This is a genomic window from Streptomyces pilosus (genome assembly GCF_014649835.1).
In the GTDB taxonomy this organism is placed as follows: Bacteria; Actinomycetota; Actinomycetes; order Streptomycetales; family Streptomycetaceae; genus Streptomyces; species Streptomyces pilosus.
On record NZ_BMTU01000006.1, the window covers coordinates 388,569 to 442,059 of the forward strand.

At 74.3% G+C, this 53,491-nt stretch carries 59 protein-coding genes (2 of these 59 only partly in view); 25 read left to right on the forward strand and 34 right to left on the reverse strand.

Annotation, left to right across the window (positions count from 1 at the left end; translation table 11 throughout):
* Positions 1 to 514, reverse strand: partial view of a trans-sulfuration enzyme family protein gene (locus tag IE118_RS18405; RefSeq protein WP_373298367.1) — the start only. 662 nt of this gene lie to the left of the window's left edge; the window shows 514 of its 1,176 coding nt (coding positions 1-514); it begins with the start codon at positions 512 to 514; its stop codon lies off the left edge, out of view.
* Between the two features lie 71 nt (positions 515 to 585).
* Here IE118_RS18405 and IE118_RS18410 point away from each other — a divergent pair, with 71 nt between their 5' ends.
* Entirely contained in the window at positions 586 to 1,077 is a 492-nt protein-coding gene (locus tag IE118_RS18410; protein WP_189559028.1) for an Lrp/AsnC family transcriptional regulator, read from the forward strand.
* Positions 1,078 to 1,109: 32 nt separating this feature from the next.
* A complete protein-coding gene (locus tag IE118_RS18415; protein ID WP_189559029.1) occupies positions 1,110 to 2,798 on the forward strand; it encodes a DUF885 domain-containing protein in 1,689 nt (562 codons plus the stop codon).
* A gap of 18 nt (positions 2,799 to 2,816) precedes the next feature.
* Here IE118_RS18415 and IE118_RS18420 read toward each other — a convergent pair whose 3' ends face one another.
* The gene (locus IE118_RS18420; RefSeq protein ID WP_189559030.1) at positions 2,817 to 3,662 is read right to left on the reverse strand and encodes an SDR family oxidoreductase; all 846 of its coding nucleotides are present in this window, start codon (positions 3,660 to 3,662) and stop codon (positions 2,817 to 2,819) included.
* 124 nt (positions 3,663 to 3,786) lie between these two features.
* Positions 3,787 to 4,263, reverse strand: a complete 477-nt coding sequence (locus tag IE118_RS18425) for a rhodanese-like domain-containing protein (protein ID WP_189559031.1) — start codon at positions 4,261 to 4,263, stop codon at positions 3,787 to 3,789.
* 94 nt (positions 4,264 to 4,357) lie between these two features.
* On the opposite strand from IE118_RS18425, the gene IE118_RS18430 reads away from it, so the two are divergent.
* Complete coding sequence (locus tag IE118_RS18430; protein ID WP_189559032.1) at positions 4,358 to 4,804, forward strand: Lrp/AsnC family transcriptional regulator; 447 nt, start codon at positions 4,358 to 4,360, stop codon at positions 4,802 to 4,804.
* 4 nt (positions 4,805 to 4,808) lie between these two features.
* On the opposite strand, the gene IE118_RS18435 is transcribed toward IE118_RS18430, so the two are convergent.
* The 5 genes from IE118_RS18435 to IE118_RS18455 form a co-directional block, all read right to left on the reverse strand.
* Complete coding sequence (locus tag IE118_RS18435; RefSeq protein ID WP_189559033.1) at positions 4,809 to 7,805, reverse strand: AAA family ATPase; 2,997 nt, start codon at positions 7,803 to 7,805, stop codon at positions 4,809 to 4,811.
* The gene (locus tag IE118_RS18440; protein WP_189559034.1) at positions 7,802 to 8,965 is read right to left on the reverse strand and encodes an exonuclease SbcCD subunit D; all 1,164 of its coding nucleotides are present in this window, start codon (positions 8,963 to 8,965) and stop codon (positions 7,802 to 7,804) included. The genes IE118_RS18435 and IE118_RS18440 overlap by 4 nt, the downstream gene beginning before the upstream one ends.
* Positions 8,966 to 9,083: 118 nt before the next feature.
* Entirely contained in the window at positions 9,084 to 9,710 is a 627-nt protein-coding gene (locus tag IE118_RS18445) for a YigZ family protein (protein ID WP_189559035.1), read from the reverse strand.
* Between the two features lie 40 nt (positions 9,711 to 9,750).
* Positions 9,751 to 10,293, reverse strand: coding sequence for a SixA phosphatase family protein (locus IE118_RS18450; RefSeq protein ID WP_189559036.1), 543 nt, complete (start codon positions 10,291 to 10,293; stop codon positions 9,751 to 9,753).
* Entirely contained in the window at positions 10,290 to 11,072 is a 783-nt protein-coding gene (locus tag IE118_RS18455) for a hypothetical protein (RefSeq protein WP_373303197.1), read from the reverse strand. The genes IE118_RS18450 and IE118_RS18455 overlap by 4 nt, the downstream gene beginning before the upstream one ends.
* 116 nt (positions 11,073 to 11,188) lie before the next feature.
* Between IE118_RS18455 and IE118_RS18460 the strand changes: the two genes are divergently transcribed.
* Positions 11,189 to 11,596, forward strand: coding sequence for a CoA-binding protein (locus tag IE118_RS18460; protein WP_189559038.1), 408 nt, complete (start codon positions 11,189 to 11,191; stop codon positions 11,594 to 11,596).
* 23 nt (positions 11,597 to 11,619) lie between these two features.
* On the opposite strand, the gene IE118_RS18465 is transcribed toward IE118_RS18460, so the two are convergent.
* Positions 11,620 to 11,979, reverse strand: coding sequence for an ArsR/SmtB family transcription factor (locus tag IE118_RS18465; RefSeq protein WP_189559039.1), 360 nt, complete (start codon positions 11,977 to 11,979; stop codon positions 11,620 to 11,622).
* A gap of 71 nt (positions 11,980 to 12,050) precedes the next feature.
* On the opposite strand from IE118_RS18465, the gene IE118_RS18470 reads away from it, so the two are divergent.
* Positions 12,051 to 13,118: a cation diffusion facilitator family transporter gene (locus tag IE118_RS18470; RefSeq protein ID WP_189559040.1), complete on the forward strand. Its 1,068-nt coding sequence runs from the start codon at positions 12,051 to 12,053 to the stop codon at positions 13,116 to 13,118.
* Between the two features lie 4 nt (positions 13,119 to 13,122).
* Here the strand turns inward: IE118_RS18470 and IE118_RS18475 are convergent, their stop codons facing one another.
* The 3 genes from IE118_RS18475 to IE118_RS18485 form a co-directional block, all read right to left on the reverse strand.
* A complete protein-coding gene (locus IE118_RS18475) occupies positions 13,123 to 13,701 on the reverse strand; it encodes a YbaK/EbsC family protein (protein WP_189559041.1) in 579 nt (192 codons plus the stop codon).
* 43 nt (positions 13,702 to 13,744) lie between these two features.
* Positions 13,745 to 14,317: an XRE family transcriptional regulator gene (locus IE118_RS18480; protein WP_189559121.1), complete on the reverse strand. Its 573-nt coding sequence runs from the start codon at positions 14,315 to 14,317 to the stop codon at positions 13,745 to 13,747.
* Between the two features lie 144 nt (positions 14,318 to 14,461).
* Positions 14,462 to 15,259 (reverse strand): acyltransferase, encoded by a 798-nt coding sequence (locus IE118_RS18485; protein ID WP_189559042.1) that lies wholly within the window; start codon positions 15,257 to 15,259, stop codon positions 14,462 to 14,464.
* A gap of 114 nt (positions 15,260 to 15,373) precedes the next feature.
* Here IE118_RS18485 and IE118_RS18490 point away from each other — a divergent pair, with 114 nt between their 5' ends.
* Positions 15,374 to 15,904 carry a gamma carbonic anhydrase family protein gene (locus IE118_RS18490; RefSeq protein ID WP_189559043.1) on the forward strand — a complete coding sequence of 177 codons (531 nt, stop codon included), beginning with the start codon at positions 15,374 to 15,376 and terminating at the stop codon, positions 15,902 to 15,904.
* A 43-nt stretch (positions 15,905 to 15,947) separates the two neighbouring features.
* On the opposite strand, the gene IE118_RS18495 is transcribed toward IE118_RS18490, so the two are convergent.
* From IE118_RS18495 to IE118_RS18505, 3 genes are all read right to left on the reverse strand, one after another.
* Positions 15,948 to 16,589: a DedA family protein gene (locus IE118_RS18495; protein WP_189559044.1), complete on the reverse strand. Its 642-nt coding sequence runs from the start codon at positions 16,587 to 16,589 to the stop codon at positions 15,948 to 15,950.
* Positions 16,590 to 16,689: 100 nt separating this feature from the next.
* Positions 16,690 to 19,068, reverse strand: coding sequence for a phosphoketolase family protein (locus IE118_RS18500; RefSeq protein ID WP_189559045.1), 2,379 nt, complete (start codon positions 19,066 to 19,068; stop codon positions 16,690 to 16,692).
* A 165-nt stretch (positions 19,069 to 19,233) separates the two neighbouring features.
* Positions 19,234 to 20,115 carry a universal stress protein gene (locus IE118_RS18505; protein WP_189559046.1) on the reverse strand — a complete coding sequence of 294 codons (882 nt, stop codon included), beginning with the start codon at positions 20,113 to 20,115 and terminating at the stop codon, positions 19,234 to 19,236.
* Between the two features lie 254 nt (positions 20,116 to 20,369).
* Between IE118_RS18505 and IE118_RS18510 the strand changes: the two genes are divergently transcribed.
* From IE118_RS18510 to IE118_RS18520, 3 genes are all read left to right on the forward strand, one after another.
* Positions 20,370 to 20,834 carry a Crp/Fnr family transcriptional regulator gene (locus tag IE118_RS18510; protein WP_189559047.1) on the forward strand — a complete coding sequence of 155 codons (465 nt, stop codon included), beginning with the start codon at positions 20,370 to 20,372 and terminating at the stop codon, positions 20,832 to 20,834.
* 142 nt (positions 20,835 to 20,976) lie between these two features.
* Positions 20,977 to 21,984 carry a DUF8017 domain-containing protein gene (locus IE118_RS18515; RefSeq protein ID WP_189559048.1) on the forward strand — a complete coding sequence of 336 codons (1,008 nt, stop codon included), beginning with the start codon at positions 20,977 to 20,979 and terminating at the stop codon, positions 21,982 to 21,984.
* A gap of 60 nt (positions 21,985 to 22,044) precedes the next feature.
* Positions 22,045 to 23,346 (forward strand): MFS transporter, encoded by a 1,302-nt coding sequence (locus tag IE118_RS18520; RefSeq protein ID WP_229846849.1) that lies wholly within the window; start codon positions 22,045 to 22,047, stop codon positions 23,344 to 23,346.
* Between the two features lie 55 nt (positions 23,347 to 23,401).
* Here IE118_RS18520 and IE118_RS18525 read toward each other — a convergent pair whose 3' ends face one another.
* The 3 genes from IE118_RS18525 to IE118_RS18535 form a co-directional block, all read right to left on the reverse strand.
* Entirely contained in the window at positions 23,402 to 24,193 is a 792-nt protein-coding gene (locus IE118_RS18525; RefSeq protein ID WP_373298378.1) for a spermidine synthase, read from the reverse strand.
* Between the two features lie 128 nt (positions 24,194 to 24,321).
* Positions 24,322 to 25,491 (reverse strand): elongation factor Tu, encoded by a 1,170-nt coding sequence (tuf, locus tag IE118_RS18530; protein ID WP_189559050.1) that lies wholly within the window; start codon positions 25,489 to 25,491, stop codon positions 24,322 to 24,324.
* Between the two features lie 293 nt (positions 25,492 to 25,784).
* A complete protein-coding gene (locus IE118_RS18535) occupies positions 25,785 to 26,519 on the reverse strand; it encodes a DNA alkylation repair protein (protein ID WP_189559051.1) in 735 nt (244 codons plus the stop codon).
* A 49-nt stretch (positions 26,520 to 26,568) separates the two neighbouring features.
* On the opposite strand from IE118_RS18535, the gene IE118_RS18540 reads away from it, so the two are divergent.
* Entirely contained in the window at positions 26,569 to 27,357 is a 789-nt protein-coding gene (locus IE118_RS18540; RefSeq protein WP_189559052.1) for a TVP38/TMEM64 family protein, read from the forward strand.
* A gap of 16 nt (positions 27,358 to 27,373) precedes the next feature.
* On the opposite strand, the gene IE118_RS18545 is transcribed toward IE118_RS18540, so the two are convergent.
* Positions 27,374 to 28,543 (reverse strand): thiolase family protein, encoded by a 1,170-nt coding sequence (locus tag IE118_RS18545; protein ID WP_189559053.1) that lies wholly within the window; start codon positions 28,541 to 28,543, stop codon positions 27,374 to 27,376.
* Positions 28,544 to 28,672: 129 nt separating this feature from the next.
* Here IE118_RS18545 and IE118_RS18550 point away from each other — a divergent pair, with 129 nt between their 5' ends.
* The 3 genes from IE118_RS18550 to IE118_RS18560 all read left to right on the forward strand — a co-directional run bounded on the left by IE118_RS18550 (position 28,673) and on the right by IE118_RS18560 (position 30,460).
* Positions 28,673 to 29,146: a winged helix-turn-helix transcriptional regulator gene (locus IE118_RS18550; protein ID WP_189559054.1), complete on the forward strand. Its 474-nt coding sequence runs from the start codon at positions 28,673 to 28,675 to the stop codon at positions 29,144 to 29,146.
* A 157-nt stretch (positions 29,147 to 29,303) separates the two neighbouring features.
* Entirely contained in the window at positions 29,304 to 30,179 is an 876-nt protein-coding gene (locus tag IE118_RS18555; protein ID WP_189559055.1) for an undecaprenyl-diphosphate phosphatase, read from the forward strand.
* Between the two features lie 101 nt (positions 30,180 to 30,280).
* Positions 30,281 to 30,460 (forward strand): hypothetical protein, encoded by a 180-nt coding sequence (locus tag IE118_RS18560; protein WP_189559056.1) that lies wholly within the window; start codon positions 30,281 to 30,283, stop codon positions 30,458 to 30,460.
* Between the two features lie 25 nt (positions 30,461 to 30,485).
* On the opposite strand, the gene IE118_RS18565 is transcribed toward IE118_RS18560, so the two are convergent.
* Positions 30,486 to 31,226: an SDR family NAD(P)-dependent oxidoreductase gene (locus IE118_RS18565; protein ID WP_189559057.1), complete on the reverse strand. Its 741-nt coding sequence runs from the start codon at positions 31,224 to 31,226 to the stop codon at positions 30,486 to 30,488.
* Positions 31,227 to 31,386: 160 nt separating this feature from the next.
* Entirely contained in the window at positions 31,387 to 31,824 is a 438-nt protein-coding gene (locus IE118_RS18570; protein WP_189559058.1) for a VOC family protein, read from the reverse strand.
* A 97-nt stretch (positions 31,825 to 31,921) separates the two neighbouring features.
* Between IE118_RS18570 and IE118_RS18575 the strand changes: the two genes are divergently transcribed.
* From IE118_RS18575 to lnt, 3 genes are all read left to right on the forward strand, one after another.
* The gene (locus tag IE118_RS18575; RefSeq protein WP_189559059.1) at positions 31,922 to 32,503 is read left to right on the forward strand and encodes a TetR/AcrR family transcriptional regulator; all 582 of its coding nucleotides are present in this window, start codon (positions 31,922 to 31,924) and stop codon (positions 32,501 to 32,503) included.
* A 114-nt stretch (positions 32,504 to 32,617) separates the two neighbouring features.
* Complete coding sequence (locus IE118_RS18580) at positions 32,618 to 33,103, forward strand: nuclear transport factor 2 family protein (protein ID WP_189559060.1); 486 nt, start codon at positions 32,618 to 32,620, stop codon at positions 33,101 to 33,103.
* Positions 33,104 to 33,172: 69 nt separating this feature from the next.
* On the forward strand, positions 33,173 to 34,738 hold the full coding sequence (lnt, locus tag IE118_RS18585) for an apolipoprotein N-acyltransferase (RefSeq protein WP_189559061.1): 1,566 nt from the start codon (positions 33,173 to 33,175) through the stop codon (positions 34,736 to 34,738).
* On the opposite strand, the gene IE118_RS18590 is transcribed toward lnt, so the two are convergent.
* Both IE118_RS18590 and IE118_RS18595 read right to left on the reverse strand, forming a co-directional pair.
* Positions 34,662 to 35,567, reverse strand: coding sequence for a Gfo/Idh/MocA family protein (locus tag IE118_RS18590; protein WP_189559062.1), 906 nt, complete (start codon positions 35,565 to 35,567; stop codon positions 34,662 to 34,664). The two genes, lnt and IE118_RS18590, sit on opposite strands and share 77 nt — an antisense overlap.
* Positions 35,564 to 36,799, reverse strand: a complete 1,236-nt coding sequence (locus IE118_RS18595) for an FAD-dependent monooxygenase (RefSeq protein ID WP_189559063.1) — start codon at positions 36,797 to 36,799, stop codon at positions 35,564 to 35,566. Before IE118_RS18595 ends, IE118_RS18590 begins: the two co-directional genes overlap by 4 nt.
* A gap of 87 nt (positions 36,800 to 36,886) precedes the next feature.
* Here IE118_RS18595 and IE118_RS18600 point away from each other — a divergent pair, with 87 nt between their 5' ends.
* From IE118_RS18600 to IE118_RS18610, 3 genes are all read left to right on the forward strand, one after another.
* On the forward strand, positions 36,887 to 37,489 hold the full coding sequence (locus IE118_RS18600) for a TetR/AcrR family transcriptional regulator (RefSeq protein WP_189559064.1): 603 nt from the start codon (positions 36,887 to 36,889) through the stop codon (positions 37,487 to 37,489).
* A gap of 31 nt (positions 37,490 to 37,520) precedes the next feature.
* On the forward strand, positions 37,521 to 38,030 hold the full coding sequence (locus IE118_RS18605; RefSeq protein WP_189559065.1) for a DinB family protein: 510 nt from the start codon (positions 37,521 to 37,523) through the stop codon (positions 38,028 to 38,030).
* Positions 38,031 to 38,142: 112 nt separating this feature from the next.
* Complete coding sequence (locus IE118_RS18610) at positions 38,143 to 38,634, forward strand: hypothetical protein (RefSeq protein ID WP_306430383.1); 492 nt, start codon at positions 38,143 to 38,145, stop codon at positions 38,632 to 38,634.
* 40 nt (positions 38,635 to 38,674) lie between these two features.
* Here IE118_RS18610 and IE118_RS18615 read toward each other — a convergent pair whose 3' ends face one another.
* The 5 genes from IE118_RS18615 to fabG all read right to left on the reverse strand — a co-directional run bounded on the left by IE118_RS18615 (position 38,675) and on the right by fabG (position 43,440).
* The gene (locus tag IE118_RS18615; protein WP_189559067.1) at positions 38,675 to 39,190 is read right to left on the reverse strand and encodes a tetratricopeptide repeat protein; all 516 of its coding nucleotides are present in this window, start codon (positions 39,188 to 39,190) and stop codon (positions 38,675 to 38,677) included.
* A 142-nt stretch (positions 39,191 to 39,332) separates the two neighbouring features.
* Positions 39,333 to 40,016 carry a uracil-DNA glycosylase gene (gene ung / locus IE118_RS18620; RefSeq protein WP_189559068.1) on the reverse strand — a complete coding sequence of 228 codons (684 nt, stop codon included), beginning with the start codon at positions 40,014 to 40,016 and terminating at the stop codon, positions 39,333 to 39,335.
* A 90-nt stretch (positions 40,017 to 40,106) separates the two neighbouring features.
* Positions 40,107 to 41,693 (reverse strand): ABC transporter substrate-binding protein, encoded by a 1,587-nt coding sequence (locus IE118_RS18625; protein ID WP_189559069.1) that lies wholly within the window; start codon positions 41,691 to 41,693, stop codon positions 40,107 to 40,109.
* 213 nt (positions 41,694 to 41,906) lie between these two features.
* Entirely contained in the window at positions 41,907 to 42,665 is a 759-nt protein-coding gene (locus IE118_RS18630; protein WP_189559070.1) for an SDR family oxidoreductase, read from the reverse strand.
* A gap of 13 nt (positions 42,666 to 42,678) precedes the next feature.
* On the reverse strand, positions 42,679 to 43,440 hold the full coding sequence (gene fabG / locus IE118_RS18635) for a 3-oxoacyl-ACP reductase FabG (RefSeq protein ID WP_189559071.1): 762 nt from the start codon (positions 43,438 to 43,440) through the stop codon (positions 42,679 to 42,681).
* A 287-nt stretch (positions 43,441 to 43,727) separates the two neighbouring features.
* On the opposite strand from fabG, the gene IE118_RS18640 reads away from it, so the two are divergent.
* The gene (locus tag IE118_RS18640) at positions 43,728 to 44,267 is read left to right on the forward strand and encodes an excalibur calcium-binding protein (RefSeq protein ID WP_189559072.1); all 540 of its coding nucleotides are present in this window, start codon (positions 43,728 to 43,730) and stop codon (positions 44,265 to 44,267) included.
* Between the two features lie 62 nt (positions 44,268 to 44,329).
* On the opposite strand, the gene IE118_RS18645 is transcribed toward IE118_RS18640, so the two are convergent.
* Entirely contained in the window at positions 44,330 to 44,713 is a 384-nt protein-coding gene (locus tag IE118_RS18645; protein WP_189559073.1) for a DUF3037 domain-containing protein, read from the reverse strand.
* The gene (locus IE118_RS18650; RefSeq protein WP_189559074.1) at positions 44,710 to 45,474 is read right to left on the reverse strand and encodes a HipA family kinase; all 765 of its coding nucleotides are present in this window, start codon (positions 45,472 to 45,474) and stop codon (positions 44,710 to 44,712) included. The genes IE118_RS18645 and IE118_RS18650 overlap by 4 nt, the downstream gene beginning before the upstream one ends.
* 199 nt (positions 45,475 to 45,673) lie before the next feature.
* Here IE118_RS18650 and IE118_RS18655 point away from each other — a divergent pair, with 199 nt between their 5' ends.
* Positions 45,674 to 46,159, forward strand: a complete 486-nt coding sequence (locus IE118_RS18655) for a Rieske (2Fe-2S) protein (protein ID WP_189559075.1) — start codon at positions 45,674 to 45,676, stop codon at positions 46,157 to 46,159.
* A 41-nt stretch (positions 46,160 to 46,200) separates the two neighbouring features.
* On the forward strand, positions 46,201 to 46,671 hold the full coding sequence (locus tag IE118_RS18660; protein ID WP_189559076.1) for a pyridoxamine 5'-phosphate oxidase family protein: 471 nt from the start codon (positions 46,201 to 46,203) through the stop codon (positions 46,669 to 46,671).
* Here the strand turns inward: IE118_RS18660 and IE118_RS18665 are convergent.
* Positions 46,646 to 47,596 (reverse strand): LysR family transcriptional regulator, encoded by a 951-nt coding sequence (locus IE118_RS18665; RefSeq protein WP_189559077.1) that lies wholly within the window; start codon positions 47,594 to 47,596, stop codon positions 46,646 to 46,648. The two genes, IE118_RS18660 and IE118_RS18665, sit on opposite strands and share 26 nt — an antisense overlap.
* 75 nt (positions 47,597 to 47,671) lie before the next feature.
* Between IE118_RS18665 and IE118_RS18670 the strand changes: the two genes are divergently transcribed.
* Positions 47,672 to 48,619, forward strand: a complete 948-nt coding sequence (locus IE118_RS18670; protein WP_189559078.1) for a DMT family transporter — start codon at positions 47,672 to 47,674, stop codon at positions 48,617 to 48,619.
* Positions 48,620 to 48,985: 366 nt separating this feature from the next.
* On the opposite strand, the gene IE118_RS18675 is transcribed toward IE118_RS18670, so the two are convergent.
* Complete coding sequence (locus tag IE118_RS18675) at positions 48,986 to 50,323, reverse strand: aminotransferase class I/II-fold pyridoxal phosphate-dependent enzyme (RefSeq protein WP_189559079.1); 1,338 nt, start codon at positions 50,321 to 50,323, stop codon at positions 48,986 to 48,988.
* Between the two features lie 35 nt (positions 50,324 to 50,358).
* Here IE118_RS18675 and IE118_RS18680 point away from each other — a divergent pair, with 35 nt between their 5' ends.
* Together IE118_RS18680 and IE118_RS18685 are read left to right on the forward strand one after the other, a co-directional pair.
* Positions 50,359 to 51,045 carry a pyridoxamine 5'-phosphate oxidase family protein gene (locus tag IE118_RS18680; RefSeq protein ID WP_189559080.1) on the forward strand — a complete coding sequence of 229 codons (687 nt, stop codon included), beginning with the start codon at positions 50,359 to 50,361 and terminating at the stop codon, positions 51,043 to 51,045.
* The gene (locus IE118_RS18685; protein WP_189559081.1) at positions 51,039 to 51,668 is read left to right on the forward strand and encodes an FMN-binding negative transcriptional regulator; all 630 of its coding nucleotides are present in this window, start codon (positions 51,039 to 51,041) and stop codon (positions 51,666 to 51,668) included. The genes IE118_RS18680 and IE118_RS18685 overlap by 7 nt, the downstream gene beginning before the upstream one ends.
* 35 nt (positions 51,669 to 51,703) lie before the next feature.
* Here the strand turns inward: IE118_RS18685 and IE118_RS18690 are convergent, their stop codons facing one another.
* Positions 51,704 to 52,660 carry a DMT family transporter gene (locus IE118_RS18690; protein WP_189559082.1) on the reverse strand — a complete coding sequence of 319 codons (957 nt, stop codon included), beginning with the start codon at positions 52,658 to 52,660 and terminating at the stop codon, positions 51,704 to 51,706.
* 223 nt (positions 52,661 to 52,883) lie between these two features.
* Positions 52,884 to 53,491: the 3' portion of an EamA family transporter gene (locus tag IE118_RS18695; RefSeq protein WP_189559083.1), read on the reverse strand. The gene runs 394 nt beyond the window's last position; 608 of the gene's 1,002 nt are visible here — the last part of the coding sequence; its start codon lies beyond the right edge, outside the window; it ends in the stop codon at positions 52,884 to 52,886.

A 53,491-nucleotide genomic window follows, 5' to 3' on the forward strand; every position in this document is an offset into this window, starting at 1 on the left:
GGTCGATCTCCGCGAGCGTGGGGTTGGCCGGGGACTCCACCAGCACCAGGCCGGTGTCCGGGCGCAGCGCGTCGGCGACCCCTGCCGGGTCGGTCCAGGTCACCTCGGAGCCGAGCAGCCCGGCGGTCAGCAGGTGGTCGCTGCACCCGTAAAGAGGCCGTACGGCGACGACGTGGCGCAGCCCCATCGAGCCGCGGACCAGCAGGGCGGCGCTGAGCGCGGCCATGCCGCTGGCGAACGCGACCGCCGACTCGGTTCCCTCCAGCCGGGCCAGGGCGGTCTCGAAGCGGGCGACGGTCGGGTTGCCGAGCCGCCCGTAGACGGGCGGGCCGTCCGGTTCGGCGCCGGTGGTGGCGAAGGCGTCGATGCGGGCGGCCTCGGCCCGGCTGTCGTACGAGGGGTAGGTGGTGGACAGGTCGATCGGCGGGGCGTGCAGTCCGAGTCCGGCGAGGTCGTCCCGGCCGGCGTGCACGGCCTCGGTGGCGAGTGCTCTGGTGGTGCGTCGCGTGTCCATGCCCATGTCCATACCGGGAGGGTGAACACCGGACGGGCTCCGGGGACGGATGCCCGTGCTACGTTCGGCAGGTGGCTGAAAGTGTCGTACTGGATCCGGTGGACCTCCATCTGCTGCGGCTGTTGCAGAACGACGCCCGGACGACGTACCGGGACCTCGCCGCCCAGGTCGGGGTCGCGCCGTCGACGTGTCTGGACCGGGTGACCCGTCTGCGCCGCTCCGGCGTGATCCTCGGGCACCGGCTGGAACTGGATCCGGCCAAGCTGGGCCGGGGCCTGCAGGCGTTGCTGTCGGTGCAGGTCAGGCCGCACCGGCGGGAACTGGTGGGGCCGTTCGTCGAGCGCATCAGGGCGCTGCCGGAGTCGCTGACCGTGTTCCACCTGACCGGTCCCGACGACTATCTGGTGCACGTGGCGGTCGCGGACATGGCCGATCTGCAGCGGCTGGTGCTCGACGAGTTCACCTCGCAGCGGGAGGTGGCAAGGGTGGAGACCCGGCTGATCTTCCAGCGGTGGGACTGCGGTCCGATGCTGCCTCCTTCGCCCTCGGCACAATCGGGGTGACGCGCGGCGGGCCGCGTACCAGGATGGTCCGCATGTCACAGACCAACAGCGCCCTCCCCCGTCAGGTCGCCGACGCCTACGTCGACGAGCTCATCGCCCTCGATCCGATCACCGGAACGTTCCTGGGGGTGAAGGAGAGTTCCTCCCGGCTGCCCGACCTCTCGCCCGCCGGTCAGGAGGCGCTCGCCGGGCTCGGCCGGGCCACCCTCGCGCGGCTCGACGAGGCCGAGCGGCTGCCCGGCGCGGACAGCGACATCGAACGCCGCTGCGCGCGGCTGCTGCGCGAGCGGCTGACCGCGGAACTGGCCGTGCACGAGGCCGGCGAGGGACTGCGCTCGGTCGGCAACCTGGGCACGGTCGCGCAGGCGGTGCGCGAGGTGTTCACCGTGACGCCCGCGGAGTCGGAGGAGGACTGGGCGGCGATCGCGGAGCGGCTGCGGGCGGTACCGGCCGCGCTGGCGGGCTACCGCGAGTCCCTCGCCCTGGGGCTGGAACGCAAGCTGTACGCCTCGCCCCGCCCGGCACGGACCTTCGTCGGACAGCTCACCGAGTGGTCGGACACGGGCGAGGGGCGCGGCTGGTTCGAGGACTTCGCGGCCGCGGGGCCCGACGCGCTGCGCGCGGAGCTGGACGAGGGCGCCCGCGCGGCGACCGCGGCCGTGGTGGAGCTGCGGGACTGGATGCGCGACGTGTACGCCCCGGCGATCGAGGGCGCGCCGGACGCCGTGGGCCGGGAGCGCTACGCCCGCTGGTCCCGCTACTACAACGGCACCGATCTCGACCTGGACGAGGCGTACGCGTACGGCTGGTCGGAGTACCACCGGCTGCTGGGCGAGATGCGGAAGGAGGCCGAGAAGGTCCTGCCCGGTGCCGCGACGCCGTGGGTGGCGCTGGCGCACCTGGACGAGCACGGGCGGCACATCGAGGGCGTGGACGAGGTCCGCGAGTGGCTCCAGGGCGTGATGGACCGGGCGATCGAGGCCCTGGACGGCACGCACTTCGACCTGGCCGAGCGGGTGCGGAGGGTGGAGTCGCGGATCGCGCCGGCGGGCAGTGCCGCGGCCCCGTACTACACGCCCCCGTCGGAGGACTTCTCCCGGCCGGGCTGCACCTGGCTGCCCACCATGGGGCTGACCCGCTTCCCGGTCTACGACCTGGTGTCCACCTGGTACCACGAGGGTGTGCCCGGGCACCACCTCCAGCTGGCGCAGTGGGTGCACGTGGCCGAGGACCTGTCCCGCTACCAGGCGTCGGTGGGCCTGGTCAGCGCCAACGCGGAGGGCTGGGCGCTGTACGCGGAGCGGCTGATGGACGAGCTCGGTTTCCTCGCGGACGCGGAGGAGCGGCTGGGCTACCTGGACGCCCAGATGATGCGGGCGACCCGGGTCATCGTCGACATCGGCATGCACCTGGAGCTGGAGATCCCGGCGGACTCGCCGTTCCACCCGGGTGAGCGCTGGACGCCGGAGCTGGCCCAGGAGTTCTTCGGGGCGCACAGCAGCCGTCCGGCGGACTTCGTGGAGAGCGAGCTGACGCGCTACCTGACGATCCCGGGCCAGGCGATCGGCTACAAGCTCGGTGAGCGGGCGTGGCTGCTGGGCCGGGAGAAGGCCCGCGAGCGGCACGGGGACGCCTTCGACCTCAAGGCCTGGCACATGGCCGCGCTGTCGCAGGGCTCGCTGGGCCTGGACGACCTGGTGGACGAACTGTCGGCGCTGTGAGCCGGGCCGGCGCCCGGATCAGCGCCGGAATCCGCCCTCCGAGTCGATGACCTGACCGGTGATCCAGTCCGCCTCGTCCGTGGCCAGCCACGCGATGAGGCGGGCGGGGTCGTCGGGCATGCCCCAGCGGCCGGCGGGGAAGAGGGCGGCGATGGCGTCGTAGGTGTCGCCGCTCAGGTAGTCCGTGTCCACCGGGCCCGGGTTGACGGTGTTCACGGTGATCGCGTGTGCGGCGAGGGCGGTCGCCAGGGAGCGCGTGACGGAGGCGAGCGCGCCCTTCTGGAGGGCGTAGGCGATCTCGCCGGGCATGCCGCCGGCGATGTCCTGCCCGGAGGTCATCATGACGACGCGTCCGCCCGGGGTGCGGGGCGGCAGCGCGGCGCGGTGCCGGGCGTGGGCCTGGACGAGCAGCATCACCGAGCGGGTGTCGACGGCCCAGTGCGCGTCGAGCATGGCGGCGTCGACCGTGTCGAGGTCGCCGTCGGAGCCGCTGAGGGCGTGGTTGGCGACGAGGATGTCGAGCCGTCCGCCGAGCGCCTCCACCGCGCGGGCGTGCAGTTCCGCGGGGGCCGCCGGGTCGGCGAGGTCACCCGGCCCGGCGACGACGCGTGCGCCGGGGTCGCCGAGGGCCTCGCGCACCGAGGCGATCACGTCCTCGGTGCGGTCGGCGCCCCAGGGCATGGCGGCGTCGTGCGGCACGTGGTGATGCAGGTAGACGGCGGCTCCGTAGGCGGCGAGCCGTCGCGCGACGGCGTGTCCGATGCCGCCGCGCCGGCTGGCCCCGGTGACCAGCGCGGTCCGGCCGCGCAGGGGCAGGGGGTCACGGCGCAGGGCTTGTGGGGCGGGGGGCGGAAGCTTGGGCATGATGGCCCATCATGGACGGCGCCCGGGCCGGGCGCACGCGGATTTCCCCTTCCCCGGACGGCGAGGGGGACGGGCGCCGCGGACTCCTCGTGCTGCTCCCGGCCGGTGACGCCGGCGGGGGTCTTCAGCAGCCGCAGTCGTCGGTGCCCGCGGGGGCCGTGAGCGGGTCGGGGGCGTGCCGCTCGCGCCCGTGCCGGGTCTCGAACTCCAGGCCCTCGCGCACCCAGTACTCAAAACCGCCGAGCATCTCCATGACCCGGTAGCCGAGTTCGGCCAGGGCGAGTGCCGAGCGGGCCGCGCCGTCGCAGCCGGGACCCCAGCAGTACGTCACCACGGGCACCGACGGATCGAGGAGCCGGGCGGCCCGCTCGGGGACGAGCGCGGTGGGCAGGTGCAGCGCGCCGGGAACACGGCCCTGGTCCCAGGCTTCGGCGGAGCGGGAGTCGACGAGGACGAATCCGGGGTCGCCGCCGGCCGCGAGCGCGGCGGCCACGTCGGCGACGTCGGCGTGGAAGGCGAGGCCGGCGCGGAAGTGGGCAGCGGCCTCGGCCGGGGAGGCGGGCGCGACGCGCAGGACGGGGTTCACGGCGGTGGTGGTCATGGGGAAGACGCTACGGCGGCGGAGTCCGGCCCTGAAGGGGAAATCAGCGGCGTCGGACTTGATCGGCCGGGATTCGCCCTGCTACTTCTCGACGATGACCGCGTATTCACCGGACGCCACCGACTGGCGCATTCTCGACGTCCTCCAGCGGGACGGACGGGCCAGTTTCGCCGAACTCGCCCGCGCCGTCTCGATGTCCGCGAGCGCGGTGACCGAGCGGGTGCGCCGTCTGGAGGAGGCCGGGGTCATCCGGGGGTACGCGGCGGTGGTCGACCCGGAGCGGCTCGGGCTGCCGATCCTGGCGTTCGTCCGGCTCCGCTACCCGACCGGGAACTACAAGCCGTTCCACGACCTCGTCGCCGCGACACCGGAGATCCTGGAGGCGCACCACGTGACGGGCGACGACTGCTTCGTCATCAAGGTCGCCGCCCGGTCGATGCGGCATCTGGAGGAGGTGTCGGGCCGGATCGGCGGGCTCGGCTCGGTGACCACCAGCGTCGTCTACTCGTCCCCGCTGCCGCGCCGTCCCCTGGGCCGCTGAGACGTCACCGGCCCGCCGCGCGCTGCAGCAGCCGCGAACCCGAACGGGTCTTCACGACCTCCAGCTGGGCGTGTATCCGCCGCCGCAGGTCGGCGACGTGGCTGACGATGCCGACGCTGCGGTCGCGTTCCCGCAGGGAGTCCAGGACGTCGAGGACCTCGTCGAGCGTCTGGTCGTCGAGGCTGCCGAAGCCCTCGTCGATGAAGAGGGTGTCCAGCCGGACCCCGCCCGCCTCGTCGGTGACGACGTCCGCGAGTCCGAGGGCGAGGGCGAGGGAGGCGAAGAACGTCTCGCCGCCCGAGAGGGTCGCGGTGTCGCGCTCCCGTCCGGTCCAGGCGTCGACGACGTGCAGTCCGAGGCCGCTGCGGCCGCGGCCGGTGCGGCCGTCGGAGTGCACGAGGGTGTAGCGGCCGGACGACATGCGGTGCAGCCGTACGGTCGCGGCGGCGGCGACCTGTTCCAGCCGGGCGGCGAGGACGTACGACTCCAGGCGCATCCGGTGTTCGTTGTCCGCGGAGGTGCCGGCGGCCAGACCCGCCATGCGGGCCACCCGGTCGTACTCCTCGCGCAGGGGACCCAGCCGGCGTATCGAGGCGGCGGTCCGCGCGGACAGCCGGTCGAGTTCCGCGCAGCGCCGGGCGGCGGCGTCCCGCGCGGAGGCGGCCTCGCGCACCCGGCGGCCGGCGTCCTGCGCCGCCCGCCGGGCCGCGGCGAGGTCGGCGGGCGGCTGCTGCGCGGCGGCCGCCGTCCCCGGTTCGGCGAGGACGGCCCGCACGGTGGCCTCCTCGTGCTGCCGGGCGTCCAGGCGGTGCTGGAGTTCCCGGTGGGCCGCGTCGTCCAGGAGGGCGTCGGCGGCGGCCTGCGGGGTGTCGAAGCCCGCGCGGAAGGCGGCGTCGGCGAGACGGGCGTCGGCTTCCTTCAGCCGCCGGGCGGCTTCCCCGGCGGCTCGGGCGGCGTCGGCGGCCTCCGTGAGCCGTGCGGCACGCTGCTCCAGCTGGGCGGCGCGGTCGGCGACGCTGGGGGCGTCCCCGCGCGCCCGGGCGAGCTCCTCCTCCAGCGCCGCGCGTTCCCGGTCCAGGCGCTCGCGGTGGCCGACGCGGGAGGCGGTCCGGACGGCAGCCTCGCGCTGGGCGGTGATCCGCAGTCCGTGTTCCCGTTCGGCGGCGCGCAGCCGTTCCTGCGCGGAGTGCAGCGCGGAGGCGGCGTCCCGGGCCAGGGTGTGCTGCCGCTCCAGTTCCACGACGGCTCGGGCGAGTTCCCCGGTGGGGGTGTCACCGGCCTCGGCGCTCGCGGCGGCCCGTGCCTCCCGGACGGTGGCGTGCCGCTGTTCGGCCTCGGTGCGCCGCGCGTCCGCGGCCCGGTAGTCGGCGAGCGCCCGCTCCTCCGTCTCGCGGTCGACGTGGCCGTCGACCTTGCGGGCGGGGGCGGGGTGTTCGGTGGCGCCGCAGACGGCGCAGGGGGATCCGTCGGCGAGGCCGGCGGCCAGTTCGGCGGCGATGCCGTTGAGCCGCTGTTCCTTGAGGTCGAGCCAGCGCTGCTGGGCCGCGAGGGCGTCCTCCCGGGCGGCGTCGGCCTGTTCGGCGGCGGTGCTGGTCTCCTCGGCCAGCCGGTCGCGGGTGCGCGCCGCGTCGAGCCGCTGCCGGGCGGGGTCGATCCGCACGGCGAGTTCCCGGGCGGTGGTCGCGGCCTGCTGGGCGGACTCGATGCGGGTCTGGAGGCCGGAGCGGGTCTCCTCCCAGTCCGCGAGCCAGGTCTCGGTGTCCTGGAGGATGTCGTCGTCGGCGCGTTCCTGCCGGTCCAGGTCGGCGCGTTCGCCGTGGAGTTCGGTCAGGCGCCGTTCGGCGCGGCGGGCCGCCTCCAGACCGCCCAGTTCCTCGGCGGCCCGGCGGGCGGCGCCCGCGAGCCCGGCCGCTCCCGCGTCGGCGAGGGCCGCCGGGAGCAGGGCACGTGCCCGCGTCTCGGCGTGTGCGGCGCGCCGGTGCTCGGTGTCGGCGGCGTCGCGCAGTTCCAGGGCGGGGCCGACGATCTCCGCCTTGCGGGCCCGCTCCATGCGGAGGCGGTCCTCCCGGTGGGCCGCGGAGCTCTCCTCCAGTCGTGCCGCCCGGTCCCGCGCCTCGGCGTACCGGCGTTGCAGCCGCTCCCGTTCGCGGACGCCTTCCAGGGCGCGGTCGGCGGCGGTCTGGGCGGACTCGGCGGCGGTGAGGCGGGAGTGCGCGACGGTGAGCTGTTCGCGCGCGGTGCTGCGGGCGACGGCGGCGGCGGTGAGCACGGCCCCGGCCAGTCCCGGTTCGCCAGGCGTCAGCTCCGGCAGCTCCATGCCGCCGTCCGCGGCCTGCTGCATCCGGTGGGCGTCGGCCAGCAGGTCGGCGTCGCCCTCGCGCACCCGGGCCTCGGTGGCTCTCCTGCGCTCGGCGAGGCGCTTCTCGACGTCGGCGAAGCGGCGGGTGTCGAAGAGGCGGCCCAGCAGTTTGCCGCGCGCTTCGGCGTCGGCGCGCAGGAACCGTGCGAAGTCGCCCTGCGGCAGCAGGACGACCTGGCAGAACTGCTCCCGGCTCATGCCGAGGAGCTGGGTGATCTCCTCGCCGATCTCCTGGTGTGAGCGGCTGAGGTCCTTCCACGTTCCCGCGACCGCGTCGCGTTCGCGCAGCCAGGTCTGGGCCTTGTCCAGGGTGGTGCCGGTGCCGCGCTTCTTGGGGCGCTCCCAGGGCGGCTGCCGGGTGATCTCCAGGTGGCGTCCGGCGACGGTGAGTTCGAGGGTGACCTGGGTGCGCGTGCCCGGGGCGGCGTGGTCGCTGCGCAGCGTCATGCCCTGGCCGCTCTGCCGGGCCCCGGGGACGGAGCCGTACAGGGCGTAGCAGACGGCGTCGAGGACGGAGGTCTTGCCGGCGCCGGTGGGGCCGTGCAGCAGGAACAGGCCCGCGGCGGACAGCTCGCCGAAGTCGACGCTCTGGGTGCCGCCGAAGGGGCCGAAGGCGGTGATGTCCAGCCGGTGCAGTCTCATCGCGCCGGCTCCGCGACCGCGTCGTGCGCCCGGACCTCGTCGAAGGCGTCCCGCAGGACCGCCCGTTCGTGCGCGTCGGGGCCGGCGCCGCGTACGTGGGCGACGAAGTCCTCGGCGATCTGCTGGTCGTCGCGCCCGGCGAGACGGCGGGCGTAGGAGACGCCGGGGTCGTCGGCGGTGCGGGCCGGGTCGAAGACGAGGCTGAGGGTGTGCGGGAAGCGCTCGGTGAGCCGCGCCATCGGGTCGGCCGGCCGGACCGGGTCGGTGAGCGTCGCCTCGATCCACGCCTCCTCGTGCGGGGCCAGGGCGGGGTCGGCGAGCAGGTCCTCCAGGGTGCCGCGGATCCGGGCCAGCGCGCGCGGCACGGGGCAGTCGATCCGCTCGGCGGTGACGGCCCCGTCGGCGGCCAGGTCGACGAGCCACATCGTCTTGCGGTGGGCGGCCTCGGAGAAGGAGTACGGCAGCGGCGACCCGGAGTAGCGGACGCGGTCGGTGAGGGTCTGGCAGCCGTGCAGGTGGCCCAGCGCCACGTAGTCCACGCCGTCGAACACCCCGGCGGGCACGGCGGCGACCCCGCCGACGGTGATGTCCCGTTCGCTGTCGCTGGGTTCGCCGCCGGTGACGAAGGCGTGGGCGAGGACGACGGAGCGGGTTCCGGCCTCCCGGCCCGCGAGGTCCGCCCGGACGCGGTCCATGGCGGCGGTGAGCACCTTCTCGTGTCCGGCTCCCTCCACCCCGAACTCGTCCCGGACGAGCGCGGGTTCCAGGTAGGGCAGCCCGTAGACGGCGACGTCCCCGTGCTCGTCGGACAGCACCACCGGGGTGCCGCACGCGGCCGGCTCGGTCCGCAGGTGGATGCCCGCCCGCCCCATGAGTCCGGCGCCGACGCCGAGGCGCCGGGCCGAGTCGTGGTTGCCGGAGATCATCACCGTCGGCACGCCGAGGTCGGCGAGGCGGTGCAGGGCGTCGTCGAACAGCTCCACCGCGGCGAGCGGGGGCACCGCGCGGTCGTACACGTCTCCCGACACGACCACCGCGTCCACGTCGTGCTCACGCACGGTGGTGACGAGGTGGGCGAGGAACTCGGCCTGGGCCCCGAGCATGCCGACCCGGTGGAAGGACCGGCCGAGGTGCCAGTCGGAAGTGTGCAGCAGTCTCATGATTCCCGCAGCGTAACCGCCGGGTCCGACAGCACGGGCGGTTACTCCCGTATCGCTCCGTCATGACCCGGTGCCGTTTTGCCCGTTATGTGCCACTTAATAAGATATGTCCTGACGGTCACGCGTCCCCGTACGCCTCCCCGCCCAGTTCGAACCCGGCCGTGCCGGCGGTCGTGTCGGCGAGCCAGGCGCGGAAGGCGGGCACGTCGGCGTCGGGGAGGCCGATCTCGAGGGTGACCTCCTCGCCGTAGCGGACGTCGCGCACCTCGCGTCCGGTGGCGCGCAGGTCGTTCTGGACCTTCCCGGCCCGCTGGTGGTCGACGGTCACCGTGGCGAGGCGGAAGCGGCGCCGGGTGAGGGTGCCGAGGCTGTCCAGCGCCTCGCCCACGGCGCCGCCGTAGGCGCGGATGAGTCCGCCCGCGCCGAGCTTGACGCCGCCGTAGTAGCGGGTGACGACGGCGACGACGTACCGCATGTCACGGCGGAGCAGCATCTGCAGCATGGGGACGCCGGCGGTGCCGCCGGGTTCGCCGTCGTCGGCGGCCTTCTGGATGGAGGCGTCGGCGCCGATGACGTAGGCGAAGCAGTTGTGGGTGGCGTCGGCGTGCTTCTTTCGGACGGCGGCGATGAACTCCTGCGCCTCCTGCTCGGTGGCCGCCGGGGCGAGAGCGCACAGGAAGCGGGAGCGGTTGATCTCGGTCTCGTGCACGCCCGCGCGGGCGACGGTGCGGTACTCGTCCTGCATCCGGCCAGCCTATGCGCCGCCGCGCGGGCGGATGCCGCGGCTACCGGTTCCGGCCGCGGGGCACGGTCACCGAGGTCAGCAGGGCGGTGCGCGGGGCGAGGTCGCGCCATGCGGCGCCGCGCCAGGACAGCACGGCGATCGCGGAGGTGGGGAACTTGGCGCCCACCCGGTCCAGGGTGTCGTCGAGGCCGTCGCCGGCCAGGGTGAGGACGAGTTCCTGCAGACCGGGGTTGTGGCCGACCAGCAGCAGCGTCTCCACCTCGGCGGGCGCCTCGCGGATCACGGCCAGCAGGTCGGGGACCTCGCCATGGTAGAGGCGCGGGTCGTGGCGGACCGGCGGGGGCGTGCCCCACTGCGCGGCGGCCAGTTCCCAGGTCCGGCGGGCGCGGACGGCGGTGGAGCACAGGGCGAGGCCCGGCAGGCAGTCGGCGTCGGCGAGCGCGCGTCCGGCGGCGGGGGCGTCCCGGTCGCCGCGCGCGGCGAGGGGGCGTTCGTGATCGGTGACGCCCTCCGGCCGGGCGGACTTGGCGTGGCGCAGGACGACCAGGCGGCGCAGCGGTCCGGCGCCGGCGCGTTCGATCATGCCGGGGATCCCACGTCATGGGTGAGGTCGAGGCCGAGGAGGCGGTCGGCGTAGGCGTAGGTCTCGAAGCGGGCGCCCTCCGGCAGGTCCGGGTCCTGCTCCACCGCGCGCAGCACGCGCAGCACGCCGGCCGTGTCCAGGTCGTCCTCCCACGCCGAGCGCAGGTCGCCGCGGACGGAGTCGGGGACGGGCCGGGAGGGCCGGTGCGCCCAGCCGGCGACCGCGCGGCGCCAGCGGGCGAGGGTGTCGCGGGCGTCGCCCAGGGCGGCCGCGTCGACCGTCACGGGGGTGCTCGCGGAGTGCGTGAGCAGGGCCAGGCGCAGGACGGCGGGGTCGGTGTCGCCCGGCGGGCCGGGAGCCTCCCAGCGCACGGCCGCCACGGCGACGCGCACGCCGCCGGGGGGTGCGCCGCCGCCGGGGGGTGCGCCGCCCTCCCCCACCACGTGCAGCACCTGCGCCTCGCCCAGTCCCGCGCCGGTGTCGCCGCCGTCCTCGAAGGGGCGGACGCCGAGCGCGGCGCCCGCCGCCCGGAGTTCCGCCCGCTGCCGCTCGCCGGTGAGCAGCGCCCAGACGGGCGTGCCGCCGAGCTCCAGGGCGCGTACGAGCAGGTCGGCGACGAGCAGCACGCGCAGGCCGGTCGGATCGGGACCCTCGGCGTGGGCCTCGACCCGGGTCAGGCCCCGCCGGGCGGGGGCGGCGTCGACGGATTCGCCGGTACGGGCGTCGGTGATGCGCAGCACGAGGTGAGCGTAGGCGCGCGAGCGGGCGTACGCAGGTATCTGGCCGCGCTTTTCGGGGCGCCGTGCCCGGATCCCGCGCCGGGTGGCGGGAATCACGGCGCGCCCCGCTTCGTTGTGGAGGCGACAGCTTTCTCACGACTGCCGGGAGGCCCAGGGTGTACGGCGACGAGGCGACGGTCCGGAAGATCCTCACCGGGCTCGGTGACACCTGGGCCGTGGTGGGCCTGTCGTCGAACCGGCAGCGCGCGGCCTACGGGGTCGCCGAGGTGCTCCGGCGGTTCGGCAAGCGCGTGGTGCCGGTGCACCCCAAGGCGGAGACCGTGCACGGCGAGCGGGGCTACGCCTCGCTGGCGGACATCCCCTTCGAGGTGGACGTGGTGGACGTGTTCGTCAACAGCGACCTGGCCGGGGCCGTCGCCGACGAGGCGGTGGCCAGGGGCGCCCGGGCGGTGTGGTTCCAGCTCGGCGTCGTCGACGAGGCCGCCTACGCGCGCACGCGTGCGGCGGGCCTGGAGATGGTGATGGACCGCTGCCCGGCGATCGAGATACCCCGGCTCGCCTAGGTCCCCGCGGGGGCGCGGACCGGTCAGTCGTGCGGGGGCCGGTCCCCGATCCGGTGGTCGGCGACGTTCAGCGCCTCGTCGACCAGTCGCCGCAGATGGCCGTCGCGCAGGGAGTAGACCACCCGGCGGCCCTCCTTCCGGGTGTCCACCAGTCCCGCGAGACGCAGCCGCGCCAGGTGCTGACTGACCGCCGGCCGCGCGGCCCCGCAGGCCTCGGTGAGCGTGGTGACGTCGGCCTCACCGCCCGCCAGGGCGTGCAGCAGGGCGAGCCGGGTGCGGTCGCCGAGCAGGGCGAGCAGCTCGGCCGCGAGTGCGAACTGCTCCTCGCCGGGAGGATGCGGATGCGCCTCGTCCGCGGCCGACAGGTGCATGCGTGCGCTCATACGCACATAATGGCTCCGTGGACCCGCTGACGTCCACCTCGCGCTCCACAGGACAGCGGAAGGGGACGCCCGTGAGCGACCGGCACCGCCACGACCACCCGCACCACCCGCACGACCAGGCGCACCACCCGCACGACCACCCGCACCGCCCGACGTCACCGCGGCACCGTCTCCTCCGGTTCCTCACCCCGCACTCGCACGCCGGCGCCGACCGGCTCGACCCGGCCCTGGAGTCGTCGGCCAGGGGCCTGCGCGCCCTGTGGGTATCCCTGACGGTGCTCGGCGTGACGGCGCTGGCGCAGGCAGCCGTGGTGGCCCTCTCCGGTTCGGTGGCGCTGCTCGGCGACACGGTGCACAACGCCGCCGACGCCCTCACCGCCGTCCCGCTGGCCATCGCCTTCCTGCTGGGCCGGCGCCCCGCCGACCGCCGTTTCACCTACGGTTACGGGCGCGCCGAGGACCTGGCCGGACTCGTCGTCGTGCTGGCCATCGCCGCGTCCGCGGCCTTCGCGGGCTGGACCGCGCTCGCCAGGCTGCTGGACCCGCGTCCGGTGGACCATCTGCCGGTGGTCGCCGCCGCGGCCCTGGTCGGCTTCGCGGGCAACGAGTGGGTGGCCCGCTACCGCATCCGCGTCGGACGGTCCATCGGCTCGGCCGCGCTGGTCGCCGACGGGCTGCACGCCCGGACGGACGGGTTCACCTCACTGGCCGTGCTGCTGAGCGCCGGCGGGGCGGCTCTGGGGTGGCGGTACGCGGACCCGCTGGTGGGGCTCGCGATCACGGCGGCGATCGTCCTGGTGCTGCGGGACGCCGCGCGGGAGGTGCTGCGGCGGATGATGGACGCGGTGGACCCCCGGCTGGTCGACCTGGCCGAGCGCACGCTGACCACGGTCCCGGGGGTGCGCGGGGTGGGCGAGCTGAGGCTGCGCTGGATCGGTCACCGGCTGCGCGCGGAGGTGGCGGTGGTGGTGGACGGCGAGGCCACGGTGCGGGAGGCGCACCGTGTCGCGGTGGACGCCGAGCACGCGTTGCTGCACGCCGTCCCCCGGCTGACCGCGGCCCTGGTCCACGCCGACCCGGAACCGGTTCCGGGCGGAGCGGATCCGCATCTGCCGCTGGCCCACCACACCGCGGGCTGACCTGTCAGGCCGTCCCGAGCCCCTCGAGGACGACGGCTCCCGGCAGCTCGGCGAACGCCTTGCCGGGCACGAGCAGCTTGCCGCGCCTGCGCCCGCTGCCGACGAGGACGTACGGCAGGTCCACGACGGCCGCGTCGACCAGTACCGGCCAGTCGCCCGGCAGCCCGATCGGGGTGATGCCGCCGTACTCCATCCCGGTCTCCCCCGTCGCCGTGTCCATCGGGGCGAAGGACGCCTTGCGGGCGCCGAGGTGACGGCGTACGACGCCGTTGACGTCGAGCCGGGTGGTGGAGAGCACGACGCACGCGGCGAGCGTGCTGTCGCCGCCGCGCCTGCCCGCGACCACCACACAGTTCGCCGACCGTTCCAGCAGGTCCCGGCCGTAGTGTTCGACGAAGACGGCCGTGTCCGCCCACCGGGGGTCCGTGTCGACGTAGAGGAGCCGGTCGGCGGGGACGCCGCCGCTCCAGGCGGGGACGCCGCCGCTCCAGGCGCGGACGGCCGCGGCGACCGGGGCGGTGAGCTCGTCGAGGCACTCGGGGGCGGGGGTGGCGTGGCCGAAGTCTCCGATGGGTGCGCGCATGGCCGCACCGTAACAGCGGTCCGACCGCCGCCGGAGGTGCGTCTCAGCGCACGGGCGGCACCGACACGAACATGATCATTTCCATCGGCTCGTCGCCCCGGTTGCCGTACGTGTGGGACGCGCCGGCCTCGAAGGAAGCGCTGGCTCCGGCCGGCACCCGGTGTTCCGCCCCGTCGACGGTGAGGGTCAGCTCGCCCGCGGTGACGTGGACGAGTTCGACCGTGCCGGCCGGATGCGGGTCGGAGTCGCTGCTCTCGCCCGGCATGAGCCGCCAGTCCCACATCTCCAGGGGACCCGGCGCCTCCGTGCCGGCGAGCAGCCGGCTGAAGCTGCCGCCCTCGGTGTGCCACAGCCTGACGGCCCGGTCGGCGGGGACGATGCGGACCCTGGGGTCCTGCTCGTAGTCGAGCAGGGTGGGGACGCTGACCCCGAGCGCGTCCCCGATCTTGACGACGGTGCCGATGCTCGGGTTGGTGCGGGCCTGCTCGATCTGGATCAGCATGCCGCGGCTGACACCCGCCCGCGCCGCGAGCACGTCGAGGGTGAAGCCGCGTTCGGTGCGCCAGCGCTTGACGTTGCGCGCCAGGGACCGGGTCAGCAGGTCGAGGTCCGACACGTTCCATCCGTTCGGTTCCACACGGTGAATGACAGCATGCGCATCGACTACGGACCGGTGCACCCCGTCGTCCACCGCACTGTACTGCGGGGCGCCCCCGTGGCAGCGGGGCCGGTGCCGGCGGCGACCGGACGCCGGAGGCGGTCAGCTCCCGGGTTCGGCCTCGGCGAGCCGGGCCGGTGCCTCCGTGTCCAGCTCGGCGAGCCGGGCCACGCTCTCCTCGTCCAGCAGCGACAGCGCCCGCAACTGCTCCGGTGTGACGTCCTCCGGAATCGGCACGGGCGCCGGGGTGCGCAGTGGCGGCTGCCAGCCGTCGGCGGGCGTCCAGCGGCGCACCACCCGGGCCGGGGCGCCCGCGACCACGGCGTGGTCGGGCACCGTGCCGCGGACCACCGCGCCCGCGGCGACCACCACGTTCCGTCCGACACGCGCTCCCGGCAGGATCACGGCGCCGGTGCCGATCCAGCAGCCGGGGCCGATCTCCACCGGCTCCATCCGCGGCCACTGCTTGCCGATGGGCTCGTGCGGATCGTCGTAGGAGTGGTTGGTGGAGGTGACGTAGACGTACGGCCCGAAGTAGCAGTCGCTGCCGATCGTGACGGTGGTGTCGGCGATGACGTGGCTGCCGCGGCCCAGGACGACCCCGTCGCCGATGCGCAGGATCGGCTCGGGCCCGAGGTCGAGGCCGGGCATCAGGCCGGCGGTGAGGGTGACCTGCTCGCCGACGATGCAGTGCGCGCCGATCCGGATCCACGGCTCCCCGAAGACCGTGCCGAGCGGGAAGGCCAGTCTGGTACCCGTTCCCATGGCGGCGAAGCGGAAGCGGCCGGGGTGCTCGGCCGTCACCGATCCCGTGCGCTGCACCCAGGCCCAGCCCGCGTGGACCGCGCGCTGAGCGAGGCGGCGCGGCCAGGACGAGAACGTGTTCTTGCGCTTCGGCACCCGCTCACCGTAGTCGGCGGGCAGGGCGCCGACGGGCCGGTGCCCCTGTGATCTTCACCCCACCTCGTTGCCGTACGGTGCGGGGTGTCCACCACGTCTGAGGAGGAGGGTGCGATGACGCACCGCGCGCTGATCACCGGCATCGGCGGCAGGGAGCCGCACGTGGATCCGGACGCCTTCGTGGCGCCCACGGCGTCCGTGGTCGGGGACGTGACCCTGCACGCCGGCGCGAGCGTCTGGTACGGGGCGGTCCTGCGCGGCGACGTGGAGGGCATCTCCGTCGGCGCGAACAGCAACGTGCAGGACAACTGCACGCTGCACGCCGATCCGGGGTTCCCCGTCCGCGTGGGTGAGCGGGTGTCGATCGGGCACAACGCCGTGGTGCACGGGGCGACCGTGGGCGACGACTGCCTGATCGGGATGGGCGCGACCGTGCTGAACGGTGCGGTGATCGGCGCGGGGTCGCTGGTCGCCGCTCAGGCGCTGGTGCCGCAGGGCATGGAGGTACCGCCGGGGTCGCTGGTCGCGGGAGTGCCCGCGAAGGTCCGGCGGGAACTGACGGCGGAGGAGCGGGAAGGGCTCACGCTGAACGGCACGATGTACGCGGAACTCGCCGGGGTCCACCGAGGCGAGCACGGGGCATAGGTCCGCGGGCGGCGCGAGGAGGTCGCGCGTCCGCCCGCGCCGCTCAGGACTCCGCGGCGGCCGCGGGCCCGGCGGTGTCCGCCGCGTTCTTCCCCGCCTTGCGCTTCAGGACCAGGAGCGAGGTGACGCCGATCAGCACCGCCGCCACCAGGCCCAGCCAGGAGAAGCGCTTCAGCCAGGACTCGGCGACGATCCCGACGTAGTAGACGACGGCCGTGGTGCCGCCCGCCCACAGGATGCCGCCGAGGACGTTGGCGGTGAGGAACCTCCCGTACGGCATCCGCAGCACGCCCGCGAGCGGGCCGGCGAAGATGCGCAGCAGGGCGACGAAGCGGCCGAAGAAGACGGCCCACATGCCCCACCTCTGGAAGGACCGCTCGGCGGTGGCGATGTGCCCTTCGCCGAAGTGCCGGGGGAACCTCGCGCCCAGCCGTGCCAGCAGGGGCCGTCCGCCCCTGCGGCCGACCGCGTAGCCGATCGAGTCGCCGGTGATCGCGCCGGCGACGGCGCAGGCGCCGAGGACCACCGGGTCGATGTCGCCGTGCTGGGAGGCGAGCAGCGCGGAGGAGACCAGGATGATCTCCCCCGGCAGCGGGATGCCCAGGCTCTCCAGAGCGATGACCAGTCCCACCATCGCGTACACGGTGACCGCGGGTACGGTCTCGAGCCACTCCTGGACGTGCAACGCCGTTCCTCCCGGTCCACCGGTGCCGTGTTCGTTCGCGGTGCGACCGGACGCGGAGCACCGGCGGGAATCCTACCGGTTCGGGAGTTTTGACCCGGCGCTAGGCGTTCCAGCTCCACTCCGCCACCTCCGGCAGGTCGGTGCCGTGCTCGCGGATCCAGGCGTGGTGCCGGCTGCGCGCGTCGGCCATCCGCTGCCGTACGGCGGCGGCGCGCACGGCGAGCCCGGGGACGCGGTCGATGACGTCCATGACCAGCCGGTAGCGGTCCAGGTCGTTGCGGACCACCATGTCGAACGGCGTGGTGGTGGTGCCGGACTCCTTGTAGCCGCGCACGTGCAGGCGCGGGTGGCCGTTGCGGCGGTAGGCGAGGCGGTGGATGAGCCACGGGTAGCCGTGGTAGGCGAAGATCACCGGCTTGTCCGCGGTGAACAGGCCGTCGTACTCGAAGTCGGTCATGCCGTGCGGGTGCTCCCCGTGGGGCATCAGCCGGGCGATGTCGACGACGTTCACCACACGGACGGCGAGTTCGGGCAGGTGGCGGCGGAGCAGTTGCGCGGCGGCCAGGACCTCCTGGGTGGGCACGTCGCCCGCGCAGCCGAGGACGACGTCGGGCTCGCCGCCGTTCTCGGTGCCCGCCCACTCCCAGATGCCGGCGCCCCGCGCGCAGTGGGCGCGGGCCTCGTCCATGGACAGCCAGTCGTAGCAGGGCTGTTTGCCGGCCACGATCACGTTGACGTAGTCGCGGCTGCGCAGGGCGTGGTCCGCGACGGACAGCAGGGTGTTGGCGTCCGGCGGCAGGTAGACGCGTACGACGTGGGGGCTCTTGTTGAGGACGTGGTCGACGAAGCCGGGGTCCTGGTGCGAGAAGCCGTTGTGGTCCTGGCGCCACACGTGGGAGGTGAGCAGGTAGTTGAGGGAGGGGACGGGGGTGCGCCAGGGCAGCTCCCGGGAGGTCTTCAGCCACTTGATGTGCTGGTTGACCATGGAGTCGACGATGTGCACGAACGCCTCGTAGCAGGAGAACAGTCCGTGCCGGCCGGTGAGGAGGTAGCCCTCGAGCCAGCCCTGGCAGAGGTGTTCGGAGAGGACCTCCATCACCCGGCCGTGCGGGTCGAGGTGCTCGTCGGCGTCGAGGGTGGCCGCCTGCCAGGCCTTGCCGCTGGCGTCGTAGACCGCCTGGAGCCGGTTGGAGGCGGTCTCGTCGGGGCCCACGAGCCGGAAGTTCCGCCGGCCCGAGGTGTCCCGCATGATCCGTTCCAGGAGGTCGCCCAGGATCCGGGTGGGCTCGTGGAGGGTGGTACCGGGCTTGTCGACGGGGACGGCGAACTCGTCGAGCGGGGGGATGGGCAGTTCACGCGTCAGCAGCCCGCCGTTGGCGTGCGGGGTGGAGCCGAGTCGCCGGGCGCCCTCGGGAAGACAGGCGAGCACGTCGGCGACGGGCCGGCCCCGGTCGTCGAAGAGTTCCTCGGGCCGGTACGACCGCAGCCACGACTCCAGCTGCCGCAGGTGCTCGGGGTTGTCGCGGACTCCGGAGAGCGGGACCTGGTGGGAGCGCCAGGTGCCCTCGACGGGCTGCCCGTCGACCTCGCGGGGACCGGTCCAGCCCTTCGGGGTGCGCAGCACGATCACCGGCCACCGGGGGCGTTCGGTGGCGCCCTGCTCGCGGGCGGCGCGCTGGATGCCGGCGATGCGGTCCAGGGCGGTGTCCAGGGCGTGCGCCATCGCCCGGTGGACGGTGGCGGGGTCGCTGCCGCCGACGTGGACCGGCTCGTGGCCGTACCCGCGCAGCAGCGCGTCGAGTTCGGGTTCGGGCAGACGGGCCAGGACGGTCGGGTTGGCGATCTTGTAGCCGTTGAGGTGCAGGATCGGCAGGACGGCACCGTCGTGCACCGGGTCGAGGAACTTGTTGGAGTGCCAGGAGGTCGCCAGCGGGCCGGTCTCCGCCTCGCCGTCACCGATCACGCAGGCGACCAGCAGGCCGGGGTTGTCGAGGGCGGCTCCGTAGGCGTGGGCGAGGGAGTAGCCGAGCTCGCCGCCCTCGTGGATGGAGCCGGGGACCTCGGGGGCGACGTGGCTGGGCACACCGCCGGGGAAGGAGAACTGCCGGAACAGCCGGGCCATGCCGGCCGCGTCCCGGCCGACGTCCGGGTAGGTCTCGCTGTAGCTGCCCTCGAGCCAGGAGTTGGCGAGCACGGAGGGGCCGCCGTGTCCCGGCCCCCAGACGCACAGCGCGTCCAGTCCGCGGGCCGTGATCACCCGGTTCAGGTGGGTGTACACCAGGTTGAGCCCGGGTGAGGTGCCCCAGTGCCCGAGCAGCCTGGGTTTGATGTGCTCGGGCCGCAGGGGTTCGGTCAGCAGCGGGTTGGCCATCAGGTAGATCTGGCCCGCCGACAGGTAGTTGGCCGCCCTCCAGTGGGCGTCCAGGGTGCGCAGTTCCTCGTCGCTCGGCGCGGTCGGGATGTCCTGGTCCTCGGGCATGGAGACTCCGTGAGTGGTGGGCCCCGGTCGGGTCCGGCGGGCGGGGATCAGGAGCGGGGTACCAGTTTCGCGCGCGTCGATGCCCCCCGCCCGGCGGAACGGCGCCACGTGGCGCAATCGGCACGGGCGCCCCGCGACGGCCGGGGGCGCCCGTCCCCGTCCCGCTCAGCCGTGGGCGACCACGGCGACCGGGGCGGCGGAGTGGTGCATCACCGCGTGGGTGATGGCCCCGATGTGCGAGCCGAGCGGGTTGCGGCGGGTCCGGCGGCCGACGACCACCAGCGAGGACTCCGCGGAGGCCTCGACGAGGCGGACGGACGGGCTGCCGCCGAAGGACTCCTCGACGACCCGCACCTCCGGGAACTTCGCGCGCCAGGGAGCCAGCACCCGGGTCAGGTTCGCGGCCTGCTCCCGCTCGATGTCGTGGTACGCCTCCGGAGCGGCGGCGAGTCCGTAGACGTAGTAGGGCGGCAGGGCCCAGCCGTGCACGGCGCGCACGGAGGTCCCGCGGCGCTGCGCCTCCGCGAAGGCGAACTCGATGACCGCGTCGTGCGGCCGGTCCGCGTCCACGCCGAGCAGCACCGGCCGGTAGGCCGTGCCCGCCGAGGGGATGCCCGCCGGATCAGGTTCGTGCTCGTCGGCGGCCTGTTCGCCGGCGCGGACCAGCACCACGGGCTGCCCGGCGCGGGCCACGACGACGAGTCCGACCGAGCCGACCAGGAATCCGCCGAGCGCGCCGAGTCCGCGGGAGCCGAGCACCAGCAGCTCGGCGTCCTCCGCGGCGCTGGTCAGCACCTCGTAGGGCAGTCCGTCGATCTGTTCGTGGGTCACCTCGAGGCCGGGGTGGCGCAGCCGCAGCCCTTCGGCCGTCTCGCTCGGCATGCTCCGCCAGGCCTCGGCCTGCGGTGCCGCCGGCGCGGGAGCCGGCCGGCGGACGTGGAGCAGCCGCAGCGGCAGCGAGCGCAGCACCGCTTCACGGGCCGCCCACTCGGCGGCGGCCCGGCTCTCGGGTGAGCCGTCGAGTCCGACGGTGACGGTGCGGGTCATGGTGGGGACACCTCCCGGTTCGAAGTGATCACCACGAGCTTCGCCCGGAACGGTTCCGGCGACAAGGGCCACTGGTCCCGACCGGGCGCCGGACGGCCCCGCCTCCCGGGACGGTGCCGTGGTGGGGGGCCGTCCGGCGGGGAGGGCCGACCGCCCCCGGGCATGGGGCCGTACGGCCCATGGCCGGGGGCCTCGGCCGGGGCGACGCTGGGAGCACGTCGGCAGTCCCAAGCACCCGGCCCGGGAGGCCCGCCATGTACGCTCCCCCGTCCCCCAGCATGCCGCGCGCCCTGCCCGCCGAGCACCGGGCACGGCTCGTGGAGACCGCCCGCGAGGTGTCCTTCGCGCCGGGCGCCCGGCTGTTCGAGGAGGGTGGCCGGGCGGACCGGTTCTGGGTGATCCGCACCGGCACCGTGGAACTCGACATGCACGTGCCCGGCCGCCGGGCCGCTGTCATCGAACGCCTCGGGCACAACGAACTGGTCGGCTGGTCCTGGCTGTTCTCCCCGCACGTGTGGCAGCTCGGCGCCGAGGCGACGACCCCGGTCCGGGCGTACGAGTTCGACGCCCGGGCCGTGCTCGCGCTGTGCGAGGAGGATCCCGGGATGGGCCGGGACCTCGCCCGGTGGGTCGGCGACGTGGTGGCCCACCGGCTGCACGCCTCCCGGATGCGCCTGCTGGACCTCTACGGTCCGTACGGCGCCGGCGCCGCCGTGTGAGGACAGGCCCCGGGGCGGCGGCCGGCGGGATGTCACCCGCGAGCGGACCGGCCTCCGCGTGCGGGGCGGCGGCGCGGTTGCTACGTGCCCGTCAAAGGGCGGTGACCCAATCGTGTCCGGGGCGCGGCTAGGGTGACTGCCCATGTGGCCAGGACAGCAGCCGCCCGGGGGCGAGCAGAACCCGCAATCGAACAATCCGTACCAGCAGCCGGGGTACCAACAGCCGAATCCGTACCAGCAGCCCGGCTACCAGCAGCCGAACCCGTACCAGCAGCAGTGGGGCGATCCCTCCACCGTCGGCGTGCCCCAGGCGCCGCAGGGCGGCGGGGGCGGCGGGAACCGGACGAAGCTGGTGGCGATCGTGGCGGCCACCGCCGTGGTGGTGGCCGCGGGTGTCACCGGGTTCCTGGTGCTCGGCGGCGACAAGGACGACGCGGCCGACGGCGGGAAGGACGCCAAGCCGACGGCGACCGCGACGAAGGAGACCTCCACGGAGCCGAGCGCCACCGCGTCGGAGGGCAACCCGCGCGGCGGCGACGAGGAGAAGGCGACCGTGCCCGGCTGGAAGGTCGTCGTCAACACGCGCTTCGGCACCAAGTTCGACGTCCCCGCCGACTGGGAGATCGAGACGCCCGGCACGAGCGTGGGCTTCGAGTGGGAGGAGAAGGACGGCGAGATGGGCCGCACCACCGTCACCGCCCCCGCCTACCTGAAGTCCGCGTGGTGCACCAGCGACGACAACAAGGACGGCCGCGAGGAGGACACCGCCCTCGCGACGGCGGGAACCCGCGGTGAGAACGGCGCCAAGACCACGCAGGAGGCCGCCGAGACGCGGGTGCCGTGGTGGATCTTCGGCGGGTACACGCAGCCCGACAAGAAGAGCGTGAAGCAGGTCAAGCCGAAGCCCTACACCACCAAGTCGGGCCTCGCCGGCCACGTCGCCACGTCCCACTCGGAGAACACCCCGCAGAAGGGCAAGTGCGACAGCGAGGGCAAGGCGATCACGTTCGCCTTCAAGAACGGCGCCGGTGACTTCGTCACCTGGAACCTGTACGGCGCCGCGAAGGTGAAGGACGAGATCCCGGAGGCGACCGTGCAGCAGATCCTCAGCACGGTGCGCCTGACCGAGGAGGGCCCGCAGGGGGCATGACCGGCCAGGGGGCCGGCGGTCCATTTGGCAAGCCGGCCCTCCCCCGGCGATAGTCACGGGGTGCCGACCATCGCCGTACGTCGCCGGCCCGTCTGGGCCGGACGCAACTACACCCTGCTGACCGCCGCCGCCGTGGTGACCAACCTGGGCAGCCACGGCGCGCTCATCGCCTCCGCGTTCGCCGTGCTCGGCACGGGCGGCGACGGCGGCGACGTCGGCCTGGTGGCCGCCGCGCGCACCCTGCCGCTGGTGCTGTTCCTGCTGATCGGCGGTGCCGTCGCGGACCGGCTGCCGCGTCACCGGGTGATGGTCGCGGCCAACACCCTGAACTGCGTCTCGCAGGGCGTGTTCGCGGCCCTCGTCCTGGCGGGCGAGGCGCAGTTGTGGCAGATGATGCTGCTGAGCGCGCTCGGGGGTACCGGCCAGGCGTTCTTCAACCCGGCGGCCGAGGGCATGCTGCTCTCCTCCGTCGACGGCGAACAGGCCGGCCGGGCGTTCGCGGTGTTCCGGATGGCGATGCACGGGGCGACCCTCGGCGGTGCCGCGCTCGGCGGCGCGATGGTCGCCGCGATCGGACCTGGCTGGGTGCTGGCGGCGGACGCGGCCGCCTTCGCGGTCGCCGCGGCGCTGCGCGCGTTCCTCGACGTGAAGCACATCCCGCCGCGGGCGCCGGGCGGCGGGATGCTCGCCGACCTGAAGGACGGCTGGCGGGAGGTCGCCGGACGGCCGTGGCTGTGGGGCATCGTCATCCAGTTCTCCCTCGCCAACGCGGTCGTCGGCGCGGCCGACGCGGTCTACGGGCCGCTCGTCGCCCGGGACCACCTGGGCGGTGCCGCGCCGTGGGGCGTGGCGCTGGCCTTCTTCGGCGGCGGCACGGTGGCGGGCGCGTTGCTGATGACCCGCTGGCAGCCGCGCCGGCTGCTGTTCGTCGGCACCCTGTGCGTCTTCCCGCTGGCCCTGCCGTCCGCCGCGCTCGCCGTGCCGGCGCCAGTCACCGTGCTGTGCGCGGTGATGTTCGTGACCGGTGTGTCCGTCGAGGTGTTCGGCGTCTCGTGGATGACCGCCCTGCACCAGGAGATCCCGGAAGAGAAGCTGTCCCGGGTCTCGGCGTACGACTGGTTCGGCTCGGTCGCGCTGGTCCCCATGGCGATGGCGCTGGCGGGACCCGCGGAGACGGCGTTCGGCCGCCCGGAGGCGCTGTGGGGCTGCGCCGCGCTGGTGGTGGTCGTCACGGCGGCGGTCCTGTGCGTCCCCGACGTACGCGATCTGCGCCGCCGCACCCACCACGTCACGGTCGCCCTCCCGGCGCCGCGGGACGCGGAACACCACGTCCGGGAACCGGGCCGGGTGGACCTGGACTGACCCCCGTGGCCCGCCCGTGCCCGCGACCGGGGGGGTCCGCGGGGCTCCCCGTGCGTCAGCCGATGCCGAACGCCCCGGCCGGCGGCTCGGGCGAGGGGACGGCGTCCTCGTCGCGCACCGGGCGCGCGCCGCCGATGAACCGCCGCAGCGCGGCGCCGTGTTCCACCCGGGCCGGGAAGGGGTCGGCGGCGGTGGCGCGGGACAGCGCGGCGACGTCGAGGGGACGGTGGGCCGCGGCGAGGACGGCGTTGCCGAAGCGGCGGCCGCGCAGCACACCCGGTTCGGCGATCAGGACCAGCTCGGCGAAGCGCGTCGCGAGCGTCGCCAGCTGGGAGCGCAGGAAGGCGAACGGGGCCGCGTCCGGGAGGTTGGCGAGGTAGACGCCGCCGGGCCGCAGGACGCGCGCGGCCTCACGGACGTAGGTGACGGTGGTCAGGTGCGCGGGCACGCGCGAGCCGCCGAACACGTCGGCGACCAGGACGTCCGCGCTGTCGTCGGGGGCCGCCCCCAGCCAGGCCAGGGCGTCCGCCGCGTGCGGCGTGACACCGGCGCCGGCGGGCAGGGGCAGTTCCTCGGCGACCAGTTCCAGCAGTTCCCGGTCGACCTCCACGACGTGCTGCCGGGAGCCGGGACGGGTGGCGGCCACGTACCGGGGCAGCGTGAGGGCACCACCGCCGAGGTGCAGGGCGTCCAGCGGGGCTCCCGGTTCGGCGGCCACGTCCAGGACGTGCCCGAGCCGGCGGGCGTACTCGAACTCCAGGTGGGCCGGCTCGTCGAGGTCGACGTACGACTGCGGCGCCCCGTCGACGGTGAGCAGCCAGGCCCGCTCCCGGTCCACGTCGGGCATCAGCTTGGCGGTGCCGTGGCCGACGGCACGGGTCACGGGGAGGGATGCGCTCACCACCCCATTGTCCCCGGCGGGCCCGCGCCGGGCCGCCCGCCCCCGTGTGCGGGGGCGGGCGGCCCGTCCGCGGCTCAGCCGACCGACGTCACGGTGCCGGCCCCGACGGTGCGTCCGCCCTCACGGACGGCGAACCCGAGTCCGGCCTCCAGGGGCACGTCCCGGCCCAGCTCCACGGTCACCGTGACCGTGTCCCCGGGCCGGGCCACCCCCGCCTCGCCGAGGTCGACGTCGCCCACGACGTCCGCCGTGCGGATGTAGAACTGGGGCCGGTAACCGGTCGACAGCGGTGTCGTACGGCCGCCCTCACGGGCCGACAGCACGTACAGCCGGGCCGTGAAGCGCCGGCTCGGCACCACGCTGCCCGGTGCGGCGACCACGTGTCCGCGCCGCACCGCGTCGCGCGGGACACCGCGCAGCAGCAGCGCCACGTTGTCGCCGGCCTGCGCCTCCTGCATGGGCTTGCCGAACGTCTCCAGGCCGGTCACCACGGTTTCCGCCTCCGCGCCGAGCACCTCGACCCGGTCGCCGACGCGGACCGTGCCCCGTTCCACCGCGCCGGTCACGACGGTGCCCCGGCCGGTGATGGTGAGCACGTTCTCCACCGGCAGCAGGAACGGCGCGTCCAGGTACCGCTCCGGCATGGGCACATAGGTGTCCACCGCGTCGAGCAGCGCGTCGACCGACGCCGTCCAGCGCGGGTCGCCCTCCAGCGCCTTCAGGCCGGAGACCCGTACGACGGGCGCGGAGTCGCCGCCGTAGCCGTGCGCGGAGAGCAGGTCGCGGACCTCGAGTTCGACCAGGTCGGTCAGCTCCTCGTCCCCCGCGTCCGCCTTGTTGATCGCGACCACGATGTGGTCGACGCCCACCTGGCGGGCGAGCAGCACGTGTTCGGCGGTCTGCGGCATGATCCCGTCGAGCGCGGAGACGACGAGGATCGCCCCGTCGAGCTGCGCGGCGCCGGTGACCATGTTCTTGACGTAGTCGGCGTGGCCGGGCATGTCGACGTGCGCGTAGTGCCGGGTGTCGGTCTCGTACTCGACGTGCGCGATGTTGATGGTGATGCCGCGGGCGGCCTCCTCGGGGGCCCGGTCGATGCGGTCGAACGGCACGAAACTGCCGGTGCCGCGCTCGGCCAGGACCTTGGTGATGGCGGCGGTCAGGGTGGTCTTGCCGTGGTCGACGTGACCCATGGTGCCGATGTTCAGGTGCGGTTTGGTGCGGACGTACGCCGTCTTGGACATGGCGGTACCTCGAAGCCTCTCGGTGATGGCGTGTGAGGGTCCCGGCGCGGCGCTGCGGCGCGCGGCCGGAACGGGGACCCCGTGGAGCCGGCCGACCCTCCCCCTGCGGGGTCCGCCGGACGATCCGGGGAGGGTCAGCTTCGGGCGCCGTCGACTGCGGCGGTGAAAGCGGGGACGGCAGCCTTCGGGGCATCCGCGACGGCGGATGCTGCGAGGTGGAAGGCGTACCGGAACATGACGCCGATCCTTGCCGACGGCCCGCCCCGCGTCGAATGGTTTTCCGGGCCGGGCGGCTACCCGCCGATGTTCCGCAGCGCCTCGCGCACCGACAGCGGCGCGAAGCGCCCCCGCTCGCGCGCGAGGAAGGCCCGGACGGCGTCGGGGTCGGTCCTGGCGTACTCGCGCAGGGACCAGCCGATGGCCTTGCGCACGAAGAAGTCCGGGTGGTCGGAGCGGCGCAGGCAGTGGGCGAAGAGGCGTGCGGCGTCGGTGCGTTCCCTGAAGCGCAGCTGGTGGAGCAGGGCGGCGCGGACGAGCCACCTGTCGTCGTCGCCGATCCAGTCGTCCATGTCGGCGGTGAGCGCCGGGTCGGCGGCCACCAGCGGCCCGACGACGTGCGCGGCGAGCAGGTCGACGGTGTCCCACCAGGCGACCGTGGTGAGCAGGTGCCGGGCGACGGGCAGGAAGCCGGAGGAGAGGTGCCGTACGTGCCCGCGCAGGTGGTCCACGGCGAAGTAGTGGTACTCGCGCTCGGGCAGGTGCCAGCACCGCAGCGCGACGGCGGCGCAGTCGGCCTCGCCGGGGCGGGGCAGTCCCGCGGTGACGGTGCGGGACAGGGCGCGGCGGACCGGCGTGGCCAGGCCCAGGAAGGGGGCGACGTCCTTCATGTACGCCCGCATGGCCACGGCCCTCCCGGGGTCGGCCGCAGGCCGGTAGGCGGCGGTGAGCCGCTCCAGGACGGCATCGGCGAACGGGCTGTCCGGCACCGGCGGGGCTCCGGCCGCGGTGCCGCCTCCTGTGACGCGCATGAGACGAACACTACGGCGATCACACATATTTGTCGGTTAGTGTCACCGAATGCTCGATGCCACCACCCGCTCCGGGGGCACGGCTGCGGCCTCTCCCCGGGCCGCCGCACCCGACCTCGCGGTCGCCGTCCCCACGGCCGCACCCGCTCTCCCGCCCGCCACCGGTGTCGCCGCGCGGTGCGCCAGAGTCCTGCTGTCCCCGTGGTCGAGACTGTCCCTGCTCGTGGTGCTGCTCGCCTCGGCGGCGTCGGCGGTGCTGGTCCTCGAACCACAGCGGCTGCTGACCGACGGCTGGCCGGACCGGCTCGGCGGTGCCGTGGCCGTCGTGGCGTACGCGGTGGCCTACGGGGTCTGCACGGTGGCGTTCGTGCCGCGTCCGCTGCTGAACCTGGCCGCGGGGGCCCTGTTCGCCTCGCAGCTGGGTCTGGCCGCCGCTCTGGGCGGCACGGTGCTCGGCGCCGGTCTGGCCTTCTGTCTGGGGCGGGCCCTCGGTCAGGAGGCGCTCCGTCCGCTGCTCCGCGGACGCTGGCTGAAGGCCGCGGACCACCAGCTCAGCCGGCACGGCTTCCGCTCGATGCTGGCGGCCCGGCTGTTCCCGGGCATCCCCTTCGCCGCCTCGAACTACTGCGCCGCCGTCTCCCGCATGGGCCTGCTGCCGTTCCTGCTGGCGACGGCGCTCGGCTCGGTCCCGAACACCGCCGCCTACGTCGTGGCGGGCGCCCGCGCCTCGACGCCGACGTCTCCGGCCTTCCTGATCGCGCTGGCCTGCATCGCCGTACCGGGCCTGGTGGGCGCGGTGGTGGCGTGGCGCAAGCGGAACCAGCTGCGCGGGCGGTGAGGGGGCCGGCGGCGCGTCAGAGCCGTTCCAGCACCATCGCGTTGGCCAGCCCGCCCGCCTCGCACATGGTCTGCAGGGCGTAGCGGGCGCCGCGTTCGCGCATCGCGTGCACCAGGGTCGTGGTCAGCCGGGTGCCGCTGGCGCCGAGCGGGTGTCCGAGGGCGAGGGCGCCGCCGTGCACGTTGACCTTGCCGAGGTCGGCTCCGGTCTCCTGTTGCCAGGCCAGGACCACACTGGCGAACGCCTCGTTGACCTCGAAGAGGTCGATGTCGTCGAGCGAGAGCCCCGCCCGGCGCAGTGCCTTCTCGGTGGCCGGGACGACACCGGTGAGCATCAGCAGCGGGTCGGAGCCGGTGACGGCGAAGCCGTGCAGCCGCGCGAGCGGGCGCAGGCCGAGCCGGGCGGCACTCTCGCTGGAGGTGATGAGGACCGCGGAGGCGCCGTCGTTGACGGGACTGGCGTTCCCCGCGGTGACGTTCCACTCGATCTGCGGGAAGCGTTCGGCCAGGGCCGGGTCGTGGTAGGCGGGCCGCAGTCCGGCCAGCACCTCGGTGGTGCTGTCGGGGCGCACGCACTCGTCGCGGGTGACGCCGTCCAGGGGCGCGACCTCGGCGTCGAACAGTCCCGCCTCCCAGGCCGCGGCGGCCCTGTGGTGCGAGGTGACGGCGAAGGAGTCCATCCGCTCGCGGCCGATGGACCACTTGGCGGCGATCAGTTCGGCGCTGATGCCCTGCGGGACGAGCCCCTCGGGGTAGCGCTCGGCGACTCCCGGGCCGAAGGGGTCCGTGCCCTCGGGCACGTTGGACCACATCGGCACCCGGCTCATGGACTCCACGCCGCAGGCGACGACCAGGTCGTAGGCGCCCGCCATGACGCCCTGGGCCGCGAAGTGCACGGCCTGCTGGGAGGAGCCGCACTGGCGGTCCACCGTGGTGGCCGGGACGGACTCCGGCAGGCCGGCGGACAGGGCGGCGTAGCGGGTGGTGTTCATGGCCTGCTCGCCGACCTGGTCGACGGCTCCGCCGATGACGTCGTCGATCAGCGCGGGGTCCACGCCGGACCGTTCGACGAGGGTGCGCAGGGTGTGGGCGAGGAGTTCGACGGGATGGACGTGGGCGAGGGCACCGTTCGGCTTGCCCCTGCCGATGGGGGTGCGTACGGCTTCGACGACGACTGCGTCACGCATGGTGCGGGCCTCCTTGGCCGCCCGGTCCGGTGCCGGGGCGCTGCGGGAACGACGTACCGGTGAGTAGGAAATCCGAACTCACCATAGCGTCGTGAGTTGGAAATTCAAACCCTCCCGTAGACTCGACGCATGGCCGCCGCCCCCAAAGACCCGCGCCCCTGCTCGATCGCCGACGCGCTCGCACTCGTCGGCGAGAAGTACTCCCTGCTCGTCCTGCGCGAGGTGTGCCTCGGCAACGGCCGCTTCGACCAGCTGGTGCGCAACACCGGCGCCCCGCGCGACGTCCTGGCCACACGGCTGCGGCGGCTGGTCGACGCCGGGATCCTGGCCAAGCACCTCTACAGCGAACGCCCCCAGCGCTTCGAGTACCGGCCCACCCGGGCGGGGCTGGAGCTGGAGCCCGTCCTGCTGACCCTCAAGGACTGGGGCGACCGTCATCTGCGGCCGGACGGCGACCTGCCGATGGTGCTCGACCACGGCTGCGGCGACACGTTCGTGCCGGTCGTCACCTGCCGGGCCTGCGGCGGCGAGGCGCGGCACGAGGAGCTGACCCCGCGTCCGCAGACCCCCGGGTGGACGGTGAGCGGGCCGACGGCGGCGTGAGCCGCCCGGGGGTCGGCGAGCCGCACGGTCCTGACGCCTGGGGTTCATCTTGGGGCGCTACGCTTCCCCCTCGGCGCGCCCGATCACCGATCACCGCACGTGGCGGCGTGGTGTGCCCTTCGCCCGTCCACGATCGGCACTTGGACTCCGCTGACTCATGTCTTGGTTTGAATCCCTCATCCTCGGACTCGTCCAGGGGCTGACCGAGTTCCTTCCCGTCTCCTCCAGCGCGCACCTGCGGCTGACCGCGGCCTTCTCCGGCTGGGAGGACCCGGGCGCCGCCTTCACCGCGATCACCCAGATCGGCACGGAGACCGCGGTGCTGATCTACTTCCGCAAGGACATCGGCCGCATCCTGTCGGCCTGGACCCGTTCCCTGACGGACAAGCGGATGCGCCGGGACCCGGACGCGCGCATGGGTTGGCTGGTCATCGTCGGCTCCATCCCGATCGGGGTGCTCGGGGTGACCCTCAAGGACCAGATCGAGGGCCCCTTCCGCGACCTGCGGCTCACCGCGGCCATGCTCATCGGCATGGGCATCGTGCTCGGCGTCGCCGACCGGCTCGCCGCGCGGGACGAGAGCGGCGGCCGGCACCGGGCCGCCAAGCAGCGCAAGGATCTGGACGACCTGACCGTCAAGGACGGCCTGATCTACGGCATCTGCCAGGCCATGGCCCTCATCCCGGGCGTGTCCCGCTCCGGCGCCACCATCAGCGGCGGCCTGTTCATGGGCTACCGGCGCGAGGCCGCGGCCCGCTACTCCTTCCTGCTCGCCATCCCGGCCGTGCTGGCCTCCGGCGCCTTCGAGCTGAAGGACGCCGCCGACGGCGGGCACGTCTCCTGGGGCCCGACGGCGTTCGCCACGGTCGTCGCCTTCGTGACCGGCTACGCGGTGATCGCCTGGTTCATGAAGTTCATCTCGACCAGGAGCTTCATGCCGTTCGTCTGGTACCGCATCGCGCTCGGCGTGGTGATCATCGTCCTGGTCGGCATGGGCGTCCTCAGCCCGCACGCGGCGGAGTCGGCGGGCTGAACCGGCGCGGGGGAAGGTGACCGGGGCACGTGACCGAGAGCATACGGGTCCCGTAGCCGTCCGGTAGCGCACCGTCAGTCCATGGCCCTAGGCTGGTCGTCATGTCCCCCGATTTAACGACCCCTGGTTCCGTGCGGCCCGCCGCCGAGGTCAACGAGGAGATCCGCGCGCTGTGGCTGCGCGCGAGGGGCTCCCTGTCCGACCGGGAACGCGCGGAGTACGAGCTGCTCGTGATCGAGTGGGCCGCGGCGATGCGCGGCCGGGTCGTCGAGGCGGCCTGACCGTCCCCCGCGTGTCCCGCGGGCGTCAGCGCCCGCCCGCGACCCGCAGCACCGTCCCGGTGGTGTACGAGGCGTCCGGCGACATCAGCCACGCCACGGCCGCCGCGATCTCCTCGGCCCGCCCCGCGCGCCGCAGCGGTACCGCCCCGGCGACCTGCCGGGCCCGGTCCGGGGCACCCATCGCGGCGTGCATCTCCGTGTCGATGACACCGGGGGCGACCGCGTTGACCCGGATGCCGTCCGGACCGAGTTCCTTGGCCAGCCCCAGGGTGAGCGCGTCGACGGCGGCCTTCGTCGCCGCGTAGTGCACGTACTCGTTCGGACTGCCCAGGGTGGCCGCGCCCGAGGAGATGTTCACGATCACGCCCTCGCCCCGGGGGACCATCAGCTGCGCCGCCCGACGCGAGCACAGCAGGGTGCCCATCAGGTTGACGTCGACGACCCGGCGCAGCGTGCCGGTGTCCACCTCGGTGAACCGCCCCAGCGGCCCGGTCACCGCCGCGTTGTTCACCAGCCCGGTCACCGGCCCGAGCTCCCGCTCCGCCACCTCGAAGAGCCGCTCGGCGTCCGCCTCGACCGCCGTGTCCGCACGCACGGTCACCGCCCGTGAACCGGCAGCCCGCACCCCCTCCGCCACCGACTCGGCGGCGTCGGCGTCTTGGACGTAGTTCACGGCGACGTCGTGCCCCTCCGCCGCCAGCCGCAGACAGGTCGCGGCACCGATCCCCCGGCTGCCACCGGTGACCACCGTGACCAGACGCTTCATGACTACCTCCTGCGAAGAGCGCGAGACGAAGATCCTCAAGGCTCGCAGACGTGCGCGCTCTTCGTCACCAAGGGCGCGGGCCCGCTCCCCGGGACGGGGGACCCGGCCCCGTGTGCCGGGCCCGGCGCGGGAGCCGGCGTGTGCCCCCGGCTCCCCGGGATCAGGCGCCGACGTACTGGGAGGCGTACTCCCCGGTGGGCGGGACGACGGTGATGACGTCGATCAGCACACCGTCGGGGGCGGCGACGATGAAGTGGCGCTGGCCGAACTCCTCCGTGCGCAGGGACAGCACTTCGGGCAGGCCCGCCCCGGCCACGAGCCGCCGGTGCTCGGCGTCGACGTCGTCCACCTCGAAGTTCAGCAGCAGGCCGCCCCGGAGCGCGGTCCGGTGGCCCTCGGGGACCGTGGGGTGGGCGTGGTCCAGCAGGGCCAGCTCGTACTGCGGGGCGTCGGAGCGGCGCAGGCTCACGTACCAGTCCGCCTCGAAGGTCACCTCGAACCCGAGGTGACGGGTGTAGAAGTCGCGTGCGGCGGCCACGCTCCGGGTGGCGATCACCGGGTAGAAGCCGCCGAGCCCGGTCGTGGGTGCGTTCGTCATGGCAGAGACCCTTCCCGTCGGTTTCACATACCTGCGGTATGTCAACGAGCCGGTAGCATACCCCGGGTATGCGAAAAGGAGAGGCGGTGCGTACGCGATGGCGCTCAGCCGGGCGGAGCAGCGGGCGGCCACGCGGCGGGCGCTGACGGCCGAAGGGCGGCGGCGGTTCGCCGCCGAGGGGTACCACCAGGTGGTGCTGGCCGACGTGGCGCGGGCGGCCGGAGTCACCAAGGGCGCCGCCTATCACCACTTCGACAGCAAGGCGGGGCTCTTCCGGGCCGTCGTCCGCGAGGCGCAGCGGGAGCTGGGTGAACGGGTGGCGGGCGCGGCCGACCGGCACGAGGACGGCTGGGAGCGGCTGCGGGCCGGCTGCCGGGCGTTCCTGGCCGCGGGCACCGACCCCGCCGTGCGCCGGATCCTGCTGGTCGACGCGCCGACCGTGCTGGGCTGGGACGAGTGGCGGGCGCAGGACGAGGAGTCCTCCGCCCGGCACCTGGAGGAGGTCCTGACCGACCTCGCCGCGGCCGGGAGCATCGCCGACCAGCCGGTGGAGCCCCTGGCCCGGCTGCTCTCGGGGGCGATGAACGAGGCGGCGCTGTGGATCGCGCGGGGCGGCGACCCCCGGGCCGCGGAGCAGGCCCTCGACCGGCTGCTGGAGGGACTGCGCACCCCGGCCTGACCGCGGGATCCGGCTTTCCCCGCCGGACGGCCGGCCCGGCCGGGGCCGAGGACCGGTGAACGTGGCGGCGCACGCCCCCTTGGCGGCGCACGCCCGATGGCCAACACTGATCCGATGACCCAGCGTGTGGAGCTCGCGACCGTGAGGGACCGGCTGGCCGTGGACGGACTCGTCACCGAGTACGCGGTGGCCGTCGACGACGGTGACTGGGAGACGTACCGGGCCCTGTTCACGCCGGACGGGCGGGCCGACTACCGGTCGGCGGGCGGTATCGAGGGGAGCGCCCGGACGGTGGCCGGATGGCTGGCCGAGAGCCTCGGGCCCTACCCCGTGCGCCAGCACCTGATGGTCAACCGGCGGGTGCGCTTCGGGGTCTGGGAGCAGGACCGGGGCGACACGGCCCGGGTGCGGGCCGACTACGTGAACCCGATGTGCCGCACCGGAGCCGGCGGGGAGCCGGCCGAGCCGGAGTTCGTGTGCGGCGGCCGGTGCGTGTTCGCGATGCTGCGCACGGACGACGGCTGGCGCCTGAGCGGGGTGGTCGTGCGGGAGACGTGGCGGCGCCCGACCGGCCGGAGGACCGCCCCCGTGGTCCACTGATCCGGTGTGCGGTGTTGCGGATCGGCACCGGGACGCACACTGGAGGCAGCACGGGGTAGGGAGGCGCCTATGAAGTCGCTCGGCCACTGGCCCACCTCCCGCTGGCGCCGCTCGACCGCCGCCGCGGTCGCCGGGGCCCTGCCCGTCCTGGCCTTCCCCGCCCCGTCCCTGTGGTGGTTCGCCTACGCCGCCCTGGTCCCGTGGATCCTGCTGGCCCGTACGGCTCCGAGCGGGAGGCGTGCCGCCCTCGACGGCTGGTGGGGCGGGTTCGGGTTCATGCTGGCCATGCATCACTGGCTGCTGCCGAACCTGCACGTCTTCACGTTCGTCATCGCCGCCCTGCTGGGGGCGCTGTGGGCGCCGTGGGGGTGGCTGGTGCGGCGGCTGCTGGGCGGGGTGCCGTCCGCGGGGCGGGTCGCGGCCGCGCTCGTCGTGCTGCCCTCGGGGTGGCTGGCGATCGAACTGGTCCGCTCCTGGCAGGGGCTCGGCGGTCCCTGGGGGGTGCTCGGGGCGAGTCAGTGGGAGGTGGAGCCGGCGCTCCGGCTGGCGTCGGTGGGCGGGGTCTGGCTGGCGAGCTTCCTGGTGGTGGCGGTGAACGTCGCCGTGGCCGTGCTCGTCGCGGTCCGGCGGGCCCGGGTGCCGGCCGTGGCCGGGCTGGTCGCCGCGGCCGCCGCCACCTCCGCCGCCTGGGTCTGGTCACCGCGCCCGGACCCCGGCGACCGGGTGCGGATAGCGGTCGTGCAGCCCGGAGTGGTGGCGGGGCGCGACAGCGCCGACCGCCGCTTCGACCTCCAGGAGCGGCTGACGCGTGAGCTGGCCGGCCAGGACGTCGGTCTGGTCGTCTGGGGCGAGAGCAGTGTCGGCTTCGACCTCGGGGACCGGCCCGACCTGGCGCGGCGGCTGACGGCGCTGTCACGCGAGACGGACGCGCGGATCCTGGTCAACGTGGACGCCCGGCGCTCGGACAGGCCCGGTATCTACAAGAGCTCCGTGCTGATCGGCCCGGACGGCCCCACCGGGGACCGGTACGACAAGATGCGGCTGGTGCCGTTCGGGGAGTACATCCCCGCCCGTTCCCTGCTGGGCTGGGCCACCTCCGTCGGCAAGGCGGCCGGCGAGGACCGCCGGATGGGCTCCGAGCAGGTGGTGATGGACGCGGGGGGCGGTCTGCGGATCGGGCCGATGGTGTGCTTCGAGTCGGCGTTCCCCGACATGAGCCGGCATCTCGCCCAGGACGGCGCCGACGTGCTGCTCGCCCAGTCCTCCACCTCGACGTTCCAGCAGAGCTGGGCACCGGCCCAGCACGCCTCGCTCGCCGCGCTGCGGGCGGCCGAGACGGGCCGCCCCATGGTGCACGCGACCCTGACGGGCGTCTCCGCCGTCTACGGTCCGGACGGCGGGCGCGTCGGCCCGGGGCTCGGCACCGGCACGGCCGCCGCGCAGGTGTACGAGGTGCCGCTGGCGCACGGGACGACGCTCTACGTCCGCTTCGGCGACTGGCCGCCGTACGCGGCGCTGCTGGTCCTCGCGGCGTGGGGCGTCACCGGGGTGGTGCGCCTCAGGCGGGGCGCTCGTGGATCGCTCGTACCACCCGTTCGCACAGCTCATGGGTCGCCAGTGCGTCCCGGGCGCTGAGCACCCGGCCCGCGCGCACCGCGTCCAGGAAGGCGAGCACCGCCTGCTCGATCCCGCGCTGGCGCGCCACCGGCACCCAGTCCCCGCGGCGGCGCACGGTCGGCTGGCCCTTGTGGTCGATCACCTCGGCGAGGTTGACGACCTGACGCTTGGTGTCCTGCCCGGAGACCTCCAGGATCTCCTCGGCGGAACCGCTGAGGCGGTTCATCACCCCCAGCGCGGTGAAACCGTCCCCGGCGAGCTGGAGCACCACGTGGTGCAGCAGTCCGTCCTCGGTGCGGGCGCGCACGGTCACGTCGTCGACCGGGCCGGGCACCAGGAAGCGCAGGGTGTCCACGACGTGGATGAAGTCGTCGAGGACCATCGTGCGCGGGTCCTCGGGCAGCCCGACGCGGTTCTTCTGCATCAGGATCAGCTCGCGCGGGTGGTCGGCGCACTGCGCGTAGCCGGGGGCGAAGCGGCGGTTGAACCCCACGGCGAGGCCGGTGCCGCGTTCCTCGGCGAGGGCCACCAGCCGCTCGGAGTCGGCGAGTTCGTAGGCGAGCGGCTTGTCGACGTAGGTCGGTACGCCCGCTTCGAGGAGCCGGGTCACGATCTCCGGGTGGGCCGGGGTCGGCGCGTGCACGAAGGCCGCGTCGAGGCCCTCGGCGATCAGGGAGCCGAGGTCACGGTGGCGCCGGCCGGGCGGGAGGTGGAGGCCGTCGGCGACCCGTTCGAGCGTCGCGGGGGTGCGGGTCTGCAGGTGCAGTTCCACTCCGGGCTGCACGGCGAGCACCGGCAGGTAGGCCTTCCGCGCGATGTCGCCGAGTCCGATGCAGCCGACCTTCACGGGGTGTTCTCCTCTGGTCCTCGCCTGCCGTGGTCCGCTGCGAGCATACGGCCTGCCTCCTCCGCGGATCCGCCCGGCCGGGCGGCACCCGCGGGCGGCCGCCAGTCGGCGATGCCGTCGAAGCCGCGCAGGAAGAGCGCCGGGGCGGTCCTGGACAACGCGATGAGCGCGCTGTCGCGCACGACGGTGGCCATGGGTCCGGTGCCCATGTTGAGGCGGGCCGCGCGCACCGCGCGGCGGGCGATCGCGGTGGTGCGGGGCAGCCGGGCCGCGGTGTAGGCGGGCAGGTCGGCGGCGTGGTGGGCGAGGGTGATCGCGTCCTCGATCGCCTGGTTGCCGCCCTGGCCGAGGGTCGGCGGCATGGCGTGCGCGGCGTCGCCGGCCAGGGCCACCCGGCCGCGGTGGAACGCGGGCAGCGGCACGGCGATGTGGTGGACGTCGTGGCGGAGTACGTCGCCGGGGCGGGCGGCGGCGAGCACCTCGGGGACGGGTGTGTGCCAGTCGCCGTAGAGCCGCAGCAGTTCGGCCCGCTCGTCGTCCGGGGCGCGCTCGCCGGCGGGCGCCGGCGCTGCGGCGTACGCGTAGACGCGGCCGTCCCGGAGCGGGTGCGTGCCCCAGATGCGGCCCCGGCCCCAGGTCTCGTGGGAGGCGAACTCCACGCCGGGGACGGGGATCACCAGCCGCCAGGTGGTGAACCCGGAGTAGACCGGCCCGGGGTGGGAGGGGAAGAGCTCGCGGCGCACGGCGGAGTGGATGCCGTCGGCGGCCACCACCAGGTCGGCCTCCAGGTCGCCGGCGGGGGTGCCGACCCTGGCGGGACGGTCCGGGGCACCGGGGTCGAGGAGCCGGGCGGCGGTGCCCGTGCGGACGGCGCCGGCCGGGAGCCGCGCGGCCAGGTGGCCGATGAGGGTGGCCCGGTGGAGCAGGACGAGCGGTCCGCCGAAGCGCTCGGCCGCCGCGGCGGCGCTGGTGCGGGCCAGCCACCGGCCGCCGGGCGCGCGCAGTCCGCCGTCGCCCTGCCAGGCCGCCAGGGCCCGGACGTCGTCACCGATCCCGATGACGTCCAGCGCGCGGAGCGCGTTGGGTGACAGGGAGATCGCGGCGCCGACCGGCTCCAGCGACGCGGCCCGCTCCAGGACCGTCACCCGCACTCCGCGCCGGTGCAGGGCGGCGGCCGCGGTCAGGCCCCCGATCCCGCCGCCGATCACGATCGCCCGCTCGAGGCCTGCCATGGCTCCTCCTCCTGCCGGAACTACACCTGTAGTGGACTCTGGGATCCAACGTACTACAGCCGTAGTGCGGCGGGTACTTTGGCCTCCATGTCCGTACGCACCCCGGGCGCCGCCCGTGCCGATCTCGTCGCCGACACCGCCCTCGCCCTGCTCGCCGAGCGCGGCATGCGCGGTCTGACCCACCGGGCGGTCGACGAGGCGGCCGGGCTCCCCCAGGGGTCCACCTCGAATCTGGCGCGCACCCGGCAGGCCCTGCTGGAACTGGCGGTCCGGCGACTGGCCGAGCGGGAGGCACGGGTGCTGGCACTGCACGAGATGCCCGACCCGAGGGCCGGCGCCGACTCCCTGGTGGACGCCCTCGCGCTGGCCGCCCACCGTGCGCTGACCGGCAACCGGGAGCTGACCCTCGCCCGCTACGAGCTGGCCCTGGAAGCGACCCGGCGCCCCGGGCTGCGGGCGTACTTCGACGCGGCCGGCGCCCGCTTCCGCGACCAGCTCACCGCCCTCGTCACCGGACTCGGTTCCACGGATCCCGAGCGGCACTCCCTGTCGCTGATCGCCTGGGCGGACGGCCTGATGTTCTCCTGCGTGGCCGGCTCGTTCAGCGCGCGGGTGCCGGGCGTCGCCGAGGTGCGCGCGGACCTGGAGGAACTGCTGGCCGGAATGCTCGGAGCCGAGAAGCCCTGGTGAAAGGGATCAACGGCGGGCCAGGATGGGCGGCATGACGACCGAGCGCACCGAACCCGCCACCGACGCCGACGAACGCTCCATGCTGGAGGGATGGCTCGACTACCACCGGGCGACCCTCGCCCGGAAGTGCGAGGGACTGACGGACGGGCAGCTGCGCACCGCGTCGGTGCCGCCCTCGGAGCTGTCCCTGATGGGCCTGGTGCGGCACATGGCGGAGGTGGAGCGGGGCTGGTTCCGCCGGGTGCTCGCCGGCGAGGACGCCGGGCCCCTCTACTACAGCGAGGCCGACCGCGACGGCGAGTTCCACCTGGGCGAGGGCGACACCTGGGACGAGGCCCACGCCACCTGGCAGGCCGAGATCGACGCCGCCCGGCGCGCGGCGGCCGGCTTCGCCCTGGACGATCCGTCCCGGGCCGGCGACCGGTTCAGCGACGCGTACAGCCTGCGCTGGATCTACACCCACATGATCGAGGAGTACGCGCGTCACAACGGCCACGCCGACCTGATCCGCGAACGGATCGACGGCGCCACCGGCGAGTGACGTCACCCGCGGCACCCGCGGGGCGTCCGTACGGGGCGGGAGATCACCCGTGCGGGGCATGCTGTGCCCGTCCGCCCCCTCCGGGGTCGCCGGAGCCAGCAGAGTGGCACGGGTGCATCGAACGACGACCACAGCAACGCTTCTGGTGACCGTGGCGGTCTCCGCCCTCTCGGGCTGCATGACGGTCCAGCGCCCCCTCGCGCCCGGTCCGGCGACGGCACCCACCCAGGGCGGCGGACCGCGCCCGGTGGTGGGGAACGAGACATCGATCGTGCAGGGACCGGCGAGCGAGGCGCTCACCCTGGTCGGCCCGTCGCCGTCCGCGGAGAAGTCCGCGTCCCCCTCGCACCGCGCCACCGGGACGGCGGCACCGGAGCGGGACACCCCCTCCGGCGGGGACGACGGGCGGACCCGGCCCGCCCGCCCCGGGCCGGGCGGGGAGACCGTTCCGCGGCGCCCGCCCGTGGAGCTGCCGGGCGCCGGTACGCCGGCGCGGCCCGGCGCCGGCGCCCCGCAGGACCTCTGCGCGCTGGGACGGGAGTACGGCGGCTGGCGTGCGGACAGCCAGGAGGCCACCATCTGCCAGGACGCCTACGGTCCCTGAGCGGGCCGTGAGCGGTGCTCCGCGCCGGGGGGCCGGGTCCTCAGGGACGCTGCCCGGGCAGCCCACGGTCCCCGGGCCTCCCGTCCTCCTCCAGCCGGATCTCCAGCCGCCGGATGGCCGCCCGTACGCCTTCGCCGTAGCGGTCGTCGGAGAGGCCGCGGGCCGTCTCCCGGGCCCGGCGCAGATGGGTGCGGGCGGCGTCGGGGCGGCCGAGGCGGGCGTAGTCGGAGGCCAGGCCCAGGTGCAGCGACGGGTAGAGGGCGCGCACGCCGGGGGACGCCTCGTACGCGCTCCGGCGGTCGTCCGCGACCTCCTCGGCCGCGGTGAGCGCCCGCAGGTCCCAGGCGAGTTCGTCCCCGGGGTCGTCCTGGGTGTCGGCGAGGTAGTGGGCGAGCGTGCAGCGGTGCAGTGGATCGCCGCGCTCGCCGATCTCCGCCCACAGGCCGAGGAAGCGGCGCCGGGCCTCCTCACGGTCGCCCGCGTGGTGCAGCATCACGAGCTGACCGATCCGTGTCAGTACGGCGTCCGGCGCCGCCTGCCCCTGTCGCTCGGCCACCACGTCCTCCACCACCGCTCGCCGCCTGTCGTCCCCGACGCTAGCCGCAGGCGGGGGCGGGAGCGGAGAGGCGGCTCCGTGGCACACGGGGGGCCGGGTGCCGGACCCCGGCGAAGCGGTCCGGCACCGGGCCCGGGCGGCGTCAGCCCACGCTCGGCACGGTCCAGTCGATCGGCTCGTGTCCCTGCGCGGCCACCGCCTCGTTGATCTGCGTGAAGGGGCGGGAGCCGAAGAACTTCTTCGCCGAGAGCGGCGAGGGGTGCGCGCCCTTGACCACCACGTGCCGGCTCTCGTCGATCAGCGGGAGCTTCTTCTGCGCGTAGTTGCCCCACAGCACGAAGACCGCCGGGTCGGGGCGGTCGGCGACCGCGCGGATGACCGCGTCGGTGAACCTCTCCCAGCCCCGCCCCTTGTGCGAGTTGGCCTCGCCGGCGCGGACCGTGAGCACCGCGTTGAGCAGCAGCACGCCCTGCTCGGCCCACGGCATCAGGTACCCGTTGTCCGGGACGGGCGTGCCGAGCTCGGCGTGCATCTCCTTGTAGATGTTGCGCAGGGACGGGGGGATCCGCACGCCCGGCCGGACCGAGAAGCACAGGCCGTGACCCTGGCCCTCGCCGTGGTACGGGTCCTGGCCGAGGACCAGGACCTTCACCTTGTCGTACGGCGTGGCGTCCAGCGCCGCGAAGACCTCCTCGCGCGGCGGGTAGACGGGACCCTTCGCCCGCTCCTCCTCGACGAACGCGGTCAGCTCCTTGAAGTAGGGCTGCTGCAGTTCGTCGCCCAGAACCCCGCGCCAGGACTCGGGCAGCATGGCGATGTCGGTCACGTCAATGTCCTCACGTGTGCGGTCACTTCGAGGTCACTGAACCTACAGGCGACCACTGACATCCTGCCCCGCGGCCGACAACGCCCGGTGCTACCAGCTGGTCTTCCGGGACAACTGCCACAGCATCATGATCGTGGAGGGGTCCATCGACCGCTCCGCGCCCGAGACGTCCCGGCTCGCCGCCACGTACTGCCGGCCCTGCCACAGGGGCAGCAGCCGCGCGTCGTCGACGAGGATCTGCTGGGCCTCCTCGAACTGCTTCACCACGTTGCCCCGGTCGCTCTCCCGGCGCGAGCTGGGCAGCAGCTTGTTGGTGATCTCGGTGGCCTCGTAGGGCGTGCCGAGCGCGTTCTGCTTGCCGACGAAGGGGGCGATGAAGTTGTCCGCGTCGGGGAAGTCGGGGGACCAGCCACGCCCGAACACCGGATACTCGCCGTTCTGGTAGCCCTCGACGTACGTCTTCCAGGGGCGGCTCTTGAGCGTGACGTCGAACAGCTTCGACGCCTCCAGCTGCTTCTCGATCTCCTTGAACTCCTGCGCGGTCTCGGAGCCGTAGCGGTCGGTGGTGTACCAGAGGGTGAGCGGGACCGGTTCGGTGATGCCCGCGTCGGTCAGGATGTCCCGGGCCTTTTCGGCGCTGGGCTCGCCGTAGTCGTCGAAGAAGCCGGTGGTGTGCCCGGTCAGGCCCTTGGGGACCATGGAGTACAGCGGGTCGACGGTGTCCCGGTAGACCTTGTGCGCGATCGCCGCGCGGTCGAGGACCTGCGCGATGGCCTGGCGCACCTCCTTCTTGCCGGCCCACCGGTCCTTCGGGTTGAACACCAGGTAGTTGATGTCGGTCCCGGTGCCCTCGATGAGCTGGATCTCCTGCTCCTTGGAGGCCCTGCCCTGGAAGTCGATGACGTCGCCCGCGGCCAGACCCCGGTAGGTCAGGTCGATCTCCCTGTCCCGCAGCGCCTTGACCATGGTGGCGGATTCCTGGAAGTAGCGCACGGTCACCGCGCTGTTCTTCCGGTCGGCGAAGCCCTTGTAGCGGTCGTTGCGGACCAGTTCGGCCCGCTTCCCGTCCTCGTACGCCTGCAGCGTGTACGGCCCGGAGCCGACGACGTCGGTCCCCTCACGCAGCGCGTCCGCCGGATAGGACTCCGGGTCGACGATCGACATCGCGGGGGTGGCGAGCACGAACGGGAAGGTGGCGTCGGGCTTGTTGAGGTAGAAGACGACCTCGCGCTCGCTGGGCGCCTGCACCCTCTCCAGGCTACCCAGGAGGCCGGCCGGACCGCCGTTGACGTTGATCTCCCGGATCCGGTCGATCGAGTGCTTGACCGCCTTGGCGTCCAGGGTGCCGCCGTCGGAGAACTTCAGGCCCGCGCGCAGTTCGCAGCGGAAGACCTGGTTGGAGCTGTCGGAGAACTCGCAGCTCTCCGCGGCGTCCGGCTGCGGAGTGGTCGCACCGACCGGGTAACTCAGCAGCGTCTGGTAGATGTTGCGGAACAGCTCCCAGGAGCTGTCCCAGGAGGCGGCAGGATCCAGCGTGCTGGGCGAGCTGGTGGTTCCCACGACGATAGGTCCCTCGTCGTCCGGATCGCCGGACGACAGGACGCCGCATCCGGTCATCAGGGACGATATGGACGCGATGGCCGCCACCCGCCGCAGGCATCGGTTCCGGTTGAACACGCGCACGCTCCTCGATCTGCCATGCCAAGGGTCGGCAGACCATACCGCAGTGATGCGCCCGCTGACCCTCCTCCGTACGGCCCTTGAGATCAACTTGCGATGACTACGTTGTCACGCGGCGTCGCCGGCCGGATACGCCGACACGGACGCCGTTTTCGTCAACGGGCGCCCGTGTCGGGACCGGCTCGCGCGCGGGTGCGCGGGTGATCCGGCTCAGGCCACGCCGGCGTTCAGGAAGATGCCGCCGTCCACGACCAGGGTCTGGCCGGTGACCCAGTCGGACTGCTCGGAGGTGAGGAAGGCGGCGGCGCCGCCGATGTCGGACGGCACGCCCAGCCGGCCCAGCGGGTAGCCGGCGGCGGCCTCCGCCTCCCGGCCCTCGTAGAGCGCCTGCGCGAACTTGGTCTTCACCACCGCCGGCGCGATGGCGTTGACCCGCACCCGGGGCGCGAACTCGTGCGCCAGCTGCTGGGTCAGGTTGATCAGCGCCGCCTTGCTGACGCCGTAGGCGGCGATGAAGGGCGAGGGCGCGAGGCCCGCGACGGAGGCGATGTTGACGATCGCGCCGCCGTTGTCCTTCTGCCAGGCGTGCCAGGTCTTCTGCGCGAAGCCCAGCGCCGAGACCACGTTGGTCTCGAACACCTTGCGGGCCACGTTCAGGTCGAGGTCGGCGATCGGCCCGAACACCGGGTTGGTGCCGGCGTTGTTGACGAGGTAGTCGACCCGGCCGAAGGCCTCCATGGCGCGCTCGACGGCGAGGGCCTGGTGTGCCTCGTCGTGCGCCTTGCCTGCGACGTACACGGCCCGGTCGGGACCGAGCTTCTCGACGGCCTCCTTGAGGGCGTCCTCGCCCCGGCCGGTGATGCAGACCCGGTCGCCGCGTGCGACGAGGGCCTCGGCGACGCCGTAGCCGATACCGCGGCTGGCGCCGGTGATCAGGGCGACCTTGCCCGTGAGTTCCACAGCAGTCATGTTCCCGGTCTTCCTAGTCGAGCGGTCCGCCGGCGACGTACAGCACCTGGCCGGAGACGAAGCCGGCGGCCTCGCCGGTGAAGAAGGCGATGGCGTTGGCGATGTCCTCGGGGTAGCCGACGCGGGCGACCGGGATCTGGGTGGCGGCGGCGGCCTTGAAGTCCTCGAAGCCCATGCCGACGCGGTCGGCCGTGGCCTTGGTCATCTCGGTGGCGATGAAGCCGGGGGCGACGGCGTTGGCGGTGATGCCGAACTTGCCGAGCTCCTTGGCGAGGGTCTTGGTGAAGCCCTGCAGACCGGCCTTGGCGGCCGAGTAGTTGACCTGGCCCCGGTTGCCGAGCGCGGAGGAGGAGGACAGGTTGACGATGCGTCCGAACCCGGCATCGACCATGTGCTTCTGGCAGGCCTTCGTCATCAGGAAGGCGCCGCGCAGATGCACGTTCATGACGGTGTCCCAGTCGGAGACGCTCATCTTGAACAGCAGGTTGTCGCGGAGCACGCCCGCGTTGTTGACCAGGACGGTCGGCGCGCCGAGCTCCTCGGCGATGCGCGCGACGGCGGTCTCGACCTGCGCCTCGTCGGACACGTCGCAGCCGACCGCGAGGGCCTTGCCACCGGCGGCGGTGATCTTCTCGACGGTGTCCTTGCAGGCCGCCTCGTCCAGGTCGATCACGGCGACCGCGTGGCCCTCGGCGGCCAGTCGTACGGCGGTGGCGGCGCCGATGCCGCGCGCGGCGCCGGTGACGACCGCGACCCGCTGCTCAGTGGTGGACATTGCTGCTTCTCCTCGCCCTTGGGATGCGGCTCCACGGCCGGACTCGTTCAATGAGCGACCGCTTAGTACCTTCAGCAGACGTGACGCTAGAAGCCCTGGCACCCGGTGTCAACGGCGCACCGCGCGGGTGTGATCCATTCCCCGCGCGTCGTTCCCCGTCCGCGGTCCGCGGGCGCCGTGCGGCGGTCGGCGCGGAGCACCCGATCGGCCCAGCGCCGCGCGCCCCGGCGCCGGGCGGCCCCTAGCGTCGAAGCGCGAGCCGTCCGAGGCCGGAAAGGAGGCGCTCCATGCGTCGTCGCACCGGTGCCATGGGCACGCTGATCGTGCTCGCCGCGATCGTGCCGCTGGCCGACCAAGCGCACGCCCAGGATCTGGACTGCAGGGACTTCACCTACCAGGAGGACGCGCAGACCTTCTTCGACCTGAACACGAGTGATCCACACCGGCTCGACGAGGACCCGGGTCCGGACGACGGCGTGGCCTGCGAGGCGCTGCCGCGGCGCGGTCTCACCTCGTCCACGTACCGTCCCGCGCCGGAGAGCTCCGCACCCACCCGGCCGGCGTCACCGTCCCCGACGGCCGCCTCGCCGACCGCGACCGCGGTTCCCGCCACGACCGCACCTCCCAGCTCGGCTCCCGCGACTGTCCGCGCGACGTCCGCCGCCCCGGCGTCCCCCGCCTCGGTGGCGCCCACGCGGGGTGTGGAGGGCGGGCTGGGCGGTTCCGCGGACTCCGGTCCGAGCGGCTGGGACCTGGGCGTCGGGGCGACGTTCGTGACGGGCGCCGTCCTCGCGGCGGGCCATCTGGTGAAGCGCCGCCGTTCCTGACGGACGGGGACGGCCGCGCCCGCGGTGGTCCGACGGCCGCGCCGCGGTGGTCCCCGTCGTCCTCAGCGGACGAGCAGATCGAGCAGCCGTTCCGCCTCCGCCGCCGGATCGGCGGTGAGCCCGGTGTGCACGGGGCCGGGCTGGACGATGGTGGACCGGGGTGCGATCAGCCAGCGGAAGCGCCGTCCCGCGTCGTCCCGTGCCGCCTGCCCCGCCGCGCTGCCGCCCGCGCAGACACCTTCGACCGCGCGCAGCGCCGCCCGCACGCCGGCCAGGTCGGCGGCGGGGTCCAGGGCCAGCAGCCGCGCCTCGTCGAGGTGGGTGCGGGCCGTGACGAAGGAGCGGTGCCGGCAGTACACGAGCACCCCGGCGTTGACGCGTTCGCCGCGTTCGATGCGCGGTACGACCCTCAGCAGGGCGTACTCGTAGACGTGCCGGTCGCTCACTGGTCCTCCCCGAGGCCGTGGATGTGGCGGTGGACGGTGGCGGCGCGGGCGAGCAGCGGCCGCGCGTAGGCCAGCCGGAGTTCGTCGGGCGTGTCGAAGCCGGGCTCCCCGGCCAGCCAGGCGTCGGGGACCTCCGCGGTGACCTCGGCCAGCAGTTCCCCGGTGACCAGCGGCGCGAGCTCCGCCGCGGCGGCCGCGACGTCCGGCGCGAAGGTGCTCAGCGCATGGTCGGAGGCGTCGTAGGGCCGGGCGGCGGAGGCGGGGGCGCCCGGCCAGTTGTGGTGCCAGATCATCGTCGCGCCGTGGTCGATGAGCCACAGTCCGTCCCGCAGGCGGAGCATGTTGGGGTTGCGCCAGGAGCGGTCGACATTGTTCACCAGCGCGTCGAACCAGACGATCCGCCCGGCCTCCTCGGGCCCCACCTCGAAGGCGAGGGGGTCGAAGCCGAGGGCGCCGGAGAGGAAGTCCATGCCGAGGTTGGTGCCGCCGCTGGACTTCAGCAGGTGCTGCACCTCCTGCTCGGGCTCGCCCAGCCCCAGGACGGGGTCGAGTTCCACGGTGACCAGCCGCGGCACCCGCAGGCCCAGCCGGCGGGCGAGCTCCCCGCACACGACCTCGGCGACCAGCGTCTTGCGGCCCTGTCCGGCACCGGTGAACTTCAGGACGTAGGTCCCGAGATCGTCGGCCTCGATCAGGCCCGGCAGCGAGCCGCCCTCACGCAGCGGCCCGATGAAGCGGGTCGCGATGACTTCCTTGAGCATCGCCCCAGGCTACTGGCGCGTCACCGCGCGCCGACCGGGGGCGGGGCGGGAGGCGGGGCCGCCCGACAGGGAAACGACAGCCGTGTTTTACGCCCGTCCGACCGGGGGCAGGCCAGGCTCTCGTCACTGTCTGAACAGCGTGAGCCCGCTGACCGTACCTCTCCCCGGATCGACTGTCCGCCCCGGAAGGGACACCGGCATGACCGCATCACTTCACTCCGCATCGGGACCCGCCCGCCGCACCGTCGTCGCGGCGGCCGGGGCGGCGGGTCTCGCCGTCGCGCTGACCGCCTGCGGCGGTTCGGACGACGAGCCGTCGGGCTCCTCGGCGGCCTCCGGGTCGCCGGGCGGCACACCGGACGAGGGTGCGGGCGCCGGGGGCGACGACGCCGCCGGTGGCGCGCCGCTCGCCTCGACCGCCGACATCCCCGAGGGCGGCGGGAAGGTCTTCGCCGACCGCAAGGTGGTGGTCACCCAGCCGTCGGCGGGCGAGTTCAAGGCGTTCTCGGCGACCTGCACCCACCAGGGGTGCGCGGTGAAGAGCGTCGCCGACGGTGTGATCAACTGCCCCTGCCACAACAGCGACTTCTCCATCACCGACGGCAGTGTGCGGGGCGGTCCGGCCACGAAGCCGCTGCCCGCGGTGGAGATCACCGTCAGCGGGGACTCGATCAGCCTCGCCTGAACCGGCGGTGCCGGGTACGACGTGAGGGAAGAAAGGACCGTATGACCGCCACGCAGCGCCGGGGCCGCAAGATCATGATGACGCCGGGGGAGCTGGACGACTTCCTCACCGCGCAGCGCACCTGCCGGGTCGCCACGGTGTCCGCCGACGGTGCTCCGCACGTCAGCACGCTCTGGTTCGCCTGGGACGGCACCTCGCTGTGGCTCTACTCCGTGGTGCGCAGCAGGCGCTGGGCGGATCTGCGGCGGGATCCGCGGGTGGCGATCGTGGTCGACACCGGCGAGGAGTACGACGAGCTGCGCGGCGCGGAGCTGTCGGGGCGGGTGGAGTTCGTGGGCGAGATCCCGCGCACCGGCGAGCTGCGGGCCGAACTCGACGTTCCTGAGACACTGTTCGCCCGCAAGAACTTCGGCCTGGACGAGATGCCGCACGACGGCCGGCACGCCTGGCTGTGCCTGACCCCGGAGAAGATCGTCTCCTGGGACTTCAGGAAGCTGTCGGCGCTGTCGTAGGGGCCGCGCCGCTCGCCGCCTCTCCCCCGACGCGCTGCCCCGCCGCCCGCAGTGCCCGCACCGCCGCCCGGATCGACGGGCGGCGGTCCGCGTCCGCGCGCCAGACCACGAAGACGTGCCGGCGCACGCGCTGCCGGAGCGGGACGGTCACCACGCCGCCGGGCAGCGGGTCACGGCCCAGCAGGGGGGCGACGCAGACGCCGAGCCCCGCCGCGACCAGGGCGAGCTGGGTGTGGCTCTCGGCGGCGAGGTGGCCGACGACCGGCTCGACGCCCTTGGAGCGCAGGGTGAACATCAGCCACTCGTGGCAGAACTCGCCCTCGCCCCAGGTGATCCACTCGTCGTCGGCCAACTCCGCGAGGTCCAGCTCCTCGCGTCCGGCCAGCCGGTGCCCGGCCGGGAGCGCCACGTCGGCCGGGTCGTCGAGCAGCAGCGCCTTGACCAGGCCGTCGGGCAGCGGCATCGGCTTGTTGTACCAGTCGAGGACGACGGCGAGGTCGAGGTCGCCCCGGACGACTCCCCGGATGCCCTGCTCGGGCTCCAGTTCGCGGGAGCGCACGCGCAGCGCGGGGTGCCGTGCGCGCAGGTCCGCGAGCGCGACCGGGAACAGCCCTCGTGCGGCGGTCGGGAACGCCGAGACCCGCAGCTCGCCGGCGACCTGACCGCGCTGGGCCTCCAGGTCCGACTGGGCGAGCTCGACCTGGGACAGGATGCGGGCGGCGTGCTCGGCGAGCAGCCGGCCCGCGTCGGTGAGCCGGACACCGCGCCCGTTCTTCGCCAGCAGGCGCTGGCCTGCCTCGCGTTCCAGCTTCGCCAGCTGCTGCGAGACGGCGGAGGTGGTGATGTGCAGCCCCTGGGCCGCTCCGCTGACCGAGCCGTGCCGGGCGAGGGCGTCGAGGGTGCGCAGGCGCTCCAGGTTCAACATGTAAGCAATGCTACGAGATACCACGTGCGAAATCTCGATTGTGCTACGAGATGCGCGTCCCGCATCGTTGCGTCCATGAGCAGCGTCACCGCGACCACCACCACGCCGGTCCCGTCCGGCCCCGCCCCCGAAACCGGCCGTCAGCGTCTGGACTGGCGCCTGCGCTTCGGCGCGCTCTCCCTGATCTGGGGCTTCAGCTTCCTCCTCATCAAGGTCGGCACACAGGGCTACGCCCCGTTCCAGGTCACCCTCGGCCGGCTGGCCTTCGGGACCGCCGTCCTCGCCGTCGCCATGGCGGTGCGCCGGGAGCGGCTGCCGCGCGGTGCGCGCACCTGGGGTCATCTCGCGGTCGCCGGCCTCCTGCTGAACGCCCTGCCGTTCTCGCTGTTCGCGTTCGCGGAGCTGACCATCCCGTCCACGCTGGCCGGCATCTGCAACGCGACCTCACCGCTGTGGGGCATGGCGCTGTCCCTGGTGGCGCTGTCCGAGGACCGCCCGACCCGGGTGCGGGTGGCGGGGCTGGGGCTGGGCTTCCTCGGAGTGCTGACCGTGCTGGGCGCCTGGCAGGGCTTCCAGGGCCTGGACGCCCGCGGCACCGCGCTGGCCCTCCTCGCCTCGCTGAGCTACCCCGTCGGCTGGATCTACGTCCGGCGCACCCTGGCGGGCAGCAGCCACTCGAACCTGTCCCTGACCGGCGGCCAGTTGCTGCTCGCCACGGTGCAACTGGCGATCGTCACACCGTTGTTCACCACTCTCCCGAGCGGTTTCGCGGTGGGCCCGCTGCTGGCGATCGCCGCGCTGGGCACGCTGGGCACCGGCCTTGCCGTGCTCATCCAGTACGGCCTGGTCGCCGAGGTCGGTCCGACGACCGGCCAGATGGTCACCTACTTCGTCCCGGTGATCGCCGCGGCGGCCGGCATCGTGCTCCTCGGGGAGACGCTGACCTGGTCGACGCCGGTGGGTGCGGCGATCGTGCTGGCGGGAGCGGCACTGACCCAGGTCCGCCCGAAGCGCCCGGCGTAGCCGCGCCGGGCGCCGGACCGTCGGCCACCGCACGGCGTGGTGTCACGGGTCCGGGCCCGCCCGCTGCCTTCCGCCACCGGCGACACCCTGCCGCCCGTACGGCCCCCCGTGAGAGGGCCCGCGGCTCCCGCTGCCCCGAAGCGCACCCGCACCGACCGTGCCGTTGCCTCCCGGCCCGGGCCCCGGGCAGCGCACCGGGGCCGGCGAGCGGGGGGCCCGGTGCCGGGCCGGGCGGTCGGGCGTCCGGTGAAGCGGTGGACCGGGAGCCCCCCGGCCGCCGGCCGGTGACCGGCGCCCCCTGGGTGGCGGGCAGCGGACTGGCCGCCGGCACCGCGGGGACCTCCCCGCATGCGGCCGGCCCGCCCGTCAGGCGTACGTGCGGGCCGGTCCCCCGGGCGGGCCGAGGGCCGCGGCGACCGCGTCGGCCAGGGGCTCGACCTCGTCCCCGGTGAGGGTCGAGACCGTGACGCGGATTCCCGGCGGCGCGTTCATCCGGAAGCGGGCACCGGGGGCCACCGCCCAGCCGGCGTGCAGCAGCCGGGCGACGGCGCCGGTCTCGTCCGGGACCGGCACCCACACGTTCATGCCGCTGGGCCCGTACGCCGCGATCCCGCGCCGGGCCAGCGCCCCGATCAACGCGTCCCGGCGCCGCCCGTAGCGGGCTGCGACGGCCGCCGGGTCCACCGCGCCCTCGCTCCACAGCCGCGCCACGGCCCGCTGGACGATCAGGCTCACCCAGCCGGGACCGAGGCGCTGCCGGCCGCGCACCCGGTCGAGGGTGACCGCGTCCCCGGTGAGCACCGCGAGCCGCAGGTCGGGACCGTACGCCTTGGCCGCCGAACGCACGAAGGCCCAGCTCCTGGTGGCGCCCGCGAGGGGGTGGAGCGGGACGTCGACGATGTGGTGCCCGTGGTCGTCCTCGATCAGCAGCGTCTCCGGGTGGGCGGTGAGCACGGACCGCAGGGCACGGGCCCGGGCGGCGCTCAGCGCGGCACCGGTCGGGTTCTGCGCGCGGTCGGTGACGATCAGGGCCCGGGCGCCGCCCGCCAGCGCCCCGCGCACGTCGTCGGGGAGCGGACCCTCGCCGTCGAGACCCACGGGGACGGTCCTCAGCCCGAGCGCCGGCACCAGGTCCAGCAGGCTCCCCCAGCCGGGATCCTCGACCGCGACCGCGTCCCCGGGCCTGAGATGCGCCGCGAGCACCCGCTCGATGGCGTCCAGCGCTCCCGAGGCCACGGCGACGGGCCCCCCGGGCACCCCGTCGGCGTCCAGCCAGGCCCGCGCGGTCCGCGCCAGCTCCGGCTCCACCGGCGCGTGCCCGTAGAGCACCGGCTCCCGGTCGCCCCGCCCGGCCGCCGCCGCGAACGCCCCGGCGAGCGCCGGCAGCAGCTCCGGGTCGGGGCCGCCCTCGGACAGGTCCCGCACCCCCGGCGGCACCTCCACCCGCATGAGGTCGCGTGCCGTGGTGGCCGGCTTGGACCGGACCCGGCTGCCCCTCCGGCCCGCCGTCTCGATGACCCCGCGGTCGCGCAGGGTGCGGTACGCGGCCGCGACGGTGTTCGCGTTGACCCCGAGTCGTTCCGCCAACTCCCGCATGGAAGGCAGCAGTTCACCCGGCTGCAACGCTCCCTCACCCACCGCGCGCTCGATGCTCGCGGAAATCTCCGCTGCGCGCCGCCCACTGATCCGATACTCTCCTAGCACAAACCCAATTATGCACTAGTGCAATGGAGAGCGCCATGCAGGGGACCCGGCCGCCGCAGCCCGCCGCCACCTATCCGCCCACCGACCGCACCGTCCCCACCCGCTCCCCCGACCGGGCCGCCTACGACAAGGAGCTGGTGCACGCGATACTCGACGAGGGCTACGTCTGCCACCTCGGCTTCGTCCGGGACGGCGCGCCGGTGGTGCTGCCCACGCTGTACGCCCGGGCCGGCGAGGTGCTGTACGTCCACGGCTCGACCGGCTCGCGTCCCCTGCGCGCGGCGGGCCGGGCCGCCTCCGGCCTGCCGGTCTGCCTGACCGTCACCCACGTCGACGCGCTGGTGCTGGCCCGCTCCGCCTTCCACCACTCGATCAACTACCGCTCCGTGGTGGTGCACGGCGCGGCGTACGACGTGACCGACCCGGAGGAGAAGCGGAGGGCGCTCGACGCCCTGGTCGACCACGTCGTACCGGGCCGCGCCGCCGACTCCCGGCCGGCCGACAAGAAGGAACTGGCCGCCACCGCGGTGATCCGCCTGGACCTGGCCGAGGTATCCGCCAAGCTCCGCACCGGCGGCGTGAACGACGAACCCGAGGACCTGGACCTGCCGCACTGGGCCGGCCTCGTCCCGCTGCGCAAGGGCTACGACACGCCACTCGCCGACCCGGCGCTGGCCCCCGGCACCGCGGTCCCCGGCTACCTGGCGGCGCTGGGGTGCTGATCCACCCCTGGGACGCGCCCGGCGACGACACATGGCAGCGGTGGCTGACCACGCACGACTTCGGACAGCTCGCGGTGAACGGCCCGCCCGGGGAACCGCCGTTCGTCCAGCCACTGCACTTCGCCTACGACGCCGGGCGCCGTGAGGCGGTCACCCACCTGGCCCGGCCGAACCCGCTCTGGCCGGCCGTCGAGGCGAACCCGCAGGTCCTGCTGAGCGTGGTCGACGACTACGCGTACGTGCCCGGTCCCTGGCAGGCGGAGCCCGGCACCCCGCCCGAGCACGGAGTGCCGACGAGTCTGTACGCCGCCGTACAACTGCGGTGCCGCGCCCACGTCGTGGACGATCCCTCGGAGAAGGCCGCGCTGCTGAACCGCCAGACGGGCCACTTCCAGCCGGAGGGGGGCTCCGCACCGGCGGCCGCCGGCGAGGCGCCGTACGGCAGGCTGCTGTCCGGCATCCGCGGGCTGAGGCTCGAAGTGACGGACGTACGGGCGAAGTTCAAGTACGCGGGCAAACGGTCGTCGGCGGTGCGCGACCGGATCGCGACCGGGCTCGCGGACCGGAACGGCGCGCGGGACCCGCAGGCCCGCGCGCACGTCCTGGGCCGGGAGCCGGCCTGACGCACCGGGCCCTCCTCCCGGGAGGGCCCGCGCCGTCACGCCGGTACGGCCGCCGGCTCCCCCTTCCCGGCCCGCGCGCCCCGCGCCTCGGCCACCGCGAGGCCCGCGACCGAGCCGAGCATCAGCAGGGTGCCGGCCAGGACGGCCGCCGTCAGCCGCTCCCCCAGGAGGGCCACCGCGAGCACCGCCGCGCTCACCGGCTCCAGCAGCATGATCACGGACACGGTGGCCGACCGTACGACGGCGGCGCCGGCGAAGTAGAGACCGTAGGCGAGCGCCGTCGGCACGGAGGCGACGTACACCAGCAGGCAGAGCAGCACGCCGGGCGCGTCGGTATGCGGCACCAGTCCCTCGGCCGCGGCGAACGGCAGCAGCACCACGCTGGTGACGGCGAACGCCCCCACGGTCGTGCCGGAGGAGTCCACCGCGCCGTCGCGTCCCCACCAGCGGGTGAGCAGGGTCATCGTCGAGTACCCGGCTGCGGACAGCAGGGCGAGCAGGACGCCCCCGGTGTCCACGGTGGTGTCCCCGCCCCCGAGGACGAGCACCACGAGTCCGGCGAGCGCGCCGGCCACGGCGGCCAGTCCGCCGCTCCCCAGCCGCTCCCCCAGGGTCAGCCGGGCGCCCAGGGCGATGAGCACGGGCCCGGCGCCGAGGGTGACGACGGTGGCCACGGCGAGTCCGGTGGCGGAGACGGCCGCGAAGTAGGCGGTCTGGAAGACGGCGAGCCCGATCCCGGTGGCCCCGGCGCGCAGCGCCCGGCGGCGCAGCGGTTCGGGAGCGGCCGTCCGGCGGCGCCGGGACAGCGGCCGGACGGCGAGCAGCAGGAGCAGCCCGACGGCGCAGCGCCAGAAGGAAAGGGTGACGGGACCCATGTCGCTGGTCCGGTAGACCAGCGACGCGGCCGCGCCCGCGGTGCCCCAGGCGGCACCGGCGACGATCAGATAGAGGAGGCCTCGCCCGACGGGCAGGCCGGAGACGGCGTTCGACACGTGTTCTCTCCGCGGATGCGCGCGCCGCACGCATCGGCGTGGGCGCGGAAGTTCGGAAGGGACCCCGGATCGGCCCCGGCGGGGCCGGAGCGGCGGGGTCCGCGGACTCCGTCCGCGGGCAGCACCGTTACACCCGGCGACCTACCGGGCGGATGTACCGGAGAGCCCGCCTCAGGCTGCCGGAGGCGGAAGAACGAGTGCGCGCGCATGCATGACCGGCACCTTAGGCGCTCCTTCCCGGCGTGGACAACTCCCGTTCGGGTCCGCCGCCCGCCACCGGCTTCCCGGAGCCCTTGGCGGGGGCCGAGGACTGGGCGATGAAGGCGCCGGTGAGCACGACCGCGCCGCCCACGATCTGCGGCGCCGACAGGTGTTCGCCGAGCAGGATCCAGGCGAGGACGGTGGCGATCACCGCCTCCAGACAGGCCACGACACCGGCGACCTGCGGCGAGAGCCGGCGCACCGACACCACCCCGGTGATGTACGCGACGACCGTGGCCACGAGGACGATCCAGCCCAGCAGCAGGAACGCGGCGACCGGGGTGCCGTCCATCTCCGCGCTGCCGGTCAGCACGGACCAGTCCATGGACCACGGGCGGGCGACGACGGTCAGCACGGCGGCGCCGATCAGCAGTCCGTAGGCGATCACGCCGAGCGGGTCGGGCGCCTCCTCACCGTCGCTGCCCTGGTCGGACAGGACGAAGTAGCCGACCTGACAGCAGGCCGCGCCGAGGGCGAGCAGCAGTCCGAGGGCGTCGAAGCCGAGCCCTGACCAGACCTCCACGACGCAGGCGAGGCCCCCCACCGCGAGGACCACCCCCACCGCGGCGG

What these genes read in the sequence shown, in the direction of transcription:
- IE118_RS18435 (WP_189559033.1), bottom strand. Translation starts at nt 7,805, where the DNA reads ATGAGACTGCACCGGCTGGACATCACCGCCTTCGGCCCCTTCGGCGGC.
- IE118_RS18465 (WP_189559039.1), bottom strand. Translation starts at nt 11,979, where the DNA reads ATGAGCGCACGCATGCACCTGTCGGCCGCGGACGAGGCGCATCCGCAT.
- IE118_RS18525 (WP_373298378.1), bottom strand. Translation starts at nt 24,193, where the DNA reads ATGCCCGACGTGGACCGGGAGCGGGCCTGGCTGCTCACCGTCGACGGG.
- IE118_RS18680 (WP_189559080.1), top strand. Translation starts at nt 50,359, where the DNA reads ATGCAGGGGACCCGGCCGCCGCAGCCCGCCGCCACCTATCCGCCCACC.
- IE118_RS18500 (WP_189559045.1), bottom strand. Translation starts at nt 19,068, where the DNA reads ATGCCCGAGGACCAGGACATCCCGACCGCGCCGAGCGACGAGGAACTG.
- IE118_RS18570 (WP_189559058.1), bottom strand. Translation starts at nt 31,824, where the DNA reads ATGACGAACGCACCCACGACCGGGCTCGGCGGCTTCTACCCGGTGATC.
- IE118_RS18420 (WP_189559030.1), bottom strand. Translation starts at nt 3,662, where the DNA reads ATGCCCAAGCTTCCGCCCCCCGCCCCACAAGCCCTGCGCCGTGACCCC.
- IE118_RS18505 (WP_189559046.1), bottom strand. Translation starts at nt 20,115, where the DNA reads ATGACCCGCACCGTCACCGTCGGACTCGACGGCTCACCCGAGAGCCGG.
- IE118_RS18660 (WP_189559076.1), top strand. Translation starts at nt 46,201, where the DNA reads ATGACCGCCACGCAGCGCCGGGGCCGCAAGATCATGATGACGCCGGGG.
- IE118_RS18415 (WP_189559029.1), top strand. Translation starts at nt 1,110, where the DNA reads ATGTCACAGACCAACAGCGCCCTCCCCCGTCAGGTCGCCGACGCCTAC.
- IE118_RS18580 (WP_189559060.1), top strand. Translation starts at nt 32,618, where the DNA reads ATGACCCAGCGTGTGGAGCTCGCGACCGTGAGGGACCGGCTGGCCGTG.
- IE118_RS18450 (WP_189559036.1), bottom strand. Translation starts at nt 10,293, where the DNA reads ATGATCGAACGCGCCGGCGCCGGACCGCTGCGCCGCCTGGTCGTCCTG.
- IE118_RS18630 (WP_189559070.1), bottom strand. Translation starts at nt 42,665, where the DNA reads ATGACTGCTGTGGAACTCACGGGCAAGGTCGCCCTGATCACCGGCGCC.
- IE118_RS18490 (WP_189559043.1), top strand. Translation starts at nt 15,374, where the DNA reads ATGACGCACCGCGCGCTGATCACCGGCATCGGCGGCAGGGAGCCGCAC.
- IE118_RS18515 (WP_189559048.1), top strand. Translation starts at nt 20,977, where the DNA reads ATGTGGCCAGGACAGCAGCCGCCCGGGGGCGAGCAGAACCCGCAATCG.
- IE118_RS18650 (WP_189559074.1), bottom strand. Translation starts at nt 45,474, where the DNA reads ATGCTCAAGGAAGTCATCGCGACCCGCTTCATCGGGCCGCTGCGTGAG.
- IE118_RS18430 (WP_189559032.1), top strand. Translation starts at nt 4,358, where the DNA reads ATGACCGCGTATTCACCGGACGCCACCGACTGGCGCATTCTCGACGTC.
- IE118_RS18550 (WP_189559054.1), top strand. Translation starts at nt 28,673, where the DNA reads ATGGCCGCCGCCCCCAAAGACCCGCGCCCCTGCTCGATCGCCGACGCG.
- IE118_RS18440 (WP_189559034.1), bottom strand. Translation starts at nt 8,965, where the DNA reads ATGAGACTGCTGCACACTTCCGACTGGCACCTCGGCCGGTCCTTCCAC.
- IE118_RS18600 (WP_189559064.1), top strand. Translation starts at nt 36,887, where the DNA reads ATGTCCGTACGCACCCCGGGCGCCGCCCGTGCCGATCTCGTCGCCGAC.
- IE118_RS18565 (WP_189559057.1), bottom strand. Translation starts at nt 31,226, where the DNA reads ATGAAGCGTCTGGTCACGGTGGTCACCGGTGGCAGCCGGGGGATCGGT.
- IE118_RS18555 (WP_189559055.1), top strand. Translation starts at nt 29,304, where the DNA reads ATGTCTTGGTTTGAATCCCTCATCCTCGGACTCGTCCAGGGGCTGACC.
- IE118_RS18560 (WP_189559056.1), top strand. Translation starts at nt 30,281, where the DNA reads ATGTCCCCCGATTTAACGACCCCTGGTTCCGTGCGGCCCGCCGCCGAG.
- IE118_RS18545 (WP_189559053.1), bottom strand. Translation starts at nt 28,543, where the DNA reads ATGCGTGACGCAGTCGTCGTCGAAGCCGTACGCACCCCCATCGGCAGG.
- tuf (WP_189559050.1), bottom strand. Translation starts at nt 25,491, where the DNA reads ATGTCCAAGACGGCGTACGTCCGCACCAAACCGCACCTGAACATCGGC.
- IE118_RS18670 (WP_189559078.1), top strand. Translation starts at nt 47,672, where the DNA reads ATGAGCAGCGTCACCGCGACCACCACCACGCCGGTCCCGTCCGGCCCC.
- IE118_RS18655 (WP_189559075.1), top strand. Translation starts at nt 45,674, where the DNA reads ATGACCGCATCACTTCACTCCGCATCGGGACCCGCCCGCCGCACCGTC.
- IE118_RS18540 (WP_189559052.1), top strand. Translation starts at nt 26,569, where the DNA reads ATGCTCGATGCCACCACCCGCTCCGGGGGCACGGCTGCGGCCTCTCCC.
- IE118_RS18445 (WP_189559035.1), bottom strand. Translation starts at nt 9,710, where the DNA reads ATGCAGGACGAGTACCGCACCGTCGCCCGCGCGGGCGTGCACGAGACC.
- IE118_RS18535 (WP_189559051.1), bottom strand. Translation starts at nt 26,519, where the DNA reads ATGCGCGTCACAGGAGGCGGCACCGCGGCCGGAGCCCCGCCGGTGCCG.
- IE118_RS18475 (WP_189559041.1), bottom strand. Translation starts at nt 13,701, where the DNA reads ATGCGCGCACCCATCGGAGACTTCGGCCACGCCACCCCCGCCCCCGAG.
- IE118_RS18640 (WP_189559072.1), top strand. Translation starts at nt 43,728, where the DNA reads ATGCGTCGTCGCACCGGTGCCATGGGCACGCTGATCGTGCTCGCCGCG.
- IE118_RS18665 (WP_189559077.1), bottom strand. Translation starts at nt 47,596, where the DNA reads ATGTTGAACCTGGAGCGCCTGCGCACCCTCGACGCCCTCGCCCGGCAC.
- IE118_RS18425 (WP_189559031.1), bottom strand. Translation starts at nt 4,263, where the DNA reads ATGACCACCACCGCCGTGAACCCCGTCCTGCGCGTCGCGCCCGCCTCC.
- IE118_RS18575 (WP_189559059.1), top strand. Translation starts at nt 31,922, where the DNA reads ATGGCGCTCAGCCGGGCGGAGCAGCGGGCGGCCACGCGGCGGGCGCTG.
- IE118_RS18605 (WP_189559065.1), top strand. Translation starts at nt 37,521, where the DNA reads ATGACGACCGAGCGCACCGAACCCGCCACCGACGCCGACGAACGCTCC.
- IE118_RS18510 (WP_189559047.1), top strand. Translation starts at nt 20,370, where the DNA reads ATGTACGCTCCCCCGTCCCCCAGCATGCCGCGCGCCCTGCCCGCCGAG.
- IE118_RS18595 (WP_189559063.1), bottom strand. Translation starts at nt 36,799, where the DNA reads ATGGCAGGCCTCGAGCGGGCGATCGTGATCGGCGGCGGGATCGGGGGC.
- lnt (WP_189559061.1), top strand. Translation starts at nt 33,173, where the DNA reads ATGAAGTCGCTCGGCCACTGGCCCACCTCCCGCTGGCGCCGCTCGACC.
- fabG (WP_189559071.1), bottom strand. Translation starts at nt 43,440, where the DNA reads ATGTCCACCACTGAGCAGCGGGTCGCGGTCGTCACCGGCGCCGCGCGC.